The organism is Caulobacter radicis (assembly GCF_003094615.1).
GTDB classification, from domain to species: domain Bacteria; phylum Pseudomonadota; class Alphaproteobacteria; order Caulobacterales; family Caulobacteraceae; genus Caulobacter; species Caulobacter radicis.
In genome coordinates this window covers 1-55748 of the sequence record NZ_QDKO01000024.1, presented here as the reverse complement: position 1 = coordinate 55748, position 55748 = coordinate 1, and the positions used below count along the sequence as shown (strand labels likewise).

Below are 55748 nucleotides of genomic sequence, written 5' to 3'. Positions count from 1 at the left end.
CCCGTTAAACCTTGAAGATAAAGGCCTTCCCGATTTGTCGCGCCCAGACGGGGCGCCGGCGGGGTGGGCGGTTTCGACCGGCTACGTGCCCTACCCGGCAGCCGTTGCCGCCATGGAGGCCCGCGCCGCCGCCATCGCCGACGGCGCGGCGGGCGAGCTGATCTGGCTTCTGGAGCATCCGCCGCTCTACACCGCCGGCGTCTCGGCCAAGACCGCCGACCTGCTGGAACCCGAGCGTTTTCCGGTGTTCGAGAGCGCCCGGGGCGGCCAGTTCACCTATCACGGCCCCGGCCAGCGGGTGGCCTATGTGATGCTGGACCTGACCCGGCGCGGGCGCGACGTGCGGGCTTTCGTCGCGGCGCTCGAAGCCTGGATCATCGACGCCCTCTCCGCCTTCAACGTCACCGGCGAGATGCGCGACGGGCGCGTGGGCGTCTGGGTCGAGCGCAAGGGCCCCGGCTGGTCGCGCGAGGACAAGATCGCCGCCATCGGCGTCAAGCTGCGCCGCTGGGTCAGCTTCCACGGGATCAGCCTGAACGTGGAGCCGGACCTGTCGCACTTTTCGGGGATCGTGCCCTGCGGCCAGGTCGAGCACGGGGTCACCAGCCTAGTCGACCTTGGCCTGCCGGTGACGCTGGACGAGGCCGACGAGGCGCTGAAGGCCAGCTTCCGCAAGGTGTTCGGCGCGGTCGAGGAGGCGCAGGCGCCGATCTAGGCGGTGCGTCCTTCGAGGCCCGCTGCGCGGGCGCCTCAGGATGAGGAAGTCAGTGCAATAGCGTCCTCATCCTGAGGTGCGAGCCGAAGGCGAGCCTCGAAGGACGCAGGGCGCTTCAGATGGCCGGAGCCTTGAGGGGCGGCTGGCCGTAGCGGTTGGCCCCCTGCTCTCCGCCCATGACGCCCAGTTCGACGATCGCCCAGACGATCACCAGGGCGAACACGAAGTCGAGGAAGTGCTGCGGGGTCGGCCAGACGGCGACCAGGGCCACCAGCACCAGCGCCGCCCACCAGCCCGAACGGCCGCGATCGTGCAGGCGCTTCGAAAGCACGCAGGCGCCGCTGTAGAACAGGGCCGTATAGACCAGCCACCCGGTCAGCAGCCGCAGCACGTCGCCCGCGATGGCCTCGTACAGCACCGCCACGCCGATCAGCACGGCCGAGGCGATCAGGAACGGCGCGCGCGCCAGCCTGCCCGTTGAGGACAGGAACAGCTCCGCCCAATCGATCCGACCGTTCATCTAAGGCTCCGCGACTCTTCTGGGCGGAACCTAGGCGCAGGCGAGCGCCAGCGGAAGTCGCCGCCGGGTCACACCCTCAGGCGAAAACCTTGGCCACGTCGTCCTCTTCGCTGCCGCCGATGCCTTTGGGCGACGGCCCGAAGCGGTTGCGGCCTTGCGTGCCGTCCAGGAAGCCCAGCTCGATGAAGCCCCAGATCCAGCCGACGATCGGCACCAGCAGGAAGAACGCCACCCACCCCCAACGCTTGTCGCGGTCGTGGCAGCGCTTGAGCATCAGGGCGATGGTGATCCACAGGTTCAGCAGGCTGAGCACCAGCGTGATCCCGCCGCTGGCGAGGTTGTCGCTGTTTTCCAGGGCGTTGATGTCCCAGCCGTTGAGCGCGAGCGTCTGGAGGCTGTCGACGATGGCGATGCTGATGTTCGTCCCGATGCTCAGCAGCCAGTAGTCGAGCCGACGGATACGGCCGGAAAAGCCGAACAGCTTGTGCTTCACGTCCACGGAATCATCCCCCGATTGATTTCGACGGCGACCTAAACACAGACGTCATTCGAACTCCACGAGGACCTGGTCGGCGGCGACGGGGTCGCCGGGCTTGGCGTTGACCGCCTTGACGACGGCGTCGCGCTCGGCGCGCAGGATGTTCTGCATCTTCATGGCCTCGAGGACGCAGACGACCTCGCCCTCGCGGACCTGGCGGCCGACCTCGACGTCCATCGAGACGACGAGCCCGGGCATCGGCGAGAGGATGAGCTTGGAGGTGTCGGCCGGGGCCTTGGCCGGGAGTTTGTCGTGCAGCTCGGCGCTGCGGGCGGTCAGCACCAGTACCCGGGCCTTGGCGGCGCGGTGGCGGATGGTGAAGCCCTCGGGCGCGGGAGCGACCTCGGCGGTGAAGGCGGTTCCGTCCAGCACGCCGCGGAAGGTCGGCAGGCCCGGCCGCCAGGCGATGTCGGTCAGTTGGAGGGCGCGCCCCTCGTCGAGCAGGTCGACGGTCAGCGACTGGCCCTCGCCGGAGAGATGCACTCGCTGCTTGCCGTGGCCGATGACCACGGTCCAGTCGGCCCGGGCGCGGCCCAGGCGCTGGGCCGCGATGCGCTGCATGGCGCAGCCGACGGCGGTCAGCAGGTCGTGCTGGAAGGCGGTGGCTTGGGTTCCCGAGAACCCATCGGGGAACTCGTCCTTGATGTAGCTGGTGGCCAGCTTGCCGGAGACGAAGCGCGCCTGATCCATCACCGCGGCCAGGAACGGCACGTTGTGGCCCAGGCCCTCGATGTGGAAGTCCTCCAGCGCCCGGGCCATGCCGGCCACCGCCTGGTTACGGGTCGGGGCCCAGGTGCAGAGCTTGGAGATCATCGGATCGTAGAACATCGAGATCTCGTCGCCCTCGCGCACCCCGGCGTCGTTGCGGACGGTGTACGCCCCCTTCTCGCCCTCGGCGGGCGGCGCGTAGCGGACCAGCCGGCCGATGCTGGGCAGGAACTTGCGGTAGGGATCCTCGGCATAGATCCGGCTCTCGACCGCCCAGCCGTTGATGGAGAGGTCGTCCTGGCCGACGGCCAGCGGCTCGCCGGCCGCCGAGCGGATCATCTGCTCGACGAGGTCAAGGCCGGTGATCAGTTCGGTGACCGGATGCTCGACCTGCAGGCGGGTGTTCATCTCCAGGAAGTAGAAGCTCTTGTCCTGGCCGGCGACGAACTCGACGGTGCCGGCGCTGTCGTAGTTCACCGCCTTGGCCAGGGCGACGGCCTGGGCGCCCATGGCCGCCCGGGTTTCGGGATCGAGCAGCGGGCTGGGCGCCTCCTCGATGACCTTCTGGTTTCGCCGCTGGATCGAGCATTCGCGCTCGAACAGGTGGACGACATTGCCGTGCTTGTCGCCCAGCACCTGGATCTCGATGTGGCGCGGGCTCTCGATGAACTTCTCGATGAAGATGCGGTCGTCGCCGAACGCCCCGGCGGCCTCGGCCCGCACGGCCGGGAAGCCCTCCTCGACGTCCTGGCGGCTCCAGGCCACCCGGATGCCCTTGCCGCCGCCGCCGGCGCTGGCCTTGATCATCACCGGATAGCCGATGGTCTCGGAGACTTTCAGCGCCTCGGCGACATCGGCGATTTCGCCGATATGGCCCGGCACGCAGGAGACGCCCGCCGCGGCGGCGAACTTCTTGCTCTCGATCTTGTCGCCCATGGCGCTGATCGCGCCGGGGTTGGGGCCGATGAAGACGATGCCCTCGTCGGCGCACCTCTGGGCGAACTCGGCCTTCTCGGACAGGAAGCCGAAGCCGGGATGCACCGCCTGGGCGCCGGTCTGCTTGCAGGCCTCGATGATCTTGTCGGCGACCAGGTAGGACTGCGCGGCCGGAGACGCCCCGATGTGCACGGCCTCGTCGGCCATCTCCACCGCCAGGCTGTCGGCGTCGGCGTCCGAATAGACCACCACCGTGGCGATCCCCAGCCGACGGCACGTCTTGATCACCCGCACCGCGATCTCGCCCCGGTTGGCGATCAGGATCTTCGTGAACATGCGGTCCGTCCCTTGGTGATCTGTCTTTCTAGATCCTCCCCCTGAAGGGGGAGGTGGCCCGGAGGGCCGGAGGGGGAAGCACCTGCTGAGGTGGAAGCGGCTGCTGGCGCCGTGATCACTTCCCCCTCAGTCGCTTCGCGACAGCTCCCCCTTCAGGGGGAGCATCTCGCGCCTCCGACGCCCTCCCCTAGGCGTATCAGGCCAAGGCCGGTTTGCAACGCGGGCCGCTCGCGCTAAAAGCGTCGCAGGAACCATGACACCGGTTTCCAATAAGAACGACTAGGGAGTGACGCGTGGTGAAGCAGGCGCTTTTTCTGGCCTCGGCCTTCTCGGTTCTCACCGCCGCCAGTGCAGCGGCCGCCGCGGGACCGCCCGAACCCGCCCTCCTCTTCCACGTCTCCGGCGACAAGGGCCTGAAGGCCGACCATGCGGCCGGCGACGCGATCCCCAACTTCGCCGACAAGGTGGCGGTGATCCCCACCGGCAAGGCCGGCCCCGCCCTGTCGGCCCAGGACGACGGCATCCTGGCCTGGAACGCGCCCGGCAACATCCAGGCCCAGCGCGGCACGCTGTCGTTCTTCTGGCGCTCTGGTTACCCCGTCGGCGTCGCGCCGTTCGTGATCTTCCGCGTCGGCTACGCCGATCACACCAGCTGGGACATGGCGTTCCTGCGCATCGACTGGAACGGCCACGGCTTCGACGCCTTCGTCACCGACAACGGCCTGGCCCGCACCCGCGTCTCGTTCAAGCTGGACAAGCCGCCCGCCGCCGACGCCTGGACGCACCTGGCCTTCACCTGGGACGAGCAGACCGGCGTGCAGCTGTTCGTCGACGGCAAGCCCGTGGCGAAGAAGGAAGCCAAGCGGGTCTATGACGCGGGCCTGGATCAATTCGGCATCGCCGGCCGGGTGATCGCCCCGCACCAGGTGCAGAGCCGCTACAACTTCCTGCGCGGCGGCGACCTGGACGAGATCCGCGTCTACGACCGCGCGCTGGACGCCGCCGGCGTCGCCGCCCTGGCCCGCAACGAGGCTGCCGCCGCCGCCGCGCCGGTGGCGACGCTGGAGGATCCGGCCACGCGCGCGGCCTGGCGCCTGCGCCATGGCTGGACGGGCGAGGCCCCGCCGCTGCTGGCCGATCCGGCCACCCGCATCCGCAAGGTCGAGTTCACCGACGCCAAGGACATCAAGGAATGGATGTGGCGGGCCAACGACGGCATCCCCGAGACCACCTGGCCCGGCGTCTACAACCGCTCTCGCCTGGAAGGCCGCGACGACTACTTCCCGCTGCCGGACTGGAACACCTATGTCGAGGGCGGCAAGGCCCTGACCCTGGCCCTGCCCGACGAGCCGATCAGCCGCCTGGAGATCCAGGGCAGCGCCTATGGCGACCTGACCTGGGCGGCGAAGCCGGGCGACAAGGGGACGAAGATCGGCGTGCGGCCCAAGGGCCTCTACCGCTCGGTGACCACCCTGGCCCAGCCGCTGAAGGGCGGGGTGCTGACCTTCACCAACACCGACCAGGAAACCCCGATCCAGGAGATCTGGGCCTATGACGTCGCCCCCGGCAAGGAGCCGGAGGGCGTCTTCAAGATGAGCTACACGGTCCGCGCCGACGTGGCGCCGGACTACCTGAACCTCTCCGACCTCAACGCCTATGTCGCCGGGCGCTTCCCGGCCGGCGAGCGGGCGACGGTGGTGGCGATCCCCGACGCGGCCCCGCAGCGCAAGCGCCCAGCCGCCGACCTGACGGCCAAAGGCCTGCCGATCGTCCACGTGATGATCCCGTCGGGCTTCGGCGACGCCCCGGCCGCGCAAGCCCTGGCCCGCAACTGGGCCTATGGCTGGGAGAACGCCCGCGACGGCCTGGACGGCATCGCGCTGGACATCCCCGCCCTGCCCGGCGCGACCGGGACCACGATCCCGCTGAACATCCAGGTCAAGGACCCGATCTGGCCGGGCCGCAACATGATCGACGTGTCGGTCTCGGTGAAGGCCGGGCAGGCGCGCACCCTGTGGCTGGACCTGCGCGACCGGATCCTCACCGCCGACAGCCTGTACCTGACCATCGCCGCCGACAGCGCCGAGTTCGGACCCAGGGCCATGGACGGCGCCAAGGTGCGGCTGGTGTTCAAGGCCCGCGAGGAGGCCAAGGCCGAGCACGTGGCCGACCGCTTCAACCAGGTGAAGGACAACTGGGCCTTCCTGGTGGAGGAGCACACCACCTCCAAGCGCCAGGGGCTCTATCGCCGCCTCTATGCCGACATCTCCGACCTGTTGCGCGTGGATCCCGACCACAAGGAAGGCCGCGAATACTGGGGCGACATCACCTATGGCAGCCAGGGCTGGCCGGCCTTCGAGCAGCCCAAGGCGCCCGCGGGCGTCCCGCTGTGGGCCTTCCGGCAGACCGAAGACCTTAAGCGGGTGGCCAGGTTCATCAACTGGTGGATCGACGAGCGCCAGGTCCCCTACGGCGACTTCGGCGGCGGCCTGTCGGACGACACCGACCTGCTGCAACAGTGGCCAGGCCTGGCCTTGATGGGCGTCGATCCCGACAAGGTGAAGGGCTCGCTGAACCTGCTGACCGACGCGGTCTACCGCAACGGCATGTTCACGAACGGCCTGTCGACCATCGCCACCGACGAGCTGCACGCCTACGAGGAGGGCATCAACTCCAACAGCGAGGCGATGTATCTCGACTACGGCGATCCGCTGGCCGTCGAGCGGCTGTTCACGACGGTCAAGGCCCTGCCGGGGATCATCGATCGTAATCTGGCCGGCCACGTCCACTTCAACACCAACTGGTACAGCGGCTCGATCTCGTATCGCGAAGGCCCGTGGGAGTGGCAGAAGCCCTACTCGTTCGGCGTCGTGCACCCGGCGATCCTGATCGGCGACTACAACCGCGACCAGACCGCCCGCGACATCGTGCTGGGCCTGGCTGACGGCTACCTGGCGCACGTGAAGCCGGACGGCTCCTATCCCAACGAAATCAACTGGCGCACCGACGCCGAGCGCGGCGGCACGGTGCTGCAAGGCTCGGGCGCGGGCGGGCCGTTCCAGATCTTCTGGCAGGCCTGGCGCTGGACGGGCGAGGCCAAGTACCTGGCCCCGATCCAGTGGCGGATCGGCAAGAATGGGGTCAAGTCGCTGAACGATCTCAACGACAACGCCCTGTCGATGCTGAACCTGGGCGACGCCAACAAGGACGCCATCGTCAAGTCGGCCGCCAAGGGCGGGGCCATGGAACGCTTCGCCGCCTGGAGCCTGACCGGCGACAAGACCTGGCTCGAAAAGGCCTATGCCGACGAGATCCAGTGGGCCGACCAGCACATGTACATGCACACCGAGGGCCACTGGTGGTCGGACCGGGTGGAGATCCCGTCCGACGTGCTGCAACGCTCGCGCTTGGGCGGCATCGCCAACAAGCGCGGCCAGATGACGCCGGGCCACCTGGTCAGCTGGCGCTTCGAGAACGGGACGAAAGGCGAGGACGTGGCGATCCTGGTCAAGGACGGGACGGCCAAGGGCTTCAAGGTCGTGGCCTACAACCTGTCGGACAAGCCGGTGAGCGCGACCATGACCGGCTGGATGGTCGCGCCGGGCCAGTGGACGCTGACGCAAGGCGTCGACACCACCGGCGACGACGCGATCGACGGCGCGGGCGAGACGCGGCAGGTCGCCTTCGAGCGCACCAAGGGCGTGACCGTCGTGCTGCAACCGGGCCAGACCACGATCATCGACATAGCCCTGGCGACGCCGGGCGACGATCCCGCCCAGCGCGCCGACCTGGGCGTCGGCCGCGGCGACGTGAGCGTGAAGGGCTCGACGATCACGGCCAAGGTGCACAGCCTGGGCGCCCAGGACGCGACGGCCTCGAAGCTGGAGCTGGTCGACGGCTCGGGCAAGGTGCTGGCCAGCGCCGCCGTGCCGGCCCTGGCCGCGCCGAAGGACCTGCTGCCCAAGGTCCACACCGCCCGCCTGAAGATCCCGGCCGGCGCCAAGCCGTCGGAACTGCGGCTGCGCATCGTCAGCGACCAGCCGCAGATCACCGCCCTCAACGACGAGGTGAAGCTGCCATGATCCGTATCGCACTGATCGCCGCCGGCCTGCTGGCGGCCTCCACCGCCTGGGCGGCCGAGCCCTACGGCCGCAACGTCACGCTGAGGGAGGCCAAGGCCGTGGCCGCCGCCGCCGAGGCCGAGGCCCTGAAGACCGGCGTGGCCGTGACCATCACGGTGGTCGAGCCGAACGGGCAGCCGGTGCTGGTCTGGAAGATGGACGGGGCCTCGTACTCGGCTCCCGAGGTCTCGCGCCGCAAGGCCGAGACCGCCACGGCCTATCGCCGGCCGACCAAGGCGTTCCAGGACGCGGTCAAGGGCGGCAACCTCAACGCCATCTCCAACGGCGCCCTGGCCATCGAGGGCGGCGAGCTCTTGATGGTCGAGGGCAGGATCGTCGGGGCGGTCGGGGTGGCCGGCGCCACGCCCGAGCAGGACGGCGTCCTGGCCCGGGCGGGCGCGGCGGCGGTGAAGTGAATGAGTTCCTCGTCCTTCGACAAGCTCAGGATGAGGAACTCAAACCTGCCTCGGCAATCACCCTCATCCTGAGCCCGTCGAAGGACGAGGGTGACGCAGGCCTCAGCCCTCGCCGAACTCGCGGGCGAACATCGCCACGTAGCCGTCGAGGCGCTCCGAAGCCTCGGGCGCGATCAGCCGGGTGACCTCGGCCGAGAAGGTGACCGGGGCCGAGCCGGCGGCGGTGACGATCCGGCCGTCGACCACCGCTCGGGGGCTTTCGACATAGCCCTCGGCGCCGGCGTAGCCCGGAGCCTGCTCGGCCAGCCAGTCCTTGCCGTTGGAGGTGTGGGCCTTGCCCGCCAGGAGGCCGGCCTTGGCCAGGGCGATGGTCGCGCCGCAGATGCCGGCGACGATCTTGCCGTCGGCGTGGGCCTGACGCAGCAGGCTGAACACCGCGTCGTTCTCGTAACCCTGCCAGGCGTCCGAACCGATCAGCAGATAGGCGTCGGCGTCCGACAGCACCGGATCGTCGAACCGGTAGTCGGCGGCGGCCAGGATCCCGCCGATCGAGGTCTCCGGATCACCGCTTGGGGTGGCGATCTCGATCTGGACGCCGAAATATTCACGCAAGGAGGCCAGCACGGGACCGGCTTCCCAGTCGGCCCAGCCCGGCTGGAGGAAGGCGACGGCGATCGTCATCAGCGCAGCTTCACGGCGGTGCCGGCGGCGGTGACCATCAGCATGCCGTTGTCGGCGCCGAGGGCCTCGTAGTCGAGATCCACGCCCACCACGGCGTCGGCGCCCTGGCGGCGGGCCTCGTCGATCATTTCCTGCAGGGCGATGTCGCGCGCCTCGCGCAGGGCCTTCTCGTAGCCGCCGGCGCGGCCGCCGATGATGTTGGTGATGCCGGCGAACAGGTCGCGGAAGATGTGCGCGCCGATGATCGCCTCGCCCGAGACGACGCCCAGGGTGGCCACGGTCTCGCGCTCGGCGACGTACGGAGTGGTCGAGGTGATCATGCGGTTCCCGTCCCTTGATGCGGCCTGCCCTACCGGCGGGCCGTGCGAGCCCCTAGATTGGCACGCATGACCCAAGCCGCCACCCTCTCTTCCACAGGTTTCGACCTGACCCCGCCCACCGAAGCCGAGCGCGAGCGCCTGGAAGGCGACCTGACCGCCGAGGAGGCGCGCGTCCTGCTGCATCACGGCACCGAGGCCCCGTTCTGCGGCGGCCTGCTGGGCGAGAAAAGCCCCGGCGTCTACGGCTGCCGGCTGTGCGGCCTGCCGCTGTTCAAGCACGAGACCAAGTTCGAGAGCGGCACCGGCTGGCCCAGCTTCTACGCGCCGTTCGACGAGGATCACGTCAAGGCCGTGCGCGACACCTCCTACGGCATGGTGCGCATCGAGACCCGCTGCGCCCGCTGCGACAGCCACCAAGGCCACGTGTTCCCCGACGGTCCCGCGCCGACGCGGCTACGCTACTGCATCAACTCGGTGTCGCTGCAGTTCGTGAAGGCGGGCGATCCGCTGCCCGACCCGCTGCATCGCGGCGACCGCCTGCCGTAGGCGGCCGGGCCGCCTCTCAGGGCGCGCCCAAATGCAAGGCAAAGCTTTCCCCGAAGGAAATTCGACCCTCGGTGGAAAAAATGGATTGCTCGACACAACTATAAAGAGCACATTCGATCCGACGCCGCAGGTGCGGCGACTCGCTCGGGCGACGTCCCCTAGGCGTATGTCCGAACCGCCTGCGCACAACCTCCGGCAGGGTTGCAGCGCTCCATGGCGGACGCGTCGGGAGGAGGCCCGTTCCCCCCAACCTTCTCCCGACGCGAACCCGTTTTCCGAAAATCAGAACCCCGAAAAATCAGGACGCGGCGGCGGGCCCGTACGCGACATAGCCGCGCTCGACCATCCGGCGCAGGGCCTCGTAGGCAGCCGAAAGCTCGTCATAGGCCTGGCGCAGGGCGGCCAGCTTCTCGACCTCGGCGGCGTCGGGCGCGCGGCCCGACTGGCTGATCGAAAGGGCCATGGCCGCCCAGCGTGCGCGCGCCTGGGCCGTGGTCACGGCCAGCTTCTGGAAATGGCCGGCGTCGAGCCTTCCCAGAGCCTGGGCCATGATCTCTCGGTTGGAGATGAAGGCGGTGTAGTCGATCTGCTCGAGATGGCCGCGCAGGCGGCGTTGCTCCTGCGGATCGATGTCCTGCGGCTCGAAGTGATCGCTGAACCGACGGGTGCTGGACGTGACGGTGGACGACATGACGGCCTCCCTGACCGCATCGCGCATGCCTGAGAGTCTGCGCCCGAGGCCTTAAGCGGACCTTACACCTCAATCGGGCGTGAAAAGACCCTGCAACCCTACGATCATGGCGATGATCCCGAAGATCGACAGGACGAGGCCCGCTCCCTGGGCGCCGCTGGCCGGCAACTCGCCCGATCCGCCCAGGCGCCGCGCCACCGCGCCGGCCCGCAGGCGGTCCCACAGCAGCAGGACGCCAACGGCGATCCCAACGATCTCGAAGTGGAAGACGTGCGGTCCCGAGACCAGGTGCACGATCAGGAAGTAGCCGCCGCAGACCAGGGCCGCGATCCCGACGATCCAGCCGAACGGCGCCAGGCGCGCGGCGAACCGCCCCAGGTCGTCGCCCGCCCTGGGCAGCAGGGCCAGCAGGCCGATCGCCAGCAGGAAGCCGCCGACGAGATTGCAGAGGTCGAGGATCAGTTCGAGCATGACCGTGGAATGCGGCGTTGCGGCGGACGTTCCGCCAACCCGGAATTGCCGATGGCGACACAGCACGCGATACTTGCAATATTACGCGCGTAGCATAGCCTGAAGCTTCACTGGAGGAAGCTCATGCGTATCGCCGTTCCGCTCGCCGCCCTGATGCTCGCCACCGCCTCGCCCCTGGCCCACGCAGCCCCGGCGCTTCAAGCGGCCGCAGCCGTGGACAAGCAGGCCGACAAGGACCGGGCTCTGGTCCAGAAGGCCATGAACAGCGGCGACCTGAAGAAGATCCGCAAGATGGTTCCGCAGCTGGAGGACGTGGCTTCGCGGACACCGACCGCCTACCCGCTCGTCGAGGAGCGGGACGGCGTCTTCATCGTCCGCAGCGGCAATCTCAGCCAAGGCCTGCTGGCCAGCCTGATGACCGGCGTCGCCGCCAAGGACGCCCGGCCCGACCAGCAGGCGAAGGTGGTGGTGGAGTTCAACACCTACGGCGTCGCCATCTTCCTGCTCGGCTCGGCCGCCGTCGAAGCGCGTGACTTCGCCAAGGCGAACGCCTGGCTCGACAAGGGCCTGGCCTTGCAGCCCGAGAACCTGATGCTGGTCACCGAAAAGGGCATGGTGCTGACCGCCCAGCGCCGCCATGCCGACGCCCTGGCGCTGTACGACGCCACCTTCGACAAGGCCGGAACCTTCCTGATCGCCGACCAGCAGGGCAAGGCCCGGCTGCTGCGCGCCCGGGGCTTCACCCTGATCGAGCTGGGCCGCCTCGACGACGCCGAGGCGGCCTACAAGGCCTCTCTGGAGATCGAGCCCGACCACGGCGGCGCCAAGCACGAGCTGAGCTACATCGCCCAGTTGCGCGCCGGAGCCCAGGCCAAGGGACTGCAAATCATGAATGGCGAAGAGGCCATGAAGCCCAAATAGCGGGTCAGCGCTCGACGATGGTCTCGAAGCCGCCGAAGATCATGCGCTTTCCGTCGAAGGGCATGTCGTTAATGTACGGCTTGAGGCGTTCGTCCTCCATGACCTTGGCCATCACCTCGTCGCGCTTGGCCTTGCTGTCGTAGGTGATCCACGAGAACACGGTGATCTCGTCGTCCTTCAGCTGGACGGCGCGGGGGAACGAGGTCAGCTCGCCGTAGGGCACGTCGTCGGCGATGGCCTCGACGTAGGACAGCGCGCCGAGCTCCATCCAGATCGAGCCGGCCAGCGTGGCCATCTCCTTGTAGCGTTCGACATTGGCCTTGGGCACGGCGACCACGAAACCGTCGACATAGGTCATGGGATCCTCCCTTGGATCGTTGTTGCGCCCCTTAGGACGTTTCAACGCGGAGAGGCCCGACAGGGACGCGGCGAAAAATTCAGCGCCCGTAGATCCGGCCCAGCACCCACTCCAGCGCCCTGGCGTGGCCTCGCGGGTCATTGGGCGGTTCTCCCGGCGGGAAGACCGGCAGCGGAGCCTGCGGCGCGATCCCCTCGCCCTCCACCACCCGGCCGCCGGCGTCGCGATGGACCTCGACCGGCAGGGCGAAGCGCCAGCCGTTCGGCAGCGGCTTCTGCAACTGGTCCGACAGAGCCCCGCGCGTCGTCTCGCCCGCCTGGCGCACATTGGGCAGGGCGCGCATCGACAGCGTGAAGGTCTCGCCGGCGCTGACCGTGACCTGGCTGGTCAACAGCCAGACGGGGCCGAGGTAGCGCGGGCGGTCCGACGGCGTGATGAACAGCGGCTGGGCGACGCCGTCGCCGCCGACCGCGACCTTCGATCCGACCTCGCGCCGCCGATCGGCGAAGCGGGCGGCGATCCGACGGGCGATCACGTCGTAGCCGCCGCGATTGTCGCTGACGTCGACGATCACCGCCTCGGCGCCGGCGAAGGCGCCGATGGCTTCGTCCAGCGTCGCGTCGAGCAAGGCCGTGTCGTCGTCGCCGGCCCTGGGGTCGAAGCCGCCCATGCCGGTCAGGGCCAGATAGCCGACCTCGCCCTTGCGGCCCCACAGGATCCGGCCGCCGGCCGCCTCGCGCACGCCCAGCGGCGCGGCCAGCACCTGCGCCCGCCAGGCCCTTGTCCAGGCCGCCTCGCCGCCCGGAGCGACCTTGGCCCGCATCACCGCCGCCGCCTCGCCGAACCGCCGGGTGCGCATCTGGCCGTCGACGACGCCGTCGAGCTCCACATGGGCGTCGTCGATCCCGCGCAGCAGCACGGCCACCGCCTTCCACAGCGCCGCGTCGTCCGGGGTTTCGCCGAGTGCGGCGAAGGCCGCGCTTCGCCGAGCGGTCCAGTCGAGGCCGCGTTCCTTGGAGAGGGGGTAGTAGGCGGCGAAGGTATCGGCGACGACCGCCAGGGTCCGCCGCGGCGTCCACGGCCGGACGGTGGAACAGGCCGTTGGCAGGGCCTTCAGTCGATCGAAGCGATAGAGCGTGCCATCGACCTCGCCCACCGTCTCGATGGCGCCGCCGACAGGCCGCCACAGCTTAAGCACCCCGTCCGGATCGGCCTCGGCGCGGGGGTCGCGCCAGCAATCGTCGCCGGCCAGATGGTAGAGGCTGGGGCCAGAAGCGTCGAACCGCACGACCCAGCCGTAGCCGCGTGAACGCCAGACGCCCTGCAGAGGTTTGGCGACAGCGCGAGTCTCGACGATGGGGCGAAAATCGGCCTGCGCCGCTACGACGGGCGCAGCGTAAAGGAGCCCCGCGATTAGGGTGAAGCCAGCCAGGACCTGCATGCCGCCCCGTTCCGTCAGGGATCAGTCGCCAGATTTCTTTTGAAGCACTGCGACCGCTTTCTCGACCGCCACCTGCTTCCCCAGAAATTTGCCCGCGCGTTCCTCACGCGTACCGTAGCGCGCTTTCCAGGCCGCCTCCTTCAAGGCCTCCTCGACGAGCTTGATGTCGGAGCGCTGGTTCATGTCGATGAATCTAGCAGTTCAAGGCCCCCCTCGCCACTCAGCCACACCTGCCAAGCGTCGACGACAGGCTTATAGATCTCTTCGAGATAGCGAAGGCTTCTTGGAAACCGACGCCGGATGTCGTGCTCTGGAATGTCATGACCGCCCATCTCGACCCGCCGCCGCACGCGAGCCAACGAATCTTCGACAGAGGGCAAACGCAGATAGACCAACTCGACGCGGTAGCCCTCGCTTCGCCAGCGCTCGATCCGGCGCGCATACGAACGGCTCGCCAAGGTCGTCTCCAGCGCTATGTCGCGCCTCTCCAGCGTCAGAGCGTCGAGCAGTTCCAGCATCTGCCTTCCAGCCAGCATGTTCGTCGCCGTATCGAGAGATGACAGGCTCATTCGGCGCGCGATCTCGTCTGCGTTGACGAACTCGAACGGCTCGACACGACGCGCCAGCAGAGCATTGGCGAAGGTTGTTTTGCCCGCTCCGTTCGGCCCGGCGATGATCAATACCGTCGGCATATGCCTCCACATGACAAAGGGCCCGGTTCACAAGAACCGAGCCCCGTCAGCTTCATCGCAAGAACGACTTTTGGAAAGCCGTCCCTACTCCGTCTTCAGGTAGATCTCCGACCCCTGCTCGCGGAACTTCTCGCTCATTTCGGCCATGCCCAGCTCGGCCGTGTTCGGCGCCTGGGCGGCGGCGAAGTCGCGGACTTCCTGGCTGATCTTCATCGAGCAGAACTTCGGGCCGCACATCGAGCAGAAGTGCGCGGTCTTGTGCGCCTCCTTGGGCAGGGTCTCGTCGTGGAAGGCCTGGGCGGTCTCGGGGTCGAGGCCGAGGTTGAACTGGTCTTCCCAGCGGAACTCGAACCGCGCCCGGCTGATGGCGTCGTCGCGCATCGACGCGCCCGGGTGGCCCTTGGCGAGATCGGCGGCGTGGGCGGCCAGCTTGTAGGTGACCACGCCGACCTTCACGTCGTTGCGGTCGGGCAGACCCAGGTGCTCCTTGGGCGTGACGTAGCAGAGCATCGCCGTGCCGAACCAGCCGATCATCGCAGCGCCGATCGCCGAGGTGATGTGGTCGTAGCCAGGGGCGATGTCCGTCGTCAACGGACCGAGCGTGTAGAAGGGGGCCTCGTGGCAGTGCTTGAGCTGCTCTTCCATGTTGGCCTTGATCTTGTGCATGGCCACGTGGCCCGGCCCCTCGATCATCACCTGCACGCCGTGGTTCCAGGCCACCTTGGTCAGTTCGCCCAGGGTGCGCAGCTCGGAGAACTGGGCCTCGTCGTTGGCGTCGGCGGTCGAACCTGGACGCAGGCCGTCGCCCAGCGAGAACGACACGTCATAGGCGCGCATGATCTCGCAGATCTCGTCGAAGCGCTCGTAGAGGAAGTTCTCCTTGTGGTGGGCCAGGCACCACTTGGCCATGATCGAGCCGCCGCGCGAGACGATGCCGGTCACGCGCTTGGCGGTCATCGGCACGAACGGCAGGCGCACGCCGGCGTGGATCGTGAAGTAGTCGACGCCCTGCTCGGCCTGCTCGATCAGGGTGTCGCGGAAGACCTCCCAATTCAGGTCCTCGGCCACGCCGCCGACCTTCTCCAGCGCCTGGTAGATCGGCACGGTGCCGATGGGGACGGCGCTGTTGCGGATGATCCAGTCGCGGATGTTGTGGATGTTGCGGCCGGTCGACAGGTCCATGACCGTGTCGGCGCCCCAGCGCGTGGCCCAGACCATCTTGTCGACTTCCTCGGCGACGGTGCCGAGCACGGCCGAGTTGCCGATGTTGGCGTTGATCTTGACCAGGAAGTTGCGGCCGATCGCCATCGGCTCGAGTTCGCCGTGGTTGATGTTGGCCGGGATGATGGCGCGGCCGCGAGCCACTTCCTGGCGCACGAACTCGGGCGTCACGAAGTCGGGGATCGAGGCGCCGAAATCCTCGCCGTCGCGCACGCACGGACGGGTCTGCTCGCGGCGCAGGTTCTCGCGGATGGCGACGTATTCCATCTCGGCGGTGATGATCCCGGCGCGGGCGTATTCCAGCTGGGTGACCAGCTTGCCCTGGGTCCCGCGATAGATCTTGCGGCCGTTGTCGGGGAACTGCGGGGCCAGGTGCTTGCCCTGGGCGAAGCCGTTGTCCTCGGGCTTCACCTCACGCGGATTGGCCACGACCTCGACGTCGCCGCGGGCGACCACCCAGGCGTCGCGGGCGCGGTCCAGGCCCTTGGCGATGTCGATCGTCGCGCTCGGATCGGTATAGGGACCGGACGGATCGTAGATCGTCACCGGCGGCTCGTTGGCCGACGGGTGGACGGCCACCTCCCGGAACGGCACGCGGATGTCGGGGAAGATCTCGCCGGCCTGGTAGACCTTGCGCGATCCCGGCACGGGGCCGGTGGCGACGTCTCCGGTCGCCGGAAGGATGGGGGTTTGAGCGTTCATGTTGCGGGCTCCTCAAGCACTGAAGAGACCCGGACGTGTCGAGCTAAGTCGGTCTTACGGCCTGGATTGTACGTACCAGATCCGCGTTCCCTCCCTTCGCCGGCATGACCCGGATCAGGTTCGACGGGTCAGGGCTCAAGCCCAATCTCAGCCGCGACAGCGACCCCCCGGTGAACAGGGCGGACACTAGGAGGATTGACGCGCGGGTCAAGAGCCCGTCGCGCGGCGCGGGTGACAGGAAATTCACTGGACCCTCGCCCGCCGCAGCGTCGATCAGAGAACGCCATTCTTTCGGAGGTCCGCCTTGATCCGCCGCCTGATCCTGCCCGCGCTCTGCGCCCTTCTCGCCACGCCGGCCCTCGCCCAGGAGACCTATCCGAAGAAGATCCCCTCTTCCGGCGGCGAGGTGATCATCCCCAACGCCCAGCACCAGAAGGCCTATGACGAGATCAGGTACGCCCCGGCGCGGCGCGTGGGCGACACGCTCTACGTCTCGGGCGTGATCGTCGGGCGCGCCCCCGGCGAGGGCACGGACGCCGAGGCGTTCAAAACCCAGGTCCGGCGCGCCTTCAAGGCGCTGAACGCGACGCTGAAGGCTTCGGGCGCCAGCTTCGACGACGTGGCGATGATCAACAGCTTCCACGTCTGGGAAGGCCCCGACCAGCCAGCCCCGCGCTGGGAGCAGATCGCCATGATCAACGCCGTGAAGAGCGAGTTCATCAAGGGTCCCAGCCCCGCCTGGACGGCCGTGGGGACGAGCGGCGTGCTGGCGCCTGGCGGCATCGTCGAGATCCAGGTCATCGCCCACGCTCCGCAGAAGTAGGGGGCGCTGGTTCTCAAGGCGGCGCCTTCCCCCTAGCCTGACCATGACTGGGGGAATCATGGACGACCGCTTTTCGATCGCCGGCATGTTCGGCGCCTTGGGCCGCATGCTGAAGGCCCATGGGGTCGGCATCCTGGCGATCGCGGTGGTGTACGTGCTGGCGCGCGCCGTGCTCGATCTGGCCCTCGGCCGCCTGCCGAACCTCGACGATGCGCCTGTCGCCCACGCCATCGCGGCGGACACGGCGGGCTCGCTGATCCGCCTGGCCCTGGGATCGCTGGTCGGCGGCGCGCTCCTGCATCTCGTGTTGGCGCAGCGGTCCGTATCGTCGGCGGCCAGCGCGGCCCTGTCGAGCTTTCCGGCGATCTACCTGATGGCGGCGCTCATCAGCCTGCCGGCCATCGCCTCGACGGGTCTGGCGGCGATGATCCAGGCGCCGGACGCGACGCTGAAGGACATGGCGATGACCAGCTTGCTGCTGGGCCTGGCGGCCGAGGTCGTCGGCCTGGCGATCTACGCCTTCATCGGCCCAGCCGCCGCCGTCGCCGTCACCGAGACGAGGTCGCCGCGCCAGGCCCTGGGCCGCGCCCTGCAACTGACCAAGGGCCGCCGCTGGCCGCTGTTCTGGATCCAGCTGGGCCTGGTCGTGTTCATCATCGTCCTTCACGCCATCCGGGCCGCGCTGCTCGCGCTGATGATGAAGCCGATAGGGTTCCATCCCACGATCACCTCGACCATGCACGCGCTCACCGGCGTGCTGTCGTGGCTGGTGCTGGCGGCGATCTACCGGGAACTGCGGCGGACCCGGCCGGGCGAAGCGGCCGCCTGAGCCCCTACAGATCGTCCGTCGCGAAGGTGTCGCAGGCGGCGGGCTTGCCGGCGTCATAACCCTTGCCGAACCAGCGCATGCGCTGCTCGCTGGTGCCGTGGGTGAAGCTGTCGGGCATCACCCGCCCTTGCGCCTTGGACTGGATGGCGTCGTCGCCGACGGCGGCCGCCGCCCCCAGGCCGTCCTCGACGTCGGCGCGGGTGATGCGGATGCTGGAGACCTCGGGCGCGTGGCGGGCCCAGACGCCGGCGTAGCAGTCGGCCTGGAGCTCCAGCCGCACCGAGCCGCTCTCGGCGCCGCGACGGCCCAGGCGGTCGGCCTGGCGGGTGGCGCCCAGCTGGTTCTGGATGTGGTGGCCGATCTCGTGGCTGATCACATAGGCGCGGGCGAACTCGCCCTTGGCGCCGAAGCGGCTCTCCAGCTCGTTCCAGAAGCTGAGGTCGAGATAGACCTTGCGGTCGGCCGGGCAATAGAACGGCCCCATCGCCGACTGGCCAAGGCCGCAGCCGGTGCCGGTCTGGTCGTCATAGAGCACGACCGAGGTCGGCGGGACGTAGCGGCCGCCTGACCGGGCGAAGATCGGGCCCCAGACGTCCGTGTTGGAGGTCTCGATGACGTCGACGAAGCGGCCGCCCTCGTCCTGCACCGAGCCGCGCCGGCCTTCCTGCTGCTGGGCCGCCGGCGCCTGGACGCCCTCGACGGCGTTCAGCGTGGTCTGGGGATCGACGCCGAACACGAAATAGCCCACCGCCGCCAGCACCAGGGCGCCTATGCCGCCGCCGGCCGCCGCCACGGGTCCGAGACCGCGCCGGTCCTCGATGTTGCCGGACTGCCGGCCGCCTTCCCATTCCATGCGCGCAAGACCCTCTAGCGATCCGAAGCGGGCTTGATGGCCCGCAGCACTTCATTGCTCCGCGCCAGCCGCGCGTCGGTCAAGCGGTCCAGTTCGTCCAGGCGCAGCGACAGCCCCGCCGACGGATCGCCCCGCTCGGGCAGGACCTCGGCCGGCGGCGGACGATAGGGCTCGCCGGGCGCGCTTCCCTGCGCCTGCAGCGAGCGCAGGGTCTGGGCCGCCGCCGCGCGATCGCGGGCGGCCTGGGCCTGCCGGGCCTGGGCCATCTGCTGCTGGCGCAGGGCCTCGATCTCCATGCGAGCAGCCGCGCGCTCCTGCGCCAGGCTCGCATCCGTCTGGGCGCCCGCCGCGCTCGCCGCCAGCGCCAGAGCCGCCGCGACCGTTCCCGCCAGCAACCGCTTCATGCCACGCCTCCGTCGCCGCCCCGCGCGCCGGAAAAGCGCGGCCTCAGCGGCTCTTGAACGAGAAACGCGCCAGCTCTTCCTTCGGCGCCGCCCATTTCGGATCGAGCTCGGCCGCGCGCTGGAAGTCGTAATAGGCCGCCTTGACGTCGCCGAGGTTCTCATGGGCCAGGGCGCGGTTGTAGTAGGCGCGCTCGGGCTTCTCGACGCCCAGGGCCAGGCCCCGGTCGATCTCGCTCAGCCCCTCGGCGAAGCGATCCTCGGCCACCAGGGCCGCGCCCCGGTTGACATAGACCTCGCCCAGCTTCGGCTCGATGCGGCCGGCCGCGTCGAAATCGGCGCGCGCCTCGACATAGGCCTGGCGGCGCAGCTGGATCACGCCGCGATTGACCAGGGTGCGGGCCCGGTCGCCCAGCGACAGGGTCTCGATCTCCAGCGCCGTGGTGCACAGCCGCATGGTGTCGTTGTCGTAGCGCCCGCGGATCACGGCCTCGGAACAGTCCTTGGCGATGCCGCCGCCGATGATCAGCACCGAGGCGGCCGCGCCGCCGGTCAGCGGCGACATCGCCAGCACGGCGACGCCGAGGATCCAGCCGCGCAGGGTGCGCGCGCCGGAACGGCCGATGCGCGGCGGCGGCCGAGACTTGAGGATCTTGGCTTTCATACGTTTTCTCCCAACGTCCGCCCGGCCTTCCGACGGGCCCGCGGGGATGGGGAAAACCAAGCCGCGGGTACGCGGGGACAGGCTTTTCGAGCCCGGCGACGTCGAGGCCGCCAGGCGAGCGCCAGCATAGCACCGTTTGGGCCCGACGCCTCGCCGAAACGCTTTGCCAGCCGCGCCCGCGCGGCCTATCTCCAGGCGTCCGGATCGGAGTTCCCGCATGCACCTGGCCCGCTTTCCCCGCGCCCGCTTCGCCCACCTGCCGACGCCGCTGGAGCCCCTGCCCCGCCTGGGCGCGGAACTCGGGCTCGACCTGTGGGTAAAGCGCGACGACTGCACGGGCCTGGCCGGCGGCGGCAACAAGACCCGCAAGCTGGAATTCCTGCTCGGCGAGGCCCTGGCCCTGGGCGCCGACACCCTGGTCACGCAAGGCGCGGTGCAGTCCAACCACGTGCGCCAGACGATCGCGGCCGGGGCTCGCTACGGCCTTGCGACCGAAGTCATTCTCGAGGAGCGCACCGGCTCGAAGGCCAGCGACTATGTCGGCAACGGCAACGTGCTGCTCGACCGGCTGATGGGCGCGGCGATCCGCTTCGTGCCGGGCGGGACCGACATGAACGAGGAGCTGGAGGCGACCGCCGAGATCGTCCGCCGGCGCGGCGGCAAGCCCTATGTGATCCCCGGCGGCGGCTCCAACACGGTGGGCGCGCTTGGCTATGTCGACTGCGCCCGCGAACTGGTCGTGCAGGCCGACGGCTTGGACCTGAAGATCGACCGCCTGGTCACCGCCACCGGCAGCGCCGGCACCCATGCGGGCCTGGTGGCCGGCTTTTCGGCGCTGTCGGTCGACGTGCCCATCCTCGGTTTCGGCGTGCGCGCGCCCAAGGCCAAGCAGGAAGAGAACGTCTTCAACCTGGCCGTCGCCACCGCCGAGGTGATCGGAGCCGCCGGCCGGGTGCGGCGCGAGGCCGTCGTGGCCGACTGCGACTATGTGGGCGAAGGCTACGGCCTGGTCGACCAGGGGGTGATCGACGCCCTGGCCCTTGCCGCACGGACGGAAGGCCTGCTGCTGGATCCGGTCTATTCGGGCAAGGCGATGAAGGGCCTGATCGACCAGGCCCGCAAGGGCGCGTTCAAGGGTGAGCGGGTGGTGTTCCTGCACACTGGCGGCGCCCAAGGGCTGTTCGGCTACCAGTCGGTGCTGGAACCGGCGCTGGGCTGAGGAGAGCCGCGATGAGCAAGGTCCTAGGCGTGCTGGGCGGCATGGGTCCGGCCGCCACCCTCGACTTCCTGGCCAAGCTGCAGGCCGCCACGCCCGTGGTCCGCGAGCAGGACCACATCCGGGTGCTGGTCGACATCAATCCCAAAATCCCCGACCGCAATACGCAGGGCGACGCGGCCGGGCCGGTGCTGGCGGCCATGGCCGCGGGGCTGCGCGACGCGGGCGCGCAGGTGCTGGCCATCGCCTGCAACACCGCCCACGCCTTCGCCGAGCAGGTGACGTCCAGCGGCCTGCCGCTGATCGACCTGCCGGAGACGGCGGTGGAGGCCGCCCGCATCGGCGGTGCGACCCGCATCGGCGTGCTAGGCACGGCCGGCGGTCTTTCGATCTATCGCGACCGGCTGGCGCACCTGGGGCTGGAGGCCGTCACCCTGGGCGACCACGAGCAGGTCGAGTTCATGGCCCTGCTCTACCGCATCAAGCGCGGCGACCTGTCGGACGCCTCGCGCCAGACCATGGCGGCGCTGGCCCACCGGCTGGTGGGACTGGGCGCCCAGGCCGTGGTGGCGGGCTGCACCGAAGTGCCGCTGGTCATGGGCCAGGACGACCTGACCGTGCCGTTCGTCGACGCGACGCAGGCGTTGGCCAAGCGGTGCGTGGAGGTTTGCCGGTAACTGGCCAAGGGACCTCCCCCTGTGGGGGAGGCGATCGCGCAGCGATCGGTGGGGGGTGTGGTTGCGAACTCACACATCGTCCCGGAGGCTGAAAACCTCCCCCCTCCGGCCTTCGGCCGCCTCCCCCACGGGGGAGGTTCCTAGATCACCCCCCGAAGATCCGGCGCAGCCAGCGCGGGATGCCGCCGAGGTCCTGTTCCAGCTCACGCTCCAGCCCCTCTTCCTCCGAGGGCGGCTGCACGCGGGGAACCGGCGCCCGGTCGCGGGCGATCAAACCCGCTTTCAGCCCCTGGCCGACGAAGTCGCGCCAGATCTGGGCCGGCAGGCCGCCGCCGGTGACGCCGTTCATCGGCGAGTGGTCGTCGTTGCCGACCCACACCCCGACCACCAGGTCGCCGGTGAAGCCGACGAAGACGGCGTCGCGATGCTCCTGGGTGGTGCCGGTCTTGCCATAGGTCAGCTGGCCGGTGCGGGCCGCGCGGCCCGTGCCTTCCTCGACCACGGCGCCGAGCAGCTCGTAAAGCGCCGCGCGCTGGGCGGTGTCGAGCTGGCGGCTGGGCGGCGGCGCCTCGCCGTCCTTGCGCGGCCTGCCGTAGGGCGCGACCGGCATGTGGCCCGAGGCGACGGCGGCATAGGCGCCAGTCAGCTCCAGCAACGTCGTCTCGGCCGCGCCCAGCGACAGGCTGGGGTCCGTCGCCTTCAGCGGCGAGTTGATACCCAGATCGCGGGCGGCCTGGACCACCGCCTCGCCGCCGGCCGTCTGCCAGATGCGGGCGGCGATGATGTTGTTGGACTGGGCGAAGGCGTCGCGCAGGGTCAGGTCGGTTCCCGCGCCGCCCTCGTAGTTCCTGGGCGTCCAGCCGTTGATGGTCACGGGATCGCCGACCACCCGCATGTCGGGCCGCGCCCCGTCGCGCAGGGCGGCCAGATAGACGAACAGCTTGAAGGCGCTGCCCGGCTGGCGCTTGGCCTGGACGGCGCGATTGAACTGGCTCTTGGCGTAGGAGCGGCCGCCGACCATGGCCACCACCTTGCCGTCGGGGCGCATGGCGACCAGCGCCGCCTGCCCCGCCTTCAGCCGGGTTCCCGACTTGGCCAGGGCGTTGTTGACGGCCTGCTCGGCGCGGCGCTGCAGGCGGCCGTCCAGCGTGGTTGGCACGCGGACCTCACCGTAGCGGGCGGTCTCGAAGGCGTCGGCGATCTGCGGCGAGACCCAGTCAGCGAAATAGCCGCCGACCGGCAGGCTGGCGCGCGTGGCCCGGGCCCGGGCGCCGCGGGCGTTCTGCGCCTGCTCGGGGGTGATGAACTTCACCTCGACCATGTCGGCCAGCACCCGGTCGGCGCGGGCGGCGGCGGCCTTGGGGTTGTCGACGGGATCCAGGCGGCTGGGCGCATTGACCATGCCGGCCAGGATCGCGGCCTGGCCCAGGGTCAGCTTCTCGGGCGGACGGCCGAAATAGTGCCGCGAGGCCGCGCCCAGGCCGTAGACCCCATCGCCGAAATAGATGCTGGAGAGATAGCGGGCGAGGATCTCGTCCTTCGACAGGCGCAGTTCCAGCCAGACGGCGATCACCGCCTCCTGCGCCTTGCGGCGGAGCGTGCGCTCGTTGCTGAGGAAGGCGTTCTTGGCCAGTTGCTGGGTGATGGTGCTGGCGCCCTCGCGGGCCTTGCCGGCCTTTATGTTGACCGCCGCCGCCCGACCCATGCCCCAGATATCCAGGCCGAAGTGGCGGCGAAAGCGCCGGTCCTCGATGGCGATGAAGGCGTCTGGTACGTACTTGGGCAGGTCGGCGACGACGACCGGCGCCTCCTTGTAGGCCCCGCGCCGGGCGAAGGGCTTGCCCTGGGCGTCCAGCAGCACGACGGCGGGGCTGTCCAGCGGCTCCAGCGAGCGCGACAGCGGCAGGCTGACGCCGATCCAGACGAAGGCGGCCAGCAGTGCGGCGAAGACCAGGCCGAGGAAGCCCATCCAGCGCGGATGGCGGCGAACGAAGGCGACGGTTCCACGGGCTCTCGCGGCGACGAAAGCGGCCACGGCCAGCGCGCCATGCCGCGCCTTCACCGTCCAGGATCGCCAGTCGAAATCGGCCACTCGGCCCCCGTTTCCTGTTTCAGCCCTCGCCTGAATGGCAAGAACTTGCGGCAGGAAAGCGTCACAGCAGGCCGGAGGTTTCCGGCCTCAGGCCTGCAGCGCCATGAAGGCGTCCACCCGGTCGAGCGCCGCCAGGGGCGCGCGAAGGGTGCAGACCAGGCCCTCGGGCCGGTAGTCGAGCTCGACCTCTCCGTCCAGTTCGCTGGCCAGGGCCAGTTCGATGATCCGCGAGCCGAAACCGCGCCGCGAAGGCCGCGCCACCGGCGGGCCGCCGCGCTCGGTCCAGGTGACCAGGAGGCGCGCGCCGGGCTGCGAGGTCCAGCGCACCTCGACCTCGCCGCCGGGAACCGACAGGGCGCCGTACTTCAGGGCGTTGATCGCCAGTTCGTGGAAGGCGAGCGCCATGACCACCGCCGGCTTGGGCGAGACCATCAGGTCGGGTCCGTCGACCGCCACCTCGTGGTCGGCGTTGCGATAGGGACGCACCGAGCCCTCGACGATCTGGCGCAGGCTGGCGGCGGCCCAGTTCTCCTCGGTCAGCACGTTGTGGGTGGCGGCGATGGCCATCAGCCGGCCCTCGAAGGCCCGCCGCACGGCCGGATCGACCCCGGCGTTGCGCAGCGACTGGGCGGCGATCGACTGGACGATGGCCAGGGTGTTCTTCACACGATGATTGAGCTCGTTGACCAGCAGCTGGCGGTGGCGCTCGGCCAGCATGGCGGCGGTGACGTCGCGCGAGGCGGCCAGCACCCGCACCACCCTGCCCGCCTCGTCCCGCACCGGGGAAACCGTGGTGTCCCACCAGCGGACATTGCCCCTGGCGGTCGGGCACAGGGCGCGAAACGACGAGGAGCCGCCGGCCAGGGCCTTGCTCAGGGCGTCCTCGACGGCGGGACGGCTTTCGGGCGGCCACATGTCGGGCCAGTAGCGATGGCGGTTTCGGCCCTCGAAATCGTCGATCTCGAACAGTTCGCGGCCGCGCAAGTTCATGTATTCGATCAGGCCGGCGCGACTGAGCACGCGGATGCAGTCCTGGCTGGCTTCCAGCACGCTGTGGAAATAGGCGCCGGCGCTGGCCAGCACGCCATCGTCCGTACGGTCCTGCCCCATGCCCCCTCCGTCGCCCGGCCCCTTGCGGAGCCCGAGTTGCGCGAGGCCGCTACGATCGTCAGGGCGTCCTCGAAGGATCGGCCTCAGCAGGCGGCCGCGGGGGCGTCCTCGGCGCAGGCTTCCATCAGTCCGACCATCGCGGCGGTGATGCGCGAGGTCTGGGCCATGCGGCGAAGGGCGTCGCGGGCGTGGGCGCTGTCGGCGATCTCGGCCTGACGCTCCAGCCGTTCGGCTTCCCTGAGATGATCGTTTTGGCTCGGCATGGTGAGAGTCTTTACTGCGAATGAACGTCGTTCTCCATGCGACCGCGCGACGCAGGCCGAAGGGTTTTGTTAACGCTCTCAGCTGGTTAAGTGCGAAAGCACATATGAAAACACCCCCGGGCCATACGACCCGGGGGTGTCGTCCTGTTCCCCAACAGGACGGCGTCGCCCGCTGCCTTTCCGGCGCGGCGGCGTCGCCTCATGAACCGATGGTGGTCATTTGTTGGATATCGCCTCCTGAGACAACGCGGCGGCCTGTCGCACACGTCTCAGGGGAAATTCGGCGCCGTCTCGCCAACAGGGCGCTTGCCAAGCATGACACCGGTGGACATTGTGTCGCCAAACGCGCGCCGGACCAACGGCGGCAAGGATTCGAGGCCTTCGGCCTCGACGGGGAAGGAAACCAAGGCGCAGCTTGGAAACGAGCGTCGCGACCAGCCTCCGGACCCTGCCGCCTGCGTCCCCGCGTCGCGCCCGCCCGCTCTGGAGTTATCGCGTCGATGCCGCTCAGCCCCCTCTCCCGCCGCCGCCTGCTGGCGACCACCGCTGCCGCCTTCGCCGCCGCCGCGGGCCTGGCGCCCTTCAAGGCCCTGGCGGCCGAGGCGCCGAGCAAGGAAGCGGCGCTGGCGACAATGAAGCGGGCCACCACCTTCATGGTCGAGAAGGTCGCCTACCAGGGCGGCTACGTCTGGAGCTACCTGCCCGACTTCTCGCGTCGCTGGGGCGAGATGGAGGCCTATCCGACGATGATCTGGGTGCAGCCGCCCGGCACGGCGACCATGGGCCACCTGTTCCTCGACGCCTATCACGCCACCGGCGACGAATATTACTACGAGGCCGCCAAGCAGGTGGCCGGCGCCCTGATAAAGATCCAGCATCCGGCCGGCGGCTGGAACTATCTGGGCGACCTGGCCGGCGAGCAGTCCATTCGCAAGTGGTACGACACCATCGGCAAGAACGGCTGGCGGCTCGAGGAATTCCAGCACTACTACGGCAACGCCACCTTCGACGACGCCGGCACGGCCGAAAGCTCGCAGTTCCTGCTGCGGCTCTATGTCGAGAAGAAGGACGAGGCCTTCAAGCCGGCGCTGGACAAGGCCGTCCAGTTCGTCCTCGACAGCCAGTACCCGGTCGGCGGCTGGCCCCAGCGCTTCCCGCTGAAGGACGAGTTCCACCATCACGGCCGGCCCGACTACACCGGCTACATCACCTTCAACGACGACGTGGCCGGCGAGAACATCGAGTTCCTGCTGATGGTCTGGCAGGCGCTGGGCGACCCGCGCGTGCTGCCGGCCGTGAAGAAGGCCATGGACTGCTTCGTCGCCTGCCAGCAGCCCCTGCCCCAGGCCGGCTGGGGCCTGCAGCACAAGGTCTCCGACCTCAAGCCGTCGGGCGCTCGCACCTACGAGCCCGAGGCCTTCGCCACCCACACCACGGCGGCCAACGTCACCGCCTGCATGGGCTTCTACGAGCTGACCGGCGATCCGAAGTACCTGGCGCGCCTAGGTGAAGCGCTGGACTGGCTGGAGACCACCAAGCTGCCGGTCGAACACCAGAAGGGCCGCCAGTTCCCGACCTTCGTCGAGATCGGCACGAACAAGCCTCTGTTCGTGCACCGCACCGGCAGCAACGTCGTCAACGGCCGCTACTATGTCGACGGCAACCCCGAGAATACGGTGGCGCACTACTCGTCGTTCCGGGGCGTCAACATTCCGGCCCTCCGCAAGCGGCTGGAAACCCTGAAGGCCACCCCGCCCGAGGTCGCCAGCAAGGCCTCGCCGCTGAAGGGCGGCCGCCAGGCGCTGCCGAAATACTACACGCTCAAGGACGTGTCGGTGTCGGACCTGAACGTCGGCGCCCTGAAGGGCGACGCGACGGCGGGCGCGCCCGACAAGGCCGCGGGCCTGATCGCGGCGCTGAACGAGGCCGGCTGGTGGCCCACCGAGCTGAAGGCGACCAGCAACCCCTATATCGGCGACGGCTCGCCCACCCCGGCCCCGGGCGACTTCAGCCGCACCCACGTGGGCGACGCGAGCGATACCTCGCCCTACGTCACCGACAAGCCGAAGATCGGCATCTCCACGGGCAGCTACATCGAGAACATGGTCACGCTGCTGAAGTACGTCGGCGCGGCGTAACGATCCTCCCCCTGAAGGGGGAGGTGTCGCGAAGCGACGGATGGGGATGTTGCCTGTGAGCCAACAGCGCCCTCCACGTCAGCGGAGACTTCCCCCTCCGGCCCTCCGGGCCACCTCCCCCTTCGGGGGGAGGACCTAGATAAGCGAAAGCGGCAGCGTCCCGCGGTCCAGCACCCGGCCGTGGAACTCCCGCAGGGTTCCGCCCCAGGCGCGACGCAGCCGCGCCAGTTCCAGCCAATACATCCCCTGCCCGGCCGCCGCGCCCGGGGCGATGGCGGCGCGTTCGACCTCCTGGGTGAAGGGCGCGAAGATCACCGGCGATCCCTGGACGTCCGCCAGGAAGGCCATGGCCCGCTCTGGCGTCCAGCCTTCCATGTGGATCCCGATGTCCATGCGGGCGCGGGCGGCGCGGAACAGGATCCAGTAGAGGCCGCCGATCTCGGCCAGGGGCTCGCCGTCGAAGGCGCCCATCTCCCAGGCCAGGTGCTCGGCATAGACGGCCCAGCCCTCCATCGCCGCCGGACAGGCCACGCGCGAACGGTAAGGGTGCGCGCCCGACAGCGCCTCCTTGGGGATCTGCAACATATGGCCGGGCAGCACCTCGTGATGCACCACGGCCGGCAGGCTCCAGCTGGGCCGATCGCGGATGCGCTTGAGGTCCACGTAATAGGCGCCCGGCTTCGTCCCGTCCGCTGACGGCAGGTCGCGATAGCCCTGACGGCCGGCGGCCTCGTCGGCGGGCGACATGCGGCGTACGGACACCGCGTCGACCGCGCCGGGCAAATCACCAAAGGCCAGGGGCAAACGGGCGCGGGCCTTGGCCAGCCAAGGCGCCATGTCGGCGATGGCGCGGTCACGGCCGGCGTCGTCGTCCGTATAGAGAAAGCGCTCGTCGGCCATCAGCGCCCGCAGGCGCTCGCCCACCCCGCCCTGGCTCAGCCCCTGGGCCTTCAGCAGGACGTCGGCGCGGACGTGCAGGCCCTTGATCGCCTCGTCCAGCCGGCGGCGGGCCTCGACTGGGGCCAAGGGCGCGCCCAGCTGGGTCTTCAGCATGGCGGCGTAATAGGCCCCGCGATCCTTGAAGCGCACGCCGGCGGCGGTCCCGGCGCGAGGCTTCAAGGCCAGCAAGGCGTTGCGCTGGCCGTTCAGCGCGCCCCCCACCGACGGCGAGGATTTCGACCGCGCCTCGACCAGGGCCTTGTCCAGGCGATCGATCAGGAAGGCGGGCGGGACGACCCCGGCGGCGGCGTCCTTGCGGATGCGGTCGGTCTCGGCCTGGATGCGCGCGACCATCGCCGGCGCGGCGTCGCCCCAGGCCTCCGAGGCCTTTTGCCAGGCGCCCGAGCGGGTGGTGACGACATACGGCCCCGCCGCGCCCGCGCCGAACGGAAAGCGGCGCACCAGTTCTGCTTCGGCCGTCGTCGCGATGCGCACGGCGTCGTAGTCGAGGCGGGCTTTGGGCGACAAGTCCTGGGGATCGAGGGCGGCCAGGGCCTTCAGCTTGTCGTCGACCGTTCCGCCCTTGGCGAAGCCGTCCAGCAACGTTTTCAGCACCGCATCGCCAGATTGGGCCAGGGCCGGACCGGCGGCCAGGCTCGCGCCGGCCAGCAGCATCATCGCGCGACGATCGATCATCCGGCCGCCTCCCTCTTGTCTCGTTACCCCCTGTCCTAGCGGGAAAGACACCGGTGTCTAGAGGGGCTGGTCCTCGGCCGCGATCAGGGCCAGCAGGCCGGGGAAGCGGGCCTCGATCTCGTCGCGGCGCAGCTGGGCGGCGCGGCTATTGCCGCGGTCGACCTGGCGGATCAGGCCCGCCTCGCGCAGCACCCGGAAGTGGTGGGTCAGCGAGGCCTTGCTGACCGGCAGGCCGAAGGAGACGCAGGTGCGCTCGGTCGACGGCTCGGCGCGGACCAGCTCGGCGACGACGCGGCGACGCAGGGGATCGGCCAGGGCCGCCAGCAAGGCGCCCAGCTGCATTTCCTCGGGTTCGGGGTGGCCGTCGGCGTCGGGCATCAGGTCTCCAGATCAAAGGTAAGGATTGAACCTTACCTACAAGGCGCTTTAGGTAAGCACATATCCTTACCTATGAGGCCCAGCATGTCCAACTCCCTCTTCGGCCCGCCCTTGCCCGACGCCGGCGAGACCGGCCCCTACGCGCTGGTCGGCACGGCCCGCGCCCGTCCCGGCATGGCCGACCAGCTGGAGGCGCGCCTAGTGTCGCTGGTGGAGCCGACGCGCCAGGAGGCCGGCTGCGTGGCCTATCACGTGCATCGCGACCGCGCCGACCGCGACCTCTTCGTGTTCTACGAGGCCTGGAGCGACCGCGCCGCGCTGCTGAAGCACTTCGAAGAGCCCTACATCCTCGGCTTCCTGGCCGACCGCGCCGACTATCTGGACGGCGAGCTCAAGGTCCGCTGGCTGCGGATGAGTAGCCCGGCCGCCTAGCGACGCGCGGCTGGGTGCAGTAGCGCGCAATACATTCACAGATTGCAAAATCGATGAATTCTCTCGAAGGTGCCGACGGCGCCTTCGGGGGGCGACCATCCAGTCATGCCGACGACAGCGCGCCCGTTCCCGGGCGGGCGGCGCGGCCGCCCCCCATGGCGCCAGCTGTCTTCGAGGACGCCCTTCGCGCCCGAAAGACCCAGTAGCCAGTCAGCGTCCGCGTCCAGCCCATCGCGCGCGGTCCATGTCGGCCGCCGCTTTCCCACGGAGGTACGACCCGATGACTTCGACCAATCGCCGCGCCCTGATCGCCTCGGCCTTCGCCCTGGCCGCCGTCACGGGCGCCTCGGCGCCGGCCGCCGCGCAAGCGATAACCCCCAGGATCTCCGAAGCGGAGGTCCGCGCCGCCGCCGAGGCCTGGGGCAAGGGCCTGGTGTCCATCTCGCTGGCCTATGACGAGAACGAGAACAACTTCGAGAAGGCCAAGGCCGTCGCCAGCGACTTCATCGACAAGGCCTACGGCTATCAACTCGGTCCGGTGCTGTTCAAGCCGACCCTGACCCGCGAACCTCAGACCTTCCGCACGACCAAGGCCGGCGCCCTGGCCTATTTCGTCGGCCACGACAAAGCCTATCCCTATGACGACGGGTTCGCCCTGCTGCCGTGGCGCAGCGTGAGCTACAAGCCCGTCGGCATCCAGATCAACGGCGCGGTGGCCAGCACGATGGGCAAGCTGGAACTGCGCGACAAGAACGACAACCCGACCGTGGTCGACAAGACCTGGGTGTTCAAGAAGGACGACCGCGGCGTGGTGCGGATCATCGTGCACCACTCCTCGCTGCCGTTCGTCGGCTACTAGCGGCCGGTCCAGGAGCGCGCCGGAATTGCGCGCGCTCCACGGCAAGGCGTGACAACGCTGTCAGATATCGCCTAGGGTCTCGCCGGGGCGCGAAAAGACGCCCATCTGTTTCGCGTCCCGGAGGAAGCCCTTGCCGCACCTTTCGATGCCCGCCCTGCTGGCGGCGACCGCGCTGACCGCCTTGGCCGCCCTCGCCTCGCCCAGCCTGGCGGCGGAACCGATCACCCCGATCCGCCTGAACCAGGTCGGCCTGCTGGAAAGCGCGGGCAAGCTGGCGGTGCTGCCGGAGACCTCGACGACGCCCCTGGCCTGGACGCTGGAAGACAAGGACGGCCGCGTCGTCGCCAAGGGCCAGACCCGCGTGGTCGGCCCCGACGCGGCCTCGGGCGAAAGCCTGCACCAGATCGATTTCTCGGCCGCCCCGGCCGGCTACGGCTATCGGCTGAAGGTCGGCCAGCGGGCCAGCCGGCCGTTCGCGATCGACGCCCATCCCTACGCGCGGCTCAAGCGCGACGCTCTCGCCTTCTTCTACCAGAACCGCAGCGGGGTCGCGATCGAGGCGCGGTTCGGCGACGACCCCAAGCTGGCCCGCCCGGCCGCCCACGCCCCCGACCGCGCCACCTGCTTCAACGGCCAGGACCAGCGGGGCCAGGTCTGGGCCGGCTGCGGCTATGAGCTCAACGCCAGCAAGGGCTGGTACGACGCCGGCGACCACGGCAAGTACGTGGTCAATGGCGGAATCGCCGTCTGGACGCTGGTGAACTATCACGAGCGGCTGACGGCCCGCGGCAGGACGCCCGACTTCGCCGACGGCGCCCAGCGCATCCCCGAGGCCGGCAACGGCGTCTCCGACCTGCTGGACGAGGCCCGCTGGGAGCTTGAGTTCCTGCTGCGCATGCAGGTCCCGCCCGGAACGACCATGGCCCTGCCGATCGGCAAGCAGGACAAGGGACAGCTGGCGCTGACCGATGTCGACGCCTCGGGCATGGCCCACCAGAAGCTGACCGACGCCTACTGGACCGGCGTGCCGACCGCGCCGCACGAGGATCCGGCCCCGCGCTATCTGTTCCACCCGACCACAGGCGCGACGCTGAACCTGGCCGCCGTCGCCGCCCAGTGCGCACGAGTGTGGAAGGACGTCGACCCGGCCTTCTCGGCCCGCTGCCTGAAGGTCGCCCGATCCGCGTTTGACGCCGCGCGGCGCAATCCGGAGGTCTATGCCCACAGCCAGTTCAACGGCGGGGGCGGCTATGGCGACGGCGAGTTGTCGGACGAGTTGTTCTGGGCCGCCGCCGAGCTGTGGGCGACCACCGGCGAGGGATCTTACGGCGAGGTCGTCACCGCCTCGCCCTACATGCCGGCCGCCGGCAAGCCGGCCGAGGCGCCGGGCTGGGGCTCGACCTCGACGCTGGGCGTGATCTCGCTGGCCCTGTCCGACAAGGTCCCGGCCCAGGTGCGCGACGCCGCCCGCGCCGGCGTGGTCGCCGCCGCCGACAGGTACGCCGCCGAGGACCTTCAGGCCGGCTATCGCCTGCCGGACGCGGGGACGCGCTATGTCTGGGGCTCGAACGGCGTGGTCATGAACCGCGCCATGGTGCTGGGCCTGGCCTACGACTTCACCGGCAAGGCCGCCTATCGTCAGGCCGCCGCCGACGCCATGGACTACGTGCTGGGCCGCAATCCGCTGGACCAGTCCTACGTCACCGGCTGGGGAGCGCAGCCGATGAAGCATCCGCACCACCGCTTCTGGGTGGGCAAGGGCAAGTATCCGGCCCCGCCGCCCGGCGTGATCTCGGGCGGCCCCAACAACACCGCCTTCAGCGACGAGGTGGCCAAGGCGATGGAAGGCAAGTGCGCGGCCCAGACCTGCTGGACCGACAGCATCGACGCCTTCACCCAGAACGAGGTGGCGGTGAACTGGAACGCGCCGTTCTTCTGGGTGGCGGCGTTCCTCGACGAGGGGTGAGCCCGCCTAGCGCCGCGACGCGGCCGAGAGGGCCGAGATCTCTGCGGACGTCAGACGACGCACCTCGGCCACCCGGCAATGCCGCGGGCCGGCGGCGGTCTTGGCGATCACGTCAGCGATCTCGCCCGGGCAGATGATGTCGCTGCCGCTCGAGCGGACATTGATCTTCTCGGCGGCGTTCAGGCCGTCGCAGTCGCTGGCCAGGCGCAGCCGATAGATGCCCTGGGTGGACTGGACGTAGACGGTGTTGTCGCCCGAACGGTTGGCGCCGGTGATCACCGCCCCGTTGAAGCACTGCCGGGCGTTGTCGCGCGGCAGCACGCTGGAATAGGCCCGCAGCTGGGCGCCGTGATCGAACACCTGGCCGTTGTCGGCTACGGCCGGCGCTGCGCCGAGGGCCAGTGCGGCCAAGGCGATGAGAGACGCGGACTTCATGGGCGGACCTCGCGACTGTCTTGTCGGTTGCGACGATAGCGCAGCCTCAAGCGTTGCGAAAGCGGCTCAGATCCGGGCGGCCGGTTCCAGCTCCGCCTGCTCGGCGCACGAGCAGATCCGGGCGTTGAGCAGGTGGACGCCGGCCAGGGCCAGGCCGCCCAGGCTGGTCAGGGCGGCTTCGGCCCAGTCGGCCATCGGCACGAAGGCGCCGGCCGCCATCAGCGACAGGCCGGCGACCGCCAGGGCCACCATGCCGGGCCGCTTCCAATTGCCCGAGCGCGCCAGGGCGAAGACCGAGACCGGCGCGGCCATGGCCAGGAACAGCGGGTGCAGCCACTCGGCATGCGACAGGTTCGCGGCCAGCGGCAACAGGGCGGCCATGGCCGGCAGGGCCAGGCAGTGCACCAGGCACAGGCCCGAAAGGCCGATCGCGGCGCTGTCGAGACCCCGTTGCAGGTGGTTGTGGCGAGCCATGCGGTACTCCGGGTGCGAACGGTCGAGGCGACTTAGATGTTATTACATAACACCAGGTCAAGGGCGGGGCGGCTAATTTTGTCCATAGCGACGTTACGCCTCGCCCCGACTTGCACCTTCTGAACGACGCGATCGTTCAAGCCCGCGACCGGCGCCATCGGCGAGTCTCGCCGCCACGCAACACCGCCGGAGACCGCCATGTCGGACGCCCGTTTTTCCCGCGCCAACGGCGCGCCCGTCCATGACAACGTCAATATCGAGACCGCCGGCCCGCGCGGTCCGGCCCTGCTGCAGGACATCTGGCTGCTGGAGAAGCTGGCCCATTTCGACCGCGAGGTGATCCCCGAGCGGCGCATGCACGCCAAGGGCTCGGGCGCCTATGGGACCTTCACGGTCACCGGCGACATCTCCCGCTTCACCAAGGCCAGGCTGTTTGCGGAGGTGGGCAAGGAAACGCCGGTGTTCCTGCGCTTTTCCACCGTGGCCGGCGAGCGCGGGGCGGCCGACGCCGAGCGCGACATCCGCGGCTTCGCCGTGAAGTTCTACACCGAGGACGGCAACTGGGACCTCGTCGGCAACAACACCCCGGTGTTCTTCTTCCGCGACCCGCTGCGCTTCCCCGACCTCAACCACGCGGTCAAGCGCGACCCGCGCACGGGCATGCGCAGCGCCCAGAACAACTGGGACTTCTGGACCCTGCTGCCCGAGGCCCTGCACCAGGTGACGATCGTGATGAGCGACCGGGGCCTACCGCGCGGCTATCGCCACATGCACGGCTTTGGCAGCCACACCTTCAGCTTCATCGACGCGGCCAACGAGCGGGTATGGGTGAAGTTCCACTTCCGCAGCCAGCAGCCGATCGAGAACCTGACCGACGGCGAGGCCGAGGTCCTGGTCGGCAAGGACCGCGAGAGCAGCCAGCGCGACCTCTTCGAGGCCATCGAGCGCGGCGAGTTCCCGCGCTGGACGCTGTACGTCCAGATCATGACCGACGCGCAGGCCAAGGCCTTCCGCTTCAACCCGTTCGACCTGACCAAGGTCTGGCCCAAGGGCGAGTTCCCGCTGATCGAGGCCGGGGTGCTGGAACTGAACCGCAATCCCCAGAACGTCTTCGCCGAGGTCGAGCAGGCCGCCTTCACGCCGGCCAACATCGTGCCCGGCATCGGCTTCTCGCCTGACAAGATGCTGCAGGCGCGCCTCTTCTCGTACGGCGACGCCCAGCGCTATCGCCTGGGCGTGAACCACGTGCACATCCCGGTGAACGCGCCCAAGTGCCCCTATCACAGCTACCACCGCGACGGGGCGATGCGGGTCGACGGCAATCTCGGCGCCACCCCGGCCTACTGGCCCAACAGCCGCGGCGAATGGATCGACCATCCGCACATGGCCGAGCCGCCGCTGGCCATCGAGGGCGCCGCCGCCCACTGGGACCACCGCGTCGACGACGACCACTACCAGCAGCCGGGCGACCTCTTCCGGCTGATGGACGCGGGCCAGCAGCAGGCCCTGTTCGACAACACCGCCCGCTCGCTGGGCGGCGCCAGCGCCGACATCCAGCAGCGGCACATCGCCAACTGCACCAAGGCCGATCCGGCCTACGGCGCGGGCGTGGCCGAGGCCCTCTCGCGCCTGGCCCCGCCCCAGGTCGCGGCGGCCGAGTAGCGCCCAAGAAAAATCCCGGCGACCTCGCGGTCGCCGGGATCATCTGTTTTCGGAAGCTGTCGAAGGACGATCAGTCCTTGGCGCGTTCCTGATAGCTGTTGTCTTCGGTCAGGATGATCACGCGGGTGCCCACGGTGATGTAGGGCGGCACGGTCGTCTTGACGCCATTGCTGAGCACGGCCGGCTTGTACGACGACGAAGCGGTCTGGCCCTTCACCGACGGTTCGGTCTCGACGATCTCGAGGACCACGGTGCGCGGCAGTTCGATGGCGATCGGCACGTCGTTGTGGGTCGACAGCTGGACCGTCATGTTTTCTTGCAGATAGGGCGCGGCGTCACCGATCACGTCCTCGGTGGCCACGAGCTGGTCGTAGCTTTCCGGGTTCATGAAGTGGAAGCCCTCGCCGTCCTGGTACAGGAAGGTGTGGTTGCGCTGGTCGACGAAGGCGCGCTCGACCTGCTCGGTGGTGCGGTAGCGTTCCGACACCTTAACGCCGTCGCTGATGCGGCGCATGTTGAGCTGGGTCACCGGGGTGCCCTTGCCGGGGTGGATGTTGTCGACGGTCAGGACGACATAGAGCTTGCCTTCCATGTCGACGACGGCGCCCTTGCGGAGCGAGCTGGCGGCTACCTTCACGTGAGAGTCCTTGAAGATCGGGCGACGGCGCGTTGACCGCGCGCGCGTATATTGCAGATGAATCCGTGTGCCCCTCTATAGCGAACGGGGCTAGATCGCCAGCCCTTCCGTCGTTTCGAGCCGCCGAGAACCAAAGTGTCAGCCCCCTCTCCTTCTCCCTGGTGGAGCCCCGGCAAGCACCAGGACCGTCGTCCATTCCTGCTGGCCCGTAATCGGATCACCGCGGCGGTGCGGAGCTGGTTCGCAAGTCGCGACTTCCTGGAGATCGACGCGGCCTGCCTTCAGGTCTCGCCCGGCAACGAGGCGCACCTTCACGCCTTCTCGACGGAAGCGATCAGCCTGACGGGCCAGCGCGCGCCGCTGCACCTGCACACCTCCCCCGAGTTCGCCTGCAAGAAGCTGCTGGCCGCGGGCGAGCAGCGGATCTTCAGCCTAGGCAAGGTGTGGCGCAATCGCGAGCGCGGGCCGCTGCACCATCCGGAGTTCACCATGCTGGAGTGGTACCGGGTCGGCGAGCCGTACGAGACCCTGATGGACGACTGCGCCGCCCTGCTGGCCGTGGCGGCGAAGACGGCGGGGACGACGCTGTTCACCTTCCGGGGCCTGGACTGCGATCCCTTCGCCGCACCCGAGCGCTTGACGGTGGCCGACGCCTTCATGCGCCACGCCGGCATCGACCTGCTGGCCAGCCTGGGCGAAGGCGGCCAGACCGACCGCGACGCCCTGGCGGCCTCGGCGAGCGCGGCCGGGATCCGGGTCTCGGCCGACGACACCTGGGCCGACGTGTTTAGCCGGGTGATCGTCGAGAAGGTCGAGCCCAACCTCGGGATCGGCCGCCCCACGGTGCTATGCGAGTACCCCACGGCCGAGGCCGCCCTGGCGCGTCCCAAGCCGGGCGATCCGCGCGTGGCCGAGCGCTTCGAGCTCTATGCCTGCGGCGTGGAACTGGCCAACGCTTTTGGCGAACTCACCGACGCGGCCGAGCAGCGCCGCCGCTTCATCGCCGAGATGGACGAGAAGCAGCGCGTCTACGGCGAGCGCTATCCCATCGATGACGACTTCCTGGCGGCGCTGGAGCACATGCCGGCCGCCGCAGGCTCGGCCCTGGGCTTCGACCGCCTGGTGCTGCTGGCCACGGGCGCGCGGCGCATCGACGAGGTGCTGTGGGTTCCGGTGGCGGAGGTCTGAGCGCCCCTTCCCTCTCCCGTCATTCCCGCCCTTGTGGCGGGAAACCCTGGCTCCGCTTCTACGTGAGATGCAAGCGGCGTGCTGAACACGCCGCCACTCCTGCCCTTGCGGCTGACAGAGGGGTTCCCGCCACAAGGGCGGGAATGACGGGATAATAGGGGAGCGTGATCGACAGATCGTCGTTCTCCTGCGCTAGTTTCCCCAAAGGAAACATATCCAGGGAGGACGCCATGAAGATCGTCACCAGCCTGAGCTTCCAGGGCGAGTGCCGCCAGGCCTTCGACTTCTACGCCGAGGTGCTGGGCGGCAAGGTCACCGCCGCCTTTCCGTTCGGCGAAGGCCCCGCCGACATGCCGGTCGACGCGAAATACAAGGACTGGCTGATGCACGCCTGGCTCGACGTCGGCGACCAGTCGCTGATGGGGGCCGACATGCCGCCCGAGTTCGCCCCCAATATCGACAAGCCCAAGAACGGCTTCGACGTCACCTTCCACACCGAGGACGCGGCCGAGGCCAAGCGGGTGTTCGACGCGCTGTCCGAAGGCGGCAAGGTCGGCATGCCCTTCGCCCCCACCTTCTGGTCGCCCGGCTACGGCAGCCTGACCGACAAATTCGGCATTCCGTGGATGGTCAACACGATCCCCGGCGCGGACTGGGCGCCGGGGCAGTAAGGTCAGCGCCCCCTGAAATTCGTCATCCCGGAAAGCCCGCAGGGCTTATCCGGGACCCAGGGGACTGGGCGAAGCATCGGGTTCACCTCCGGGCGGCCGCCCGCGCATTGCGGCTGCCCCTGGGTCCCGGCTCTCCGCGCTGCGCGCTACGGCCGGGATGACGATGGTGGGGATAGACGCCTACGCCTCGCGCCCCACCTCGGCCAGCAACCAGTCGCGCACCTTGAGGATCCGCGCCAGGCGGGGCGCGTCGGCGCGCCAGACGACGTGGTGGCCGGTCTCGACCTCGACCTCGCCGGCGAAGGGCCGCACCAGCCGGCCGTCGCGCAGGTCGCGCTCGGAGAGCCCCTCGCGGGCCAGGGCGACGCCGATCCCCTGGGCGGCGGCGTCGAGCATCACCGAGGTGTCGTCGAAGGCGATGCCGGTGATCATCGCCGGCGGCTCCAGGCCCATGCCCCGGAACCAGACGGCCCAGTGGACGCCGGTGTGGCGCAGCAGCGGCACGGTCAGGAGGTCGGCCGGACCGCTCATCGGGTGCCGCTCCAGAAAGCCCGGCGAGCAGACCGGAAACAGCCGCTCGCCCAGCAGCGGGATCGACTCCAGCCCCTCCCAGGGGCCGCGCCCGAAGCGCAGGGCAATGTCGACGCCGTCGGTGCGCAGGTCGGCCTTGCGGTCCTCGATGCGCAGTTGCAGGTCGGCCTCGCCGGTGTCGGCGGCCAGGCGGGCCAGGCGCGTCACCAGCCAGCGGCTGGCGAAGGCCGAGGTGGCGCTGACCACCAGCGGCCCCGCCAGGGTCTGACGCGCGGTCTGCACGCCGGCCTTGAGGATCGCCAGCGCCTCGGCCACGTGCTCGGCCAGCCGCCGGGCGGTGGGCGTGGGAACCATGTCGTTGCCCTCGCGCCGGAACAGGACCGCGCCCAGCTCTTCCTCCAGCTTGCGGATCTGCTGGCTGACGGCGCCGTGGGTGACGTGCAGTTCGTCGGCGGCGCGGCTGTAGCCGCGATGACGATAGGCCGCCTCCAGGGCGACCAGGGAGCCGAAGGGCGGAAGCCGCACGCGCGTCTCACTTGTTAGCCAGACTCACAACTTGGCGCAGAAGGCATCGTTCGTAAAGCAGACCGGGATTTGAGATCGTCTTCCTGCGGCCACCCTCCCCCTTCGACCGCATCTAACAGGAATGAGACGATGAAACTGCTGCTCGCCGGCGGCGCCCTGGCGCTCGCCCTGATGGGCGCGCTCGACCGCGCCCCCTCCTCGCCGTTCAGTCCCGAGCCCTGGCCCGGCAGCGTGCCGGTGCATAGTCCGCGATAGGGCCCTTCTCTTCCCGTCATTCCCGCCCTTGTGGCGGGAACCTCTCTGTCAGCCGCAGGTGCAGTTGGGGCGGATCGCCAGCGATCCGCTTGCGCTCACATGCGAGCGGAACCAGGGGTTCCCGCCACAAGGGCGGGAATGACGGGAGAAAAAGGGGATCGTAGCGTTCCCCACACCCAGATTTGCCAACCACGCCCGTTCGGCGCATATCCCGCAGCGATCATGATCGCCGCCAAGAAGACCCTTCGCAGCGCCAGCGCCCTGGCCGACGCCGGCCTCGTCGCCGCCGACCGCCTGCCGGCGCTGGAGCGCGTGGCCGCCCAGTACGCGGTGGCCATCACGCCCGACATGGCGCAGCTGATCGACGAGACCGACCCGTTCGATCCGATCGCGCGCCAGTTCGTGGCCGACGAAGCCGAGCTGACGACCCTGCCCGCCGAGTCCGAAGACCCGATCGGCGACTTCGCCCACAGCCCGGTCGAGGGGATCGTCCACCGCTATCCCGACCGCGTGCTGCTGAAGCCCACCCACACCTGCGCGGTCTATTGCCGGTTCTGCTTCCGGCGCGAGATGGTCGGCCCCGAGGGGCTGAAGACCCTGTCGCCGGCCGAGCTGGACGCGGCCTTCGCCTATATCGCCGCCCGCCCGCAGATCTGGGAGGTGATCGTCACCGGCGGCGACCCGCTTGTGCTGTCGCCGCGCCGCATCGCCGACCTGATGGACCGGCTGGAGGCGATCGAGCACGTCAAGGTCGTGCGCTTCCACACCCGCATCCCGTCCGTCGATCCGGCGGCGATCACGCCCGAAATGGTGGCGGCGCTGAAGCGCGGCTCCAAGGCGGTCTATGTCGCCCTGCACGCCAACCACGCCCGCGAGCTGACCCCCGCCGCCCGCGCCGCCTGCGCGCGCCTGGTCGACGCCGGCGTGCCGATGATCGGCCAGACCGTGCTGCTCAAAGGCGTCAACGACGATCCGGAAAGCCTGGGCGCGCTGATGCGGGCGCTCGTCGAGACGCGGGTGAAGCCCTACTACCTGCACCAGGGGGATCTCGCCCCCGGCACCAGCCACCTGCGCACCACCGTCGAGGAAGGCCAGGCGCTGATGAAGGCCATCCGCGGCCGCTATTCGGGCCTGTGCCAGCCGACCTACGTGCTCGACATCCCCGACGGCCACGGCAAGGTTCCGATCGGTCCCAACTATCTGGACGCCGGCGCGGTGGAAGACCCGCGCGGCCAGACCCACGCCTATCCCCCGAAAGTCGACTGACGCCATGGCCTGGACCCGCACCTACGACGAGGCCGAGCCTCAGCGCGTCAACAAGTGGCTGGCCCAGAGCGGGGTCTGCTCGCGCCGCGAGGCCGAGGCCCTGATCGGCCAGGGTCTGGTGACCATCGACGGCGAAGTCGTCGAGGACGCCGGCCGCAAGATCCAGCCCGGCCAGACCCTGGTGCTGAACGACGGCGCGACCGCCAAGCTGGGCGCGGCGATGACGGTGATGATCCACAAGCCCGTCGGCATCGTCTCGTCCCAGCCCGAGGGCGAGCAGATCCCGGCCGTGCGCCTGCTGACCAAGGCCGCCCAGTTCGGCCAGCCCGGCCCCGTACCCAGCCGCGACAGCAAGCTGGCCCCGGTCGGGCGCCTGGACATGGACTCGCGCGGCCTCTTGATCCTTTCGGAGGACGGCGTGGTGGCGAAAGCCGTGATCGGCCCGGAATCGACGCTGGAGAAAGAGTACCGCGTCCGGGTGCGCGGCGAGCTGACCCGCGAGAAGATCGACTGGCTGCGCCACGGCCTGGAGCTGGACGGCCGCAAGCTCAAGCGCGCCATCGTCGACCGCCTCGGCCAGGAGACCCTGCGCTTCGTGCTGACAGAGGGCCGCAACCGCCAGATCCGCCGCATGTGCGACCTCGTGGAGCTGGACGTCATCGACCTGTTCCGCCATCGCGTCGGCCCGATCGAACTGGGCGACCTGCCCGAAGGCCGCTGGCGCCCGCTGACGCCCGCCGAGCGCGAGGCGCTGATCCGAGGGTAGTGCCCTCCGCCCCCTCCCCGCCCGTCATTCCCGCCCTTGTGGCGGGAACCTCTGGTTCCGCTCGCACGTGAAGCGCAAGCGGCGTGCTTGGCACGCCGCCCCATCCGCCGTTGCGGCTGACGGAGGGGTTCCCGCCACGAGGGCGGGAATGACGGAAGTTGGGAGACGAGCGCGAGGCCTTCGCCCAACTCCCGCCACGGCGTGTTGCAAGTTCGCCGAAAGCCGTTTCAAAGCCGCAACATCGTCGCGACGTGACGTTGTTAGCCAGTCGATCCCAATACACTGGAGATCGACATGAAAGTCGTCGTCACCGCGCTCGCCCTTGGCGCCCTCGCCCTGTCCACCCCCGTCCTGGCCCTCCCCCTTCAGAATGGGGGCCACGACCGCCACGACACGCCGGCGCCGCGTCACGAGCAGGCCAAGCCGGGCAAGGAAACCAAGCAACAGCGCCACGTGCGCGCCTGCAAGGCCAAGTACCGCAGCTACGACGTCAAGCGCGACGCGTACCGCGGCCAGGGCGGCCGATGGATCAAATGCCGTCTCTAGCAGTTTAGCTTGAGCGTCGGGTCGCCAGGGTCGGCGACCCGACTTTTCGTGCATCGCTTAGCTTCCGCCGTGGTCCACCGGGACGACGGCGTCTTCGACCATCTTCGCCGCCGCATCGTCCGCGCCCAGAGGCCGTCCATGACCGAACCCCGCCCGTCCCTCGCCGTCCGCAAGCCCAGCCGCCGGGCCCGGATCATCGGCGGCGCCGTCGCCCTGGCCGCCCTGGCGGGCGTCGGCGTCCTGGCCTGGACGCTGCTGAACGGCGGCGGCGGCGGCGGTGGCGGCGACATGGGTCCGGGCGGGCCGGGCGGCCCTGGTGGTCCCGGCGGCGGCGGCGGTCGTCGCGGTCCGGCCAGCACCGTGGCGGTGGCCACGGCGACCAAGACCGACCTGCCGGTGGTGATCGAGGCCCTCGGCACCGTCACCCCCGCCGCCACGGTCACCGTCAAGCCGCAGGTCTCGGGCGTCATCACCCAGGTGCTGTTCCGCGAGGGGCAGATGGTCCAGGCCGGCCAGACCCTGGTGCAGATCGACCAGCGGCAATTCCAGATGGCGCTGATGGAGGCGCAGGGGAATCTCACCCGCGACGAGGCCCAGCTGGCCGTCGCCCGCCTGACCCTCAAGCGCTACCAGACCCTGCTGGAGCAGGACTCCATCGCCCGCCAGGAGGTCGACACCCAGGCCGCCACCGTCAAGCAGCTGGAAGGCACGGTGATGGCTGACCGTGCGGCAGTCGGCACGGCCCGGCTGAACGTCGGTTTCTCGCGCATCACCGCTCCGGTCAGCGGCCGCGTGGGCCTGCGCGTCGTGGACGTCGGCAACTACGTCGCCTCGGGTGACGCCAGCGGGGTTGCGGTGATCACCACCCTGTCGCCGATCGACGTGGAGTTCACCGTCCCGCAGGACGACGTGCCGCGCATCTCGCAGCGCGTGTTCGGCGGCGCGACCCTGCCGGTCACGGTGCTGGACCGCACCCGCACCAACACCCTGGACCAGGGCACGTTCTCGACGCTGGACAACCTCGTGGACACCGGCACCGGCACGGTGAAGGGCAAGGCCCGCTTCCCCAACACCGGCGGCAAGCTGTTCCCCAGCCAGTTCGTCAATGTCCGCATCCAGCTGGACACCCTCAAGGACGCCGTGGTCGTGCCGGCCACCGCCGTGCGCCAGGGCTCGGACGGCGCCTTCGTCTGGAAACTGAAGTCCGACCAGACCGTCACCAAGACCAAGGTCACGACCGGCCAGTCGACCACCGCCCAGGTGGCGATCACGCAAGGGCTCGCCGTCGGCGACAAGGTCATCACCGAGGGCGGCGACCGCCTGACCGAGGGCGGCAAGGTGCAGCTGCCGGGCCAGGCGGCCCAGCGCCAGGGCGCGGGCAAGGGCGAGCGTGGAAAACGTCCTGAAGGCGGTGAAGGCGGCGAACGTCGTCGGCGTCCGGAATAGTCGGACGCCCAGCCGATGAACCCCTCGCGCCCCTTCATCCAGCGGCCGGTCGCCACGGCCCTGTTCATGGCGGCCATCGTGCTGGCCGGCCTGGTCGGCTTTAGGCTGCTGCCGCTGTCGGCCCTGCCGCAGGTCGACTACCCCACCATCCAGGTCCAGACGCTCTATCCGGGCGCCAGCCCCGAGGTGATGAGCCAGACCGTCACCGCCCCGCTGGAACGCCAGCTGGGCGAGATGTCGGGCCTTGCGCGCATGAGCTCGGTCAGCACGGCCGGGGCCAGCGTCATCACCCTGCAGTTCAACCTGGGTGAAACCCTCGACGTCGCCGAGCAGGAAGTGCAGGCGGCGATGAACGCGGCCAACTCGCTGCTGCCGGCCGACCTGCCCGCCCCGCCGGTCTACGCCAAGGTCAATCCGGCCGACGCGCCGGTGCTGACCCTGGCCATCACCTCCGACACCCTGCCGCTGACCGAGGTCCAGAACCTCGTCAACACCCGCCTGGCCCAGAAGATCAGCCAGGTCTCGGGCGTGGGCCTGGTGTCCCTCAGCGGCGGCCAGAAGCCGGCCATCCGCATCCAGGCCGACACCCAGGCCATGGCCTCCTACGGCCTGACGCTGGCCGAGCTGCAGAGCGCCATCGACAACTCGAACGCCAACAGCGCCAAGGGCAGCTTCGACGGCCCCACCCGCACCTACACGATCAACGCCAACGACCAGCTCCTGACGGTCGACGACTATCTGAACCTGATCGTCACCTACAAGAACGAGGCCCCGATCCGCATCCGCGACGTGGCCAGCGTCGTGCAGAGCGCCGAGAACACCCGCCTGGGCGCCTGGGCCGGCAAGACCCCGGCGATCATCGTCAACGTCCAGCGCCAGCCGGGCGCCAACGTCATCAAGACCGTCGACGCCATCAAGGCCAAGCTGCCCGAGCTGCAGGCCGGCCTGCCGGCGACGCTGAAGGTCGAGGTGCTGGCCGACCGCACCACCGGCATCCGCGCCTCGGTGCACCACGTCGAGCTGGAGCTGATCCTGGCCGTGGTGATGGTCGTGCTGGTGATCTTCTTCTTCCTGCACTCCATGCGCGCGACGATCATCGCAAGCCTGGCCGTGCCGATCTCGCTGATCGGCTCGTGCGGGGTGATGTACCTGCTGGGCTACAGCCTCAACAACCTCTCCCTGATGGCCCTAACCATCGCCACGGGCTTCGTCGTCGACGACGCCATCGTGATGATCGAGAACATCATCCGCCACATGGAGAAGGGCGACAAGCCGATGGAGGCGGCGCTGAAGGGCGCGCGAGAGATCGGCTTCACCATCATCTCGCTGACCATCTCGCTGATCGCGGTGCTGATCCCGCTGCTGTTCATGGGCGACGTGGTCGGGCGGCTGTTCCGCGAGTTCGCCGTCAGCCTGGCCATCACCATCCTGATCTCGGCCGTGGTGTCGCTGACCCTGACGCCGATGCTGTCGGCCCGCTGGCTCAAGAGCCACGAGGAGGACAAGCCCGGCCGCGTCGGCCGCAAGGCCCAGCAGGTCTTCGAGCGGATCGAGGCCCGCTACGAGACCGCCCTGGCCTGGGTCATGGCCCGCCAGAAGGCCACCCTGGTCGTCGCCGTCGCCACCCTGGTGCTGACCGGCGTGCTCTACATGGTCATCCCCAAGGGCCTGTTCCCGACCCAGGACACCGGGCAGTTGCAAGCCCGCACCGAGGTCGAGCAGTCGGTGTCGTACGCGCGCATGGCCGGCCTGCAGCAGCAGGCGGCCGCGGCGATCCTCGAGGACCCGGCCGTGGCCAGCGTGGCCTCGTTCATCGGCGTCGACGGGGCCAACAACAGCATGCTCCACACCGGCCAGATGCAGATCAACCTGAAGGGCGACCGCAAGGGCTCGCAGGAGAAGATCATGCAGCGGCTGCGCGAGCGCGTGGCCGCCGTGCCGGGGATCACCCTCTATCTCCAGCCGACCCAGGACCTGACCATCGACGCCGAAAGCGGCCCGACCCAGTACCGCCTGTCGCTGGAAGGCGCCGACACCGCCACCGTCAAGGAATGGGCCGGCAAGCTGGCCGAGAAGCTGGCCACGGTGAAGGCCGTCCGCAACATCTACAGCGACGCCTCGGCCACGGGCGCGGCGGCCTATGTCGACATCGACCGCGACACCGCGGCCCGGCTCTCGATCACCGCCTCCGACGTCGACGACGCCCTCTACAGCGCGTTTGGCCAGCGGATCGTCTCGACCATCTTCACCGAGACCAACCAGTACCGCGTGATCCTGGAGGCCAAGCCGGGCCTGCTGACCGATCCTTCGTCGCTGGGGAACCTGAACCTGCGCACCGGAGGCGGCTCGCCCACGCCACTGGCGGCCTTCTCGACCATCAAGGAGCAGCAGTCGCCGCTGCAGGTGACCCACGTGGCCCAGTTCCCGGCCACCACCATCGGCTTCGACACCGCGCCGGGCGTCTCGCTGGGCCACGCCGTCGACGAGATCCGCACGGCGATGACGGACATCGGCATGCCCTCGTCGGTGACCCACACCTTCCTGGGCGCGGCCGGGGCCTACGAGAACTCGCTGTCCAACCAGCTGTGGCTGATCCTGGCGGCCGTGGTCTGCGTCTACATCGTGCTGGGCGTGCTCTACGAGAGCTACATCCACCCGCTGACCATCCTGTCGACACTGCCCTCGGCGGGCGTTGGCGCGCTGCTGGCGCTGTGGCTGACCGGCCACGACCTGGGCGTGATCGGGATCATCGGCATCATCCTGCTGATCGGCATCGTCAAGAAGAACGCGATCATGATGATCGACTTCGCCATCGAGGCCGAGCGCAACGAGGGCAAGTCGCCGGAGGAGGCCATCTTCCAGGCCGCCATCCTGCGCTTCCGCCCGATCCTGATGACCACGCTGGCGGCCCTGTTCGCCGCCGTGCCGCTGATGCTGGGCTTTGGCGAAGGCGCCGAGCTGCGCCGCCCGCTGGGCATCGCCATCTTCGGCGGCCTGCTGGTCAGCCAGCTGCTGACCATGTTCACGACGCCCGTCGTCTATCTCGCCTTCGACCGCATCGCGCCGTCGGGCAGGAAGCGCCGCGACGAGGCGGATGAAGACCGCGTCGACCAGCCGCTGCCGGGGCTGCCGTCATGAACCTGTCGGCGCCCTTCATCCGCCGGCCGGTGGCCACGGTCCTCCTGACCATCGGCCTGGCTTTGGCCGGCATCTTCGCCTTCCTGGTGCTGCCGGTCTCGCCGCTGCCGCAGGTGGACTATCCGACCATCTCGGTGTCGGCCAGCCTGTCGGGGGCCAGCCCCGAGACCATGGCCTCCAGCGTCGCCACGCCCCTGGAGCGGCGCCTGGGCGTGATCTCCGGGGTCAACGAGATGACCTCGCAGAGCTCGTCGGGCTCGACCCGGGTGACCTTGCAGTTCGACCTCAACCGCAAGATCGACGGCGCCGCCCGCGAGGTGCAGGCGGCCATCAACGCCGCCCGCGCCGACCTGCCCGCCACGCTGCGCAGCAACCCGACCTACCGCAAGATGAACCCGTCGGACGCGCCGGTGATCATCCTGGCCCTGACCTCCGACACCAAGACCCCGGGCCAGATCTACGACGCGGTCTCCAACGTCGTGGCCCAGCGGATCTCGCAGGTGAAGGGCGTGGGCGACGTCGAGATCGGCGGCGGCTCGCTGCCGGCCGTGCGGATCTCGGTCAATCCGTTCCTGCTCAACAAATACGGCGTCAGCCTGGAGGACGTGCGCGCGGCCATCCAGTCGGCCAACGCCAACCGCCCCAAGGGCGCGGTCGAGGGCGACGGCAAGCGCTTCCAGATCTACACCTCCAGCAGCGGCCGCAAGGCGGCCGACTACGCCGGCCTGCTGGTCGCCTGGCGCGGCGAGGCGGGGGTCAAGCTGTCGGACGTGGCCAACGTCACCGACAGCGTCGCCGACACCCGCACCATCGGCCTGTTCAACGGCAAGCCGGCGATCATCGTGCTGATCACCCGCCAGCCCGGCGCCAACATCATCGAGACCGTCGACAGCGTGCGCGCCGCCCTGCCCGAACTGCGCGAACAGCTCCCCGCCGACATCAACGTGCAGGTGGCCAGCGACAGCACCAACTCGATCCGCGCCTCGCTGCACGAGATCGAGGTGACCCTGCTGATCTCGATCGTGCTGGTGGTGCTGGTAGTCAGCGCCTTCCTGCGCAGCGGCCGGGCGACCTTCATTCCGGCGGCGGCGACCATCGTCTCGCTGCTGGGCACCTTCGGGGTGATGTACCTGCTGGGCTTCTCGCTCAACAACCTGTCCCTGATGGCCATCACGGTCGCCACGGGGTTCGTCGTCGACGACGCCATCGTCGTGCTGGAGAACACCCAGCGCCACATCGAGGCGGGCATGGAGCGCTTCAAGGCCGCCACCCTGGGCGCGCGCGAGGTCGGCTTCACGGTGCTGTCGATCAGCGTCTCGCTGGTCGCCGTCTTCATCCCGCTGCTGTTCATGGGCGGCCAGGTGGGGCGCCTGTTCCGCGAGTTCGCCGTCACCCTGTCGGCGGCGGTGCTGATCTCGCTGGTCATCAGCCTGACGACCACGCCGATGATGTGCGCCTACCTGCTGAAGCCCCGCCCAGAGGGCCACAAGGAAGGCCGCATCGCCCGCTTCTTCGAGAAGATGTTCGACAAGGTCCAGGCGATCTATGCCCGCTCGCTGGACTGGGCGCTGCACGCCAAGCCGCTGGTGATGTTCATGCTGGCCGCCGTCATCGGCATGACGATCTGGCTCTATATCGCCGTGCCCAAGGGCTTCTTTCCCCAGCAGGACAACGGCCAGCTGATGGCCGGCATCCGCGCCGACCAGAGCGTCTCGTTCCAGACCATGGAGCAGAAGCTGCGGGCGGTGGTCGAGATCATCCGCAAGGACCCGGCCGTCGACACCGTGGTCGGCTTCACCGGCGGCGCCCGGGCCGGCGGCGGCTTCATGTTCGTCAACCTCAAGCCCATGGACGAGCGCAAGGAGAAGGGCAGCGCCGTGATCGCCCGCCTGCGGCCGCAGTTGCAGAAGGTGACCGGCGTCTCGATCTTCCTCAACCCGGTGCAGGACCTGCGCATGGGCGGGCGGTCGAGCAACTCGACCTACCAATACACCCTGACCAGCGACTCCAGCGACGCCCTCAAGGAATGGGCGCCGAAGCTGGCCGAGGCGATGAAGGCGCATTCCGACGTCATGACCGACGTCGACAGCGACCAGTCGGAGAACGGCGTCGAGACCTTCGTCACCATCGACCGCGACAGCGCCTCGCGCATGGGCGTCACGCCCCGGGCCGTCGACAACGCGCTCTACAACGCTTTTGGCCAGCGCCAGGTCGCGACGATCTACGAGGACGTCAACCAATACTCGGTGATCATGGAGTGGCAGCAGCAGTTCGCCCAGGGCCCCGAGGCGCTGAACGACGTCTACGTGCCGACCTCCGCCAGCGGCTCGACCACGACCTCGAGCAGCAGCGGGGCGGCGGTGAACCCGTCGCTGCGCGACGCCTCCACCGGCTCGGCCCTGAACACCACGGCCACGCCGATGACGCCGCTGACCGCCATCGCCAGCGTCGCCCAGAGCGCCACCCCCACCTCGGTCAACCACCAGAACGGCGAGCTGGCCACCACCGTGTCGTTCAACCTGCCGGACGGCGTGTCGCTGTCGCAGGCCCAGGCCGCCATCACCCAGGCCGAGGCCGACATCGGACTGCCGACCAGCGTGCGCGGCAGCTTCCAGGGCAGCGCCCGCAGCTACAACGAACAGATGAAGCAGCAGCCGTTCCTGATCGCGGCGGCCATCGTGGCGATCTACATCGTGCTGGGCATCCTCTACGAGAGCTACGTCCACCCGGTGACGGTGCTGTCGACCCTGCCCGCCGCCGGCGTCGGGGCGGTGCTGGCGCTCCTGCTGTTCGGCATGGAGTTCTCGATCATCGCCCTGATCGGGGTCTTCCTGCTGCTGGGCATCGTCAAGAAGAACGCCATCCTGATCATCGACTTCGCCCTGGAGGCCCAGCGCGGGCGAGGGCTGACGGCGATCGAGGCGGTGCGAGAAGCCAGTCTCCTGCGCTTCCGCCCGATCCTGATGACGACCCTGGCCGCCGCCCTGGGCGCCCTGCCCCTGGCCATCGGCTTCGGCGAAGGCGCCGAGCTGCGCCGGCCGCTGGGCATCACCATCATCGGCGGCCTGATCGCCAGCCAGCTGCTGACCCTCATCACCACCCCCGTGGTCTACGTCTATCTCGACCGCCTGCGCGGCAAGCGGCGCGACGAGCGCGACCTGACCCACATGCCCTCCGCGCCGGAGCTCGCCCGATGACCGCCCGCCTCCTGACCGCCCTGCCCCTCCTGGCTCCCCTGATGCTTGGCGTCGCGGCCTGCTCGACGACGCCGGCCTACGAGACGCCAAAGCTCGCCTCGCCGACGCCCGCGACCTGGAAGGCGATGGACGGCTGGAAGGCCGCCACGCCGTCCGATCATCTGGATCGCGGCGACTGGTGGACCCTGCTGGGCGACGCCCAACTGAACGCCCTGGCCGAGCGGGTGAAGGTGGACAACCAGACCATCGCCGCCGCCGAGGCCGCCTATCGCCAGGCCCGCGCCCTGGTGCGCGAGCAGCGCGCCTCGCTGTTCCCCAGCATCGACCTGTCGGCCTCGGGCACGCGCTCGGGCGGCGGCGGGACCAGCAGCGCGCCGGGCGCCGGCGGGGCCACCAGCTCGGGCGACACCAAGCGCTACAGCGCCAGCATCGGCGCCAGCTGGGAGCCCGACGTCTGGGGCCGCATCCGCGCCTCGATCGGCAATGCCAGCGCCAGCGCCCAGGCCAGCGCCGCCGACCTGGCGGCCGCCCAGCTGTCGGCCCAGGGCGAACTGGCGACCAACTATCTGGGCCTGCGCCAGAGCGACATCGAGATCGCCCTCGTTCAGGCGACGGTCGACGGCTACCAGCGCGCCCTGAAGATCACCCAGAACCGCTACGACGCCGGCATCGCCCCGCGCTCGGACGTGCTGCAGGCCCAGACCACCCTGGCCAACGCCCAGTCGAGCCTGGAGGGCCTGACCCAGACCCGCGCCACCTACGAAAACGCCATCGCCGTGCTGGTCGGCCAGCCGGCCAGCGGCTTCCGCATCGCCGCCGATCCGAACTGGACGGCCAGCGTGCCGGACATCCCGGCCGGCCTGCCCTCGACCCTGCTGGAGCGCCGTCCGGACGTCGCCGCCGCCGAGCGCCGCGTGGCCGCCGCCAACGCCCAGATCGGCGTGGCTCGCGCCGCCTATTTCCCGACCTTCACGCTGAGCGGCAGCGGCAATTCGACAGCCAGCGTGCTGGGCGACCTGTTCTCGGCCTCGGCCAACACCTGGTCGCTGGGGCTGTCGGCGGCCCAGACCCTGTTCGACGCCGGCGCCCGCAAGGCCCAGGTCGCCCAGGCCCGCGCCGCCTATGACGCCGCCGCCGCCGACTATCGCCAAACGGCGCTGACCGCCTTCCAGGACGTCGAGAACCAGCTGACGGCGGTGCGGGTGCTCGAGCGCCAGTACGCCCTCCTGGAAACCGCCTCCAAGGCCGCCGACCAGACCGAGCAGATGCTGCTGAACCAGTATCGCGCCGGCCAGGTGGCCTATACCGACGTCGTCACCGCCCAGGCCTCGGCCCTCTCGGCCCGCCGCGACCTGGCGTCGGCCCGCGTGTCGCGCCAGACGGCGGCCATGGCCCTGGTGCAGGCGATCGGCGGCGGGTGGACGGGGCTGTGAGGCCGTGCGTCCTTCGAGGCTCCCCTTCGGGTCGCACCTCAGGATGAGGACGCCATTGCACTGACCTCCTCATCCTGAGGCGCCCGCGCAGCGGGCCTCGAAGGACGCAGGGCCCTGCCCCCTACCCCGCCGAGGCTTCCATCGCCACGCGCAGCTTGCGGAGGGCGGCGGCAAGTTCGGCCTTGGCGCCGGCCAGCGCTCCGCCGTTGCGCATGGCCCGCCAGGCGTCGGCGGTGGCGCCGCGATTGATCTGCTCAGCCACCTGGCCGGCGATGCGGTGGAAGTCGCGATGGGCCTCCAGGCAGTGCAGGTGCAGGTGGCTGCCGGGCATGCGCCGGTGGCCCTCGCCGTGCAGCCACTGGCCGGCGGCGCAGGTCCGCTCGGCCCGGATGGCGGCGGCGTCGACGGTGCGCCCGGCGGCCATGGCGGCCTCCAGGTCCTCGCAGATGCGGTTGTGAAACGTCGTCTGTTCCAGGAAGTCCATCAGCACGCCCCACGCGCATAGCCAACAAAGCCGGGGCATGGCGGCTCTCGGTTTCGCCAGTGTTGCGGCAAGGTTGCGGTTTGAAGAAACCGCTCGCGCATCTGTTTTGGGAGCAGAGGGTCGCAGAACGGCCGGCGGTATCGCGACGCATCGCGCGGGAAACACGCACGCAACACCAGCCCGCATGATCGCGGTCAGGAGCACGTGCGCATGACCCGAACCGAAGACGACCTCCGCGAAGCCGCCGCCTGGCTGGAACGCCTGCGCTCGCCGCACGCCGGGCAAGGCGACCAGGAAGAGTTCGAGACCTGGGTGGCCCACCCCCGCCGCCGCGACGCCTTCGAGGCGATGCGCGCGGTCGACGCCGAGATCGCCAGTTGGGACCCGCCTTCGGCTTCGGCGTGGCGAGACCTCAAGGTGCTGGCCATTGGCGGCGCCGGCCTGGCGGCCGCGGCTCTTACGGCGGCGAGCCTGCTGGCGCACTAGGCGCCACCAAACCTCTCACCTCCCGTCATTCCCGCCACAAGGGCGGGAATGACGGGAGAAAGAGAGTGAGGCCCACAACGCGAAAAGGGCGCCGGTCCGCCAAGACCGGCGCCCTTCCTCGCCGCCGCCGGGGCTGACTGGGCGGCGAGCGCCGGGCGCGCAAAGGGGGAGAAGCGCGCCCGGGTTGGCTTCAGGCTTCGACTAGAAGCGCTTGCGGATGCCCACGTAGTAGGAGCGGCCGAGCACGTCGTAGTTCTGCGGGTCGTAGTTGCCCTCGGTGTCGCCCACCTGCGGCGGAGCCTTGTCCAGCAGGTTGTTGACACCGAAGCGCAGGGCGGTGTCCCAGGGCAGCTCGACGCGGCCGTTGAGGTCGAAGGCGTTGTAGGCCTTCACCCCGCGCGAGGTGCTGGTCGGGGTGACGACCTTGGCCGAGTTCTCCATGGCCTCGATCCAGCGCCAGCGCAGGCCCAGGCTCGCCGGACCCCAGGTGTAGGTGCCCGAGGTCACCGACTTCCACTTCGGGTGAGCCGTGCCGGCGGTGCTTTCCACGCCCGTGCCGATGGTGCCGACATAGTCGTAGACCGGCGCGCCCGGCAGGTTCTGGATCTTGAACTTGTCGGTGTAGCCCAGGGCCACGTTCAGCGAGAAGGAGCCCGGGATCATGTCCAGGGCGCTGTCGGCGAAGTCGAAGCTCCAGTCGACCTGCACGTCGACGCCAGTGGTCTGGAACTGGCCCAGGTTCAGCAGCGGCTGGACGGGGTTGGTCGGCACGCCGCTGGCCGAGTTACGGGTCAGCAGCGAGCAGTAGTAGTTGCTCGGGTCATAGGACGGGTTGGAGCCGCCCGAGTTGAAGCAGAACTGGAAGGCGTTGACGATCGACAGGCTGCCGATCGCGTCCTTGACCTTGATGTCGTACCAGTCGATCGAGGCCGTCAGGCGGCTGAGCAGCGGGTTCTCGAACGGCGAGCGCAGGACGGCGCCGAACGAATAGGTGTCGGCGGTTTCTTCCTGCAGGTCCGGATTGCCGCCGGTGAGGGCGAACACCTGGGCCGTGCCCAGCTGGTAGCTGTCGATGATCGCGGTCGGCACGCCCTGCGCCAGGCAGAGGCTGCGGACGGCCGCGGCGTTGGCGCCGGTCCGCCAGGACGAGCGGACGTCGCAGGGGTCGCCGTTGGTGGTGGTCGACGAGGCCGTGCCGATGGCCACCGAACCGGTCGAGACCGGGGCGTAGAGCTCGCCGACGCTCGGGGCGCGGATGGCGCGGTTGTAGCCGCCGCGCAGGCGGACGGGCTCGATGATCTTCCAGTCGAAGTCGGCCTTGTAGGTCTGCACCCCGCCCACCGAGCTGTAGTCGGAATAGCGGTAGCCGAGGTCGAGGTTGAACTCCTGCACCAAGGGCAGGTCCTTGACGATCGGCACCAGCAGTTCGCCGTAGACCTCGTAGGTGTCGACCGAGCCCGAGGCGTCGCGCAGCACGCTGTAGCCCAGGATGTCGCTGGTGCCGTCGGGCTGGTTCAGCTGGCTGTCGGGGGTGAAGGTGTATTCGTTCGAGCGATAGTCCGTACCGGCGGCGAACTTCACCGTGCCGGCCGGCAGGTCGAACAGCGAACCGGAGACGTTCACCTCGACCATGCGCTGCTCGAGGGTGTTCTGGTTCAGGGTCCGGCGCGACATGTAGCGGGCGCACTCGGCCGACGGCGTCAGGTTGCCGAAGGGGTTCCAGCCGCCGGCGCAGTATTCCGTGCCGCCGGTGGGGCTGTTGAGCAGGCGCGAGATGGCGCTGGCGCTGGCGCCGCCAGTCTGCTCGTTGTCGAACTTGGCGCGGCTGAACGAGACGTAGCCGTCCCAGGTCCAGTCCTTGAAGCCGGTCTCGCCCGACAGGCCGTTGGTGAACTGGAAGACGTCGTAGCTGTACTTCTGGATGCGCGGACCCAGGATATCGAGCGCCTTGTAGAAGGTGAAGGCGGCGTTCGGGGTCGGGCGCGAGGCCAGGATCGGACGGAAGTCGGTCGGGACGAACGGGTTGGAGACCGGAACGGTCAGGCCATAGACGTTCGAGGCCAGGGTCGGGTTGGAGACGCCCACCGAGGTGTAGTCGGTGAAGGTGAACTGCGAGAAGAACTTGATGCTGTCGGTCAGGTCGTAGTCGACCTTGGCGAACACGGCGTAGCGGTCGAGGTCCGACTGCATCGAGCTGCCGTTGTAGCCGAAGTTGACCTGCTGCGAGGTGCCGGCGGCGTTGGCGTTGACGATGTAGGCGTTGTCGGTCTGCGGGTCGCGGAAGTTCAGGACCGGCACGCCCGAGGTCGAGAACAGGGTCTGGTCGGTGTTGAAGCCGATCTGGCCGGTGTAGCGGCCGGCGGCGTTGCCGGTGAGCGCGGCGGTGCCGTAGCTGCCCTGGAACAGGCTGTTGATCGAGGCCAGGGTCGGCAGGTTGGCGCCGAACAGCACCGTGCCCTGAGGGATGGTCGACAGGCCCGGCGCCGAGGTGCGGAAGATGTAGTAGTCGCGGGCGCTCTGCAGGGCGCGGTCACGGTTGGTGTAGTCGAACGACAGCACCGCCCGGCCCTTGCCCTCGGCGAAGTCCGAGCCGCCGGTGATCGAGAAGCGGAACGATTCCGCGTCGCCCTTTTCCGAGATGCCGTACTGGGCGTCGGCGGTCAGGCCGTTGAAGCTGCGCTTGAGCTTGAAGTTGACGACGCCGGCGGTGGCGTCCGAGCCGTAGGCGGTGGAGGCGCCGCCGGTGATGACCTCGACGTTCTCGATCAGGGCTTCGGGGATGATGTTGAGGTCGACCGAACCATCGGGGTTGGACGGCTGCAGGCGGCGGCCGTCGAGCAGGATCAGGGTGCGCTTGGCGCCCAGGCCCCGGAGGCTGGCGTAGGACTGGCCGCCGTTCAGGCCCGTGCTGGTCGAGCCGGTGTTGCCCTGGCCGAACGAGCCGGTGAACTGCGGCATCTGCGACAGGGCCTTTTCGACCGTCACTTGGCCGGTGGCCTCGATGGCCGCGGCGCCGACCGTCTGGATCGGGCTGTTGGCCACATAGTCCTGGCGGGCGATGCGCGAGCCGGTGACGACCACGGCCTCGACGGCCTGGGGCTCTTCTGGAGCGGCGCCCTCCTGGGCGTGGGCGACGCCGAGCATCAGCGCGCCATACGCGCAGCCGCCGGCCATCATCCGCTTCAAGGTCCTCGATCGCATACTTGCATCCCCTTTGGATTTGGGTCGCGCCCCTCGCGCTTCCGATCCTCAAGACGCAGCCTGTTTCCGAACCCACACCTCCCAGACAACTTTTTGCCGCAGAGCCAAGTCACGGATTGGTAAGGGGAAAAATTTTTGCTTTCGGACGTGAGGAAACGCCGATGGCCTGCGTCTTGATAGATGCGGGCCGCTCATGTCGGCCTCTTGAACAGAGCTACGGGACCGCCATGCCGGACGTGATCCAGATCCCCGCCGAACATTTCGAGCGATTGAAGAGCCGCTTGCCCGCCATCACCCGCGAGCACCTCAACAACGTCTACGGCATTAGCGAGACGACCTGGACCAAGCTGCGCCGGGGCGAGCCGATCAAGCGGGTCACCTGGGAGCGACTGCTCAGCCGCTACGAGCGCCTGCAGAAGGCCGCCGCATCCTGACTTTCGCGCTTAGGCGCTCCTGACACCGCCGGGCCGGCCTCGCCGCGCCCGCTGTCGCCCCCTTTTCCCAAAATTCACGCGCTTCACGGACGCCTCGGCGGCGCCCGGCGCGTTCGCCGCGTGCGCAAAGGCTTCTTCATGAACAAACGCTTCGCCTATCTGATCGTCGGCGCGATGGTGCTGGGGGTGCTTGTCGGCTGGGGGTGCAACCAGTTCCTGGACGCCGAAGGGGCCAAGTCGGCCGCTTCGGGTCTGTCTCTGATCACCGACATCTTCCTGCGGCTGATCAAGATGATCATCGCG

The 55748-nt window shown here is 69.3% G+C and carries 52 protein-coding genes, 2 pseudogenes and 1 riboswitch (1 of these 55 running past the window's edge); of the genes and pseudogenes, 27 read left to right on the top strand and 27 right to left on the bottom strand.

The window, feature by feature from the left end:
• Positions 1-715, top strand: partial view of a lipoyl(octanoyl) transferase LipB gene (gene lipB / locus DDF62_RS15330; protein ID WP_116489900.1) — the 3' portion only. Its footprint begins 11 nt before the window's first position; 715 of the gene's 726 nt are visible here — the last part of the coding sequence; the start codon falls outside the window, past its left edge; its stop codon occupies positions 713-715.
• Between the two features lie 4 nt (positions 716-719).
• Here lipB and DDF62_RS26675 read toward each other — a convergent pair.
• The 4 genes and pseudogenes from DDF62_RS26675 to DDF62_RS15315 form a co-directional block, all read right to left on the bottom strand.
• A pseudogene (locus tag DDF62_RS26675) lies at positions 720-834 on the bottom strand (hypothetical protein); the annotation flags it as partial.
• Complete coding sequence (locus tag DDF62_RS15325; protein WP_101719462.1) at positions 831-1235, bottom strand: DUF805 domain-containing protein; 405 nt, start codon at positions 1233-1235, stop codon at positions 831-833. The gene DDF62_RS15325 and the pseudogene DDF62_RS26675, both read right to left, overlap by 4 nt.
• Positions 1236-1311: 76 nt before the next feature.
• The gene (locus tag DDF62_RS15320; protein ID WP_116489899.1) at positions 1312-1734 is read right to left on the bottom strand and encodes a DUF805 domain-containing protein; all 423 of its coding nucleotides are present in this window, start codon (positions 1732-1734) and stop codon (positions 1312-1314) included.
• A gap of 45 nt (positions 1735-1779) precedes the next feature.
• Positions 1780-3753, bottom strand: coding sequence for an acetyl-CoA carboxylase biotin carboxylase subunit (locus tag DDF62_RS15315; RefSeq protein ID WP_116489898.1), 1974 nt, complete (start codon positions 3751-3753; stop codon positions 1780-1782).
• A gap of 293 nt (positions 3754-4046) precedes the next feature.
• Between DDF62_RS15315 and DDF62_RS15310 the strand changes: the two genes are divergently transcribed.
• Both DDF62_RS15310 and DDF62_RS15305 read left to right on the top strand, forming a co-directional pair.
• Positions 4047-7835: a LamG-like jellyroll fold domain-containing protein gene (locus DDF62_RS15310; protein WP_116489897.1), complete on the top strand. Its 3789-nt coding sequence runs from the start codon at positions 4047-4049 to the stop codon at positions 7833-7835.
• A complete protein-coding gene (locus tag DDF62_RS15305; protein ID WP_116489896.1) occupies positions 7832-8290 on the top strand; it encodes a GlcG/HbpS family heme-binding protein in 459 nt (152 codons plus the stop codon). The genes DDF62_RS15310 and DDF62_RS15305 overlap by 4 nt, the downstream gene beginning before the upstream one ends.
• Before the next feature lie 102 nt (positions 8291-8392).
• On the opposite strand, the gene DDF62_RS15300 is transcribed toward DDF62_RS15305, so the two are convergent.
• Together DDF62_RS15300 and DDF62_RS15295 are read right to left on the bottom strand one after the other, a co-directional pair.
• Positions 8393-8971: a type 1 glutamine amidotransferase family protein gene (locus tag DDF62_RS15300; RefSeq protein ID WP_116489895.1), complete on the bottom strand. Its 579-nt coding sequence runs from the start codon at positions 8969-8971 to the stop codon at positions 8393-8395.
• On the bottom strand, positions 8971-9291 hold the full coding sequence (locus DDF62_RS15295; protein ID WP_058349561.1) for a heavy metal-binding domain-containing protein: 321 nt from the start codon (positions 9289-9291) through the stop codon (positions 8971-8973). Before DDF62_RS15295 ends, DDF62_RS15300 begins: the two co-directional genes overlap by 1 nt.
• Before the next feature lie 66 nt (positions 9292-9357).
• On the opposite strand from DDF62_RS15295, the gene msrB reads away from it, so the two are divergent.
• Positions 9358-9837 (top strand): peptide-methionine (R)-S-oxide reductase MsrB, encoded by a 480-nt coding sequence (msrB, locus tag DDF62_RS15290; RefSeq protein ID WP_101719817.1) that lies wholly within the window; start codon positions 9358-9360, stop codon positions 9835-9837.
• 298 nt (positions 9838-10135) lie between these two features.
• Here msrB and DDF62_RS15285 read toward each other — a convergent pair whose 3' ends face one another.
• Together DDF62_RS15285 and DDF62_RS15280 are read right to left on the bottom strand one after the other, a co-directional pair.
• Entirely contained in the window at positions 10136-10528 is a 393-nt protein-coding gene (locus DDF62_RS15285) for a hypothetical protein (RefSeq protein ID WP_116489894.1), read from the bottom strand.
• Between the two features lie 69 nt (positions 10529-10597).
• Positions 10598-10999, bottom strand: a complete 402-nt coding sequence (locus DDF62_RS15280) for a hypothetical protein (protein ID WP_116489893.1) — start codon at positions 10997-10999, stop codon at positions 10598-10600.
• A 123-nt stretch (positions 11000-11122) separates the two neighbouring features.
• Between DDF62_RS15280 and DDF62_RS15275 the strand changes: the two genes are divergently transcribed.
• Positions 11123-11920 carry a tetratricopeptide repeat protein gene (locus DDF62_RS15275; protein WP_116489892.1) on the top strand — a complete coding sequence of 266 codons (798 nt, stop codon included), beginning with the start codon at positions 11123-11125 and terminating at the stop codon, positions 11918-11920.
• Positions 11921-11924: 4 nt separating this feature from the next.
• Here the strand turns inward: DDF62_RS15275 and DDF62_RS15270 are convergent, their stop codons facing one another.
• The 5 genes from DDF62_RS15270 to thiC form a co-directional block, all read right to left on the bottom strand.
• Entirely contained in the window at positions 11925-12278 is a 354-nt protein-coding gene (locus DDF62_RS15270) for a DUF1428 domain-containing protein (protein WP_116489891.1), read from the bottom strand.
• 79 nt (positions 12279-12357) lie between these two features.
• Entirely contained in the window at positions 12358-13719 is a 1362-nt protein-coding gene (locus DDF62_RS15265; protein WP_116489890.1) for a S41 family peptidase, read from the bottom strand.
• A gap of 21 nt (positions 13720-13740) precedes the next feature.
• A complete protein-coding gene (locus DDF62_RS25675) occupies positions 13741-13902 on the bottom strand; it encodes a hypothetical protein (protein ID WP_165832261.1) in 162 nt (53 codons plus the stop codon).
• The gene (locus DDF62_RS15260; RefSeq protein ID WP_116489889.1) at positions 13899-14411 is read right to left on the bottom strand and encodes an ATPase; all 513 of its coding nucleotides are present in this window, start codon (positions 14409-14411) and stop codon (positions 13899-13901) included. The genes DDF62_RS25675 and DDF62_RS15260 overlap by 4 nt, the downstream gene beginning before the upstream one ends.
• Positions 14412-14495: 84 nt before the next feature.
• On the bottom strand, positions 14496-16334 hold the full coding sequence (gene thiC / locus DDF62_RS15255) for a phosphomethylpyrimidine synthase ThiC (protein WP_116489888.1): 1839 nt from the start codon (positions 16332-16334) through the stop codon (positions 14496-14498).
• A gap of 74 nt (positions 16335-16408) precedes the next feature.
• A riboswitch (TPP riboswitch) is annotated at positions 16409-16514 on the bottom strand.
• Between the two features lie 124 nt (positions 16515-16638).
• Here thiC and DDF62_RS15250 point away from each other — a divergent pair.
• Entirely contained in the window at positions 16639-17157 is a 519-nt protein-coding gene (locus DDF62_RS15250) for a RidA family protein (RefSeq protein ID WP_116489887.1), read from the top strand.
• 58 nt (positions 17158-17215) lie between these two features.
• On the top strand, positions 17216-17986 hold the full coding sequence (locus tag DDF62_RS15245; protein ID WP_116489886.1) for a hypothetical protein: 771 nt from the start codon (positions 17216-17218) through the stop codon (positions 17984-17986).
• A 4-nt stretch (positions 17987-17990) separates the two neighbouring features.
• On the opposite strand, the gene ypfJ is transcribed toward DDF62_RS15245, so the two are convergent.
• The 3 genes from ypfJ to DDF62_RS15230 are packed head-to-tail and all read right to left on the bottom strand — an operon-like array spanning position 17991 to position 19904.
• Positions 17991-18839: a KPN_02809 family neutral zinc metallopeptidase gene (gene ypfJ, locus DDF62_RS15240; RefSeq protein ID WP_116489885.1), complete on the bottom strand. Its 849-nt coding sequence runs from the start codon at positions 18837-18839 to the stop codon at positions 17991-17993.
• Positions 18840-18853: 14 nt separating this feature from the next.
• The gene (locus DDF62_RS15235) at positions 18854-19243 is read right to left on the bottom strand and encodes a hypothetical protein (RefSeq protein ID WP_116489884.1); all 390 of its coding nucleotides are present in this window, start codon (positions 19241-19243) and stop codon (positions 18854-18856) included.
• Between the two features lie 43 nt (positions 19244-19286).
• Positions 19287-19904 carry a tetratricopeptide repeat protein gene (locus DDF62_RS15230; RefSeq protein WP_116489883.1) on the bottom strand — a complete coding sequence of 206 codons (618 nt, stop codon included), beginning with the start codon at positions 19902-19904 and terminating at the stop codon, positions 19287-19289.
• A gap of 217 nt (positions 19905-20121) precedes the next feature.
• On the opposite strand from DDF62_RS15230, the gene cuyA reads away from it, so the two are divergent.
• Both cuyA and cuyB read left to right on the top strand, forming a co-directional pair.
• Complete coding sequence (gene cuyA / locus DDF62_RS15225) at positions 20122-21123, top strand: D-cysteate sulfo-lyase (protein WP_116489882.1); 1002 nt, start codon at positions 20122-20124, stop codon at positions 21121-21123.
• An 11-nt stretch (positions 21124-21134) separates the two neighbouring features.
• The gene (gene cuyB, locus DDF62_RS15220) at positions 21135-21797 is read left to right on the top strand and encodes a cysteate racemase (protein WP_116489881.1); all 663 of its coding nucleotides are present in this window, start codon (positions 21135-21137) and stop codon (positions 21795-21797) included.
• Between the two features lie 145 nt (positions 21798-21942).
• Here cuyB and DDF62_RS15215 read toward each other — a convergent pair whose 3' ends face one another.
• The 3 genes from DDF62_RS15215 to DDF62_RS15205 all read right to left on the bottom strand — a co-directional run bounded on the left by DDF62_RS15215 (position 21943) and on the right by DDF62_RS15205 (position 25262).
• Complete coding sequence (locus DDF62_RS15215) at positions 21943-23889, bottom strand: transglycosylase domain-containing protein (protein WP_244286831.1); 1947 nt, start codon at positions 23887-23889, stop codon at positions 21943-21945.
• An 87-nt stretch (positions 23890-23976) separates the two neighbouring features.
• The gene (locus DDF62_RS15210) at positions 23977-24999 is read right to left on the bottom strand and encodes a sensor histidine kinase (protein ID WP_116489880.1); all 1023 of its coding nucleotides are present in this window, start codon (positions 24997-24999) and stop codon (positions 23977-23979) included.
• Positions 25000-25082: 83 nt separating this feature from the next.
• The gene (locus DDF62_RS15205; protein WP_116489879.1) at positions 25083-25262 is read right to left on the bottom strand and encodes a hypothetical protein; all 180 of its coding nucleotides are present in this window, start codon (positions 25260-25262) and stop codon (positions 25083-25085) included.
• A gap of 500 nt (positions 25263-25762) precedes the next feature.
• Here DDF62_RS15205 and DDF62_RS15200 point away from each other — a divergent pair, with 500 nt between their 5' ends.
• Positions 25763-27400 (top strand): pectate lyase, encoded by a 1638-nt coding sequence (locus DDF62_RS15200; protein WP_116489878.1) that lies wholly within the window; start codon positions 25763-25765, stop codon positions 27398-27400.
• Between the two features lie 135 nt (positions 27401-27535).
• Here the strand turns inward: DDF62_RS15200 and DDF62_RS15195 are convergent, their stop codons facing one another.
• Positions 27536-29035: a DUF885 domain-containing protein gene (locus DDF62_RS15195; protein WP_208866877.1), complete on the bottom strand. Its 1500-nt coding sequence runs from the start codon at positions 29033-29035 to the stop codon at positions 27536-27538.
• A 57-nt stretch (positions 29036-29092) separates the two neighbouring features.
• Entirely contained in the window at positions 29093-29413 is a 321-nt protein-coding gene (locus DDF62_RS15190; RefSeq protein ID WP_116489877.1) for an ArsR/SmtB family transcription factor, read from the bottom strand.
• A gap of 84 nt (positions 29414-29497) precedes the next feature.
• On the opposite strand from DDF62_RS15190, the gene DDF62_RS15185 reads away from it, so the two are divergent.
• From DDF62_RS15185 to DDF62_RS15175, 3 genes are all read left to right on the top strand, one after another.
• Positions 29498-29845 (top strand): putative quinol monooxygenase, encoded by a 348-nt coding sequence (locus tag DDF62_RS15185; RefSeq protein WP_116489876.1) that lies wholly within the window; start codon positions 29498-29500, stop codon positions 29843-29845.
• A 280-nt stretch (positions 29846-30125) separates the two neighbouring features.
• Positions 30126-30704: a hypothetical protein gene (locus DDF62_RS15180; RefSeq protein WP_116489875.1), complete on the top strand. Its 579-nt coding sequence runs from the start codon at positions 30126-30128 to the stop codon at positions 30702-30704.
• 130 nt (positions 30705-30834) lie between these two features.
• Positions 30835-32670 carry a glycoside hydrolase family 9 protein gene (locus DDF62_RS15175; RefSeq protein ID WP_165832260.1) on the top strand — a complete coding sequence of 612 codons (1836 nt, stop codon included), beginning with the start codon at positions 30835-30837 and terminating at the stop codon, positions 32668-32670.
• A gap of 6 nt (positions 32671-32676) precedes the next feature.
• Here the strand turns inward: DDF62_RS15175 and DDF62_RS15170 are convergent, their stop codons facing one another.
• Both DDF62_RS15170 and DDF62_RS15165 read right to left on the bottom strand, forming a co-directional pair.
• Positions 32677-33105, bottom strand: a complete 429-nt coding sequence (locus DDF62_RS15170; protein ID WP_116489873.1) for a DUF6491 family protein — start codon at positions 33103-33105, stop codon at positions 32677-32679.
• 66 nt (positions 33106-33171) lie between these two features.
• Positions 33172-33579: a MerC domain-containing protein gene (locus DDF62_RS15165; RefSeq protein WP_116489872.1), complete on the bottom strand. Its 408-nt coding sequence runs from the start codon at positions 33577-33579 to the stop codon at positions 33172-33174.
• 198 nt (positions 33580-33777) lie between these two features.
• Between DDF62_RS15165 and DDF62_RS15160 the strand changes: the two genes are divergently transcribed.
• Complete coding sequence (locus DDF62_RS15160) at positions 33778-35241, top strand: catalase (RefSeq protein WP_116489871.1); 1464 nt, start codon at positions 33778-33780, stop codon at positions 35239-35241.
• 70 nt (positions 35242-35311) lie between these two features.
• On the opposite strand, the gene efp is transcribed toward DDF62_RS15160, so the two are convergent.
• Positions 35312-35878 (bottom strand): elongation factor P, encoded by a 567-nt coding sequence (gene efp, locus DDF62_RS15155; protein WP_101719796.1) that lies wholly within the window; start codon positions 35876-35878, stop codon positions 35312-35314.
• Positions 35879-36013: 135 nt separating this feature from the next.
• On the opposite strand from efp, the gene epmA reads away from it, so the two are divergent.
• Both epmA and DDF62_RS15145 read left to right on the top strand, forming a co-directional pair.
• Positions 36014-37066 (top strand): EF-P lysine aminoacylase EpmA, encoded by a 1053-nt coding sequence (epmA, locus tag DDF62_RS15150; RefSeq protein WP_116489870.1) that lies wholly within the window; start codon positions 36014-36016, stop codon positions 37064-37066.
• A 230-nt stretch (positions 37067-37296) separates the two neighbouring features.
• On the top strand, positions 37297-37737 hold the full coding sequence (locus DDF62_RS15145) for a VOC family protein (RefSeq protein WP_116489869.1): 441 nt from the start codon (positions 37297-37299) through the stop codon (positions 37735-37737).
• Between the two features lie 180 nt (positions 37738-37917).
• On the opposite strand, the gene DDF62_RS15140 is transcribed toward DDF62_RS15145, so the two are convergent.
• Complete coding sequence (locus DDF62_RS15140) at positions 37918-38793, bottom strand: LysR substrate-binding domain-containing protein (RefSeq protein WP_116489868.1); 876 nt, start codon at positions 38791-38793, stop codon at positions 37918-37920.
• 129 nt (positions 38794-38922) lie between these two features.
• On the opposite strand from DDF62_RS15140, the gene DDF62_RS26495 reads away from it, so the two are divergent.
• The 8 genes from DDF62_RS26495 to DDF62_RS15105 all read left to right on the top strand — a co-directional run bounded on the left by DDF62_RS26495 (position 38923) and on the right by DDF62_RS15105 (position 50840).
• Positions 38923-39048: a hypothetical protein gene (locus DDF62_RS26495; RefSeq protein WP_279325507.1), complete on the top strand. Its 126-nt coding sequence runs from the start codon at positions 38923-38925 to the stop codon at positions 39046-39048.
• Positions 39049-39270: 222 nt separating this feature from the next.
• Positions 39271-40314 (top strand): lysine-2,3-aminomutase-like protein, encoded by a 1044-nt coding sequence (locus DDF62_RS15135; RefSeq protein ID WP_425267055.1) that lies wholly within the window; start codon positions 39271-39273, stop codon positions 40312-40314.
• A 4-nt stretch (positions 40315-40318) separates the two neighbouring features.
• Positions 40319-41080 (top strand): pseudouridine synthase, encoded by a 762-nt coding sequence (locus DDF62_RS15130; RefSeq protein WP_116489867.1) that lies wholly within the window; start codon positions 40319-40321, stop codon positions 41078-41080.
• Positions 41081-41374: 294 nt separating this feature from the next.
• Entirely contained in the window at positions 41375-41626 is a 252-nt protein-coding gene (locus DDF62_RS15125) for a BA14K family protein (protein WP_116489866.1), read from the top strand.
• A gap of 138 nt (positions 41627-41764) precedes the next feature.
• The gene (locus DDF62_RS15120; RefSeq protein WP_116489971.1) at positions 41765-43072 is read left to right on the top strand and encodes an efflux RND transporter periplasmic adaptor subunit; all 1308 of its coding nucleotides are present in this window, start codon (positions 41765-41767) and stop codon (positions 43070-43072) included.
• 15 nt (positions 43073-43087) lie between these two features.
• Entirely contained in the window at positions 43088-46210 is a 3123-nt protein-coding gene (locus DDF62_RS15115) for a multidrug efflux RND transporter permease subunit (RefSeq protein ID WP_116489865.1), read from the top strand.
• Positions 46207-49407: an efflux RND transporter permease subunit gene (locus tag DDF62_RS15110; RefSeq protein WP_116489864.1), complete on the top strand. Its 3201-nt coding sequence runs from the start codon at positions 46207-46209 to the stop codon at positions 49405-49407. The genes DDF62_RS15115 and DDF62_RS15110 overlap by 4 nt, the downstream gene beginning before the upstream one ends.
• Positions 49404-50840, top strand: coding sequence for an efflux transporter outer membrane subunit (locus DDF62_RS15105; protein WP_116489863.1), 1437 nt, complete (start codon positions 49404-49406; stop codon positions 50838-50840). The genes DDF62_RS15110 and DDF62_RS15105 overlap by 4 nt, the downstream gene beginning before the upstream one ends.
• Before the next feature lie 121 nt (positions 50841-50961).
• Here the strand turns inward: DDF62_RS15105 and DDF62_RS15100 are convergent, their stop codons facing one another.
• Positions 50962-51363: a CZB domain-containing protein gene (locus DDF62_RS15100; protein ID WP_133244933.1), complete on the bottom strand. Its 402-nt coding sequence runs from the start codon at positions 51361-51363 to the stop codon at positions 50962-50964.
• Positions 51364-51534: 171 nt separating this feature from the next.
• Here DDF62_RS15100 and DDF62_RS15095 point away from each other — a divergent pair, with 171 nt between their 5' ends.
• On the top strand, positions 51535-51810 hold the full coding sequence (locus DDF62_RS15095; protein WP_116489861.1) for a FecR/PupR family sigma factor regulator: 276 nt from the start codon (positions 51535-51537) through the stop codon (positions 51808-51810).
• Positions 51811-52011: 201 nt separating this feature from the next.
• Here DDF62_RS15095 and DDF62_RS15090 read toward each other — a convergent pair whose 3' ends face one another.
• Positions 52012-55011, bottom strand: a complete 3000-nt coding sequence (locus DDF62_RS15090) for a TonB-dependent receptor domain-containing protein (RefSeq protein ID WP_116489860.1) — start codon at positions 55009-55011, stop codon at positions 52012-52014.
• A gap of 227 nt (positions 55012-55238) precedes the next feature.
• Between DDF62_RS15090 and DDF62_RS15085 the strand changes: the two genes are divergently transcribed.
• Positions 55239-55445: a hypothetical protein gene (locus tag DDF62_RS15085; RefSeq protein WP_058346819.1), complete on the top strand. Its 207-nt coding sequence runs from the start codon at positions 55239-55241 to the stop codon at positions 55443-55445.
• Positions 55446-55583: 138 nt separating this feature from the next.
• Positions 55584-55748: pseudogene (locus DDF62_RS15080) on the top strand (dicarboxylate/amino acid:cation symporter); the annotation flags it as partial.

Coding starts and splice junctions, on each gene's coding strand:
- DDF62_RS15325 (WP_101719462.1), bottom strand. CDS start 1,235: ATGAACGGTCGGATCGATTGGGCGGAGCTGTTCCTGTCCTCAACGGGC.
- DDF62_RS15315 (WP_116489898.1), bottom strand. CDS start 3,753: ATGTTCACGAAGATCCTGATCGCCAACCGGGGCGAGATCGCGGTGCGG.
- DDF62_RS15305 (WP_116489896.1), top strand. CDS start 7,832: ATGATCCGTATCGCACTGATCGCCGCCGGCCTGCTGGCGGCCTCCACC.
- DDF62_RS15300 (WP_116489895.1), bottom strand. CDS start 8,971: ATGACGATCGCCGTCGCCTTCCTCCAGCCGGGCTGGGCCGACTGGGAA.
- DDF62_RS15295 (WP_058349561.1), bottom strand. CDS start 9,291: ATGATCACCTCGACCACTCCGTACGTCGCCGAGCGCGAGACCGTGGCC.
- msrB (WP_101719817.1), top strand. CDS start 9,358: ATGACCCAAGCCGCCACCCTCTCTTCCACAGGTTTCGACCTGACCCCG.
- DDF62_RS15285 (WP_116489894.1), bottom strand. CDS start 10,528: ATGTCGTCCACCGTCACGTCCAGCACCCGTCGGTTCAGCGATCACTTC.
- DDF62_RS15280 (WP_116489893.1), bottom strand. CDS start 10,999: ATGCTCGAACTGATCCTCGACCTCTGCAATCTCGTCGGCGGCTTCCTG.
- DDF62_RS15275 (WP_116489892.1), top strand. CDS start 11,123: ATGCGTATCGCCGTTCCGCTCGCCGCCCTGATGCTCGCCACCGCCTCG.
- DDF62_RS15270 (WP_116489891.1), bottom strand. CDS start 12,278: ATGACCTATGTCGACGGTTTCGTGGTCGCCGTGCCCAAGGCCAATGTC.
- DDF62_RS15265 (WP_116489890.1), bottom strand. CDS start 13,719: ATGCAGGTCCTGGCTGGCTTCACCCTAATCGCGGGGCTCCTTTACGCT.
- DDF62_RS25675 (WP_165832261.1), bottom strand. CDS start 13,902: ATGAACCAGCGCTCCGACATCAAGCTCGTCGAGGAGGCCTTGAAGGAG.
- DDF62_RS15260 (WP_116489889.1), bottom strand. CDS start 14,411: ATGCCGACGGTATTGATCATCGCCGGGCCGAACGGAGCGGGCAAAACA.
- thiC (WP_116489888.1), bottom strand. CDS start 16,334: ATGAACGCTCAAACCCCCATCCTTCCGGCGACCGGAGACGTCGCCACC.
- DDF62_RS15245 (WP_116489886.1), top strand. CDS start 17,216: ATGGACGACCGCTTTTCGATCGCCGGCATGTTCGGCGCCTTGGGCCGC.
- ypfJ (WP_116489885.1), bottom strand. CDS start 18,839: ATGGAATGGGAAGGCGGCCGGCAGTCCGGCAACATCGAGGACCGGCGC.
- DDF62_RS15235 (WP_116489884.1), bottom strand. CDS start 19,243: ATGAAGCGGTTGCTGGCGGGAACGGTCGCGGCGGCTCTGGCGCTGGCG.
- DDF62_RS15230 (WP_116489883.1), bottom strand. CDS start 19,904: ATGAAAGCCAAGATCCTCAAGTCTCGGCCGCCGCCGCGCATCGGCCGT.
- cuyA (WP_116489882.1), top strand. CDS start 20,122: ATGCACCTGGCCCGCTTTCCCCGCGCCCGCTTCGCCCACCTGCCGACG.
- cuyB (WP_116489881.1), top strand. CDS start 21,135: ATGAGCAAGGTCCTAGGCGTGCTGGGCGGCATGGGTCCGGCCGCCACC.
- DDF62_RS15210 (WP_116489880.1), bottom strand. CDS start 24,999: ATGGGGCAGGACCGTACGGACGATGGCGTGCTGGCCAGCGCCGGCGCC.
- DDF62_RS15205 (WP_116489879.1), bottom strand. CDS start 25,262: ATGCCGAGCCAAAACGATCATCTCAGGGAAGCCGAACGGCTGGAGCGT.
- DDF62_RS15200 (WP_116489878.1), top strand. CDS start 25,763: ATGCCGCTCAGCCCCCTCTCCCGCCGCCGCCTGCTGGCGACCACCGCT.
- DDF62_RS15195 (WP_208866877.1), bottom strand. CDS start 29,035: ATGATCGATCGTCGCGCGATGATGCTGCTGGCCGGCGCGAGCCTGGCC.
- DDF62_RS15190 (WP_116489877.1), bottom strand. CDS start 29,413: ATGCCCGACGCCGACGGCCACCCCGAACCCGAGGAAATGCAGCTGGGC.
- DDF62_RS15185 (WP_116489876.1), top strand. CDS start 29,498: ATGTCCAACTCCCTCTTCGGCCCGCCCTTGCCCGACGCCGGCGAGACC.
- DDF62_RS15180 (WP_116489875.1), top strand. CDS start 30,126: ATGACTTCGACCAATCGCCGCGCCCTGATCGCCTCGGCCTTCGCCCTG.
- DDF62_RS15170 (WP_116489873.1), bottom strand. CDS start 33,105: ATGAAGTCCGCGTCTCTCATCGCCTTGGCCGCACTGGCCCTCGGCGCA.
- DDF62_RS15165 (WP_116489872.1), bottom strand. CDS start 33,579: ATGGCTCGCCACAACCACCTGCAACGGGGTCTCGACAGCGCCGCGATC.
- DDF62_RS15160 (WP_116489871.1), top strand. CDS start 33,778: ATGTCGGACGCCCGTTTTTCCCGCGCCAACGGCGCGCCCGTCCATGAC.
- DDF62_RS15145 (WP_116489869.1), top strand. CDS start 37,297: ATGAAGATCGTCACCAGCCTGAGCTTCCAGGGCGAGTGCCGCCAGGCC.
- DDF62_RS26495 (WP_279325507.1), top strand. CDS start 38,923: ATGAAACTGCTGCTCGCCGGCGGCGCCCTGGCGCTCGCCCTGATGGGC.
- DDF62_RS15135 (WP_425267055.1), top strand. CDS start 39,271: ATGATCGCCGCCAAGAAGACCCTTCGCAGCGCCAGCGCCCTGGCCGAC.
- DDF62_RS15130 (WP_116489867.1), top strand. CDS start 40,319: ATGGCCTGGACCCGCACCTACGACGAGGCCGAGCCTCAGCGCGTCAAC.
- DDF62_RS15125 (WP_116489866.1), top strand. CDS start 41,375: ATGAAAGTCGTCGTCACCGCGCTCGCCCTTGGCGCCCTCGCCCTGTCC.
- DDF62_RS15120 (WP_116489971.1), top strand. CDS start 41,765: ATGACCGAACCCCGCCCGTCCCTCGCCGTCCGCAAGCCCAGCCGCCGG.
- DDF62_RS15115 (WP_116489865.1), top strand. CDS start 43,088: ATGAACCCCTCGCGCCCCTTCATCCAGCGGCCGGTCGCCACGGCCCTG.
- DDF62_RS15110 (WP_116489864.1), top strand. CDS start 46,207: ATGAACCTGTCGGCGCCCTTCATCCGCCGGCCGGTGGCCACGGTCCTC.
- DDF62_RS15105 (WP_116489863.1), top strand. CDS start 49,404: ATGACCGCCCGCCTCCTGACCGCCCTGCCCCTCCTGGCTCCCCTGATG.
- DDF62_RS15100 (WP_133244933.1), bottom strand. CDS start 51,363: ATGCCCCGGCTTTGTTGGCTATGCGCGTGGGGCGTGCTGATGGACTTC.
- DDF62_RS15095 (WP_116489861.1), top strand. CDS start 51,535: ATGACCCGAACCGAAGACGACCTCCGCGAAGCCGCCGCCTGGCTGGAA.
- DDF62_RS15090 (WP_116489860.1), bottom strand. CDS start 55,011: ATGCGATCGAGGACCTTGAAGCGGATGATGGCCGGCGGCTGCGCGTAT.
- DDF62_RS15085 (WP_058346819.1), top strand. CDS start 55,239: ATGCCGGACGTGATCCAGATCCCCGCCGAACATTTCGAGCGATTGAAG.